Raw genomic sequence first — 57,671 nt, 5'->3', positions numbered from 1 at the left:
ATAGCTCCCGAACCGCAGCGCGATGTCGCTGACCACCGTGTCCGGCCGCGCAACGCCCGCCTCGAAGGCCATGGCGTAGAGGAAGGGCTTCTGGGCGGAGCCCGGGGAGCGGATGGCGCGCGTGAGGTCCAGCATGCCGGCGCGGCTCTCCACGCCGAAGCTGCCGCCGACCAGGGCACGGATCTCCCGCGTCGCCGCATCGGCGACGACCAGGGCCATCGCGGCGCGGTCCGGCAGGCCGCGCAGCGCCTCCTCCGCCAGGCGTTCCGCCGCGCGCTGCAGGTCGCGGTCGAGGGTGGTGGCGATGCGGGCGCCGGGCGGCGCAGCCCGGGAAACCTCCCGCGCCAGGTGCGGCGCCAGGCGGGGCATGGGCAGGCGGCGGGCGGGGACGGGTTCCGCCAGCGCCACAGCGCGTTCATCGGCGTTGACGGCGCCCGCCCCGGCGGCGCGGGCCAGCAGCACGGCGTCCCGCGCGCGGCGGGCGGCCTCCGGGTGGCGGTCGGGGCGCAGCGCCTCCGGCCGCCTTGCCAGCGCCACCAGCAGCGCGGCCTCGGCGGCATCGAGCTGCGCGGGGGGACGGCCGAACCAGGCGAGCGATCCCGCGCGCAGCCCCTCCAGGTTGCCGCCCTGCGGCGCCAGGGTCAGCCAGATCCCCAGGATCTCGTCCTTGGTGAAGCGGGCTTCCAGCTGGAGCGCGCGGGCGATCTCGATGAGCTTCGATCGCAGCGTGCGCGGCCGCGGCTCCAGCAGCCTCGCCGCCTGCATGGTGAGGGTCGAGCCGCCCGAGACCACCCGCCCCGCCCGCACCCACTGCATGGCGGCGCGGGCCAGCGCCACCGGATCGACACCGGGGTGCCAGCGGAAGCGCCGGTCCTCCGCGGCGACCAGCATGGCGAGGAGGTGCGGCGGCACATCCGCGGCCGCGGTCGGCAGCCGCCAGGTGCCGCCGGGGGCGGGCAGGACGGAGAGCGTCCTCCCCTGCCCGTCCAGCACCTCGACGCCCGCGGTCAGGCGGGAGAGGTCCGGCGGCAGCGCCCGGTCGGCAGCGAAAACCGCCGCGCCCAGCGCCGCCGCCGCGAGAAACCAGCGCCTCATCAATCCGCCGGCAGCACCACGATCCGCGCCGCGTTCTGGCGCGCGAAGATTCCGGGGCGGTACATGTCCTGCGCCTCCAGCCCCGGCAGTTCGAAGCGCCCCGCCGTCACGGCGCGCAGCCGCACCGCGAGGCGCGCCAGCGGCTGTTCCGGCGTCAGCTCCACCGCCGCCGCGAAGCGGTCATCCCGCGCGGGCTGCGATTCCGGCACGGTGAGCGTGCCGAGGAAGGGCATCCCCGGCACGTCGCCCGGGCCGAGCCGGCCCGCGATCTCCCACCCCGCGGGCAGGCCCTGGGTGACCATGGCCTGCATGCGTTCATTGGTGGTGTTGCGCGCCTCCACCAGCAGGATGAGGGAGGCGCCGGCCCGCAGCGTGTCCAGGTTCACGGGCTGGCCGGCCAGATCGTAGAAGCGCCGCGCCACCCGCATGCCCTGCGCCGCCGCCGGCAGGGGGGAGGTCGGCACGCCGGTGATGGAAACGGCCTGCGCCACCGCCGCATCGCCCCGGTTGCGGGCGGTGGTCGGCGCCGTCAGGGCCATGGTCACGATGGGCTGCACCGGCTGGTCCCGGTCACCGACCGTGATGCGGATGGGGCGGCCGTCGCGCCCCAGCACGAAGGCGGCCGCCACGGCCCAGGCCTGTTCCTGGGTATTGGTGGCGGCGGGGGTCAGGTCCGCCCCCGGCAGCCGTGCCATCAGCGCCGGCATGCGGTCCTGCGCCACGCCGGATTCGCGCAGCAGCAGGGCGGTGGCCAGCGTGTCCCGCACCGCGCTGCCATAGTCGCCATACCAGACATTCCGGGCGGGGCTCGCCAGCGCGGCGGCGAAGATCGCCTCCGCCCTTCCGCGATCGCCCGCGCGGGCGAAGGTGGCGGCGAGCTGCGCGCGGGCCAGCGGCGTCGGCAGCTGGTCCAGCTGCTCCGCCAGGCGCCGCGCGGCGCCCAGCCGGTTGCGGCCGGCCAGCGCCAGGACATGGAGGCGGTAGGCCTGGGCGGCGCGTTCCTCCGGCGTATCGGGGGTGTATTCCAGATCCTCCTCCGCCGCCCGCAGCGCCGCGGCCAGCGCCGCTTCCGGCACCGGGGCATTGGCGGCGCGGGCGCGCAGCAGCGCCTCCGTCGCATAGAGGCTGGCCCAGGGGTGGACGTTGCTCTCCGCCGTCCAGAAGCCGAAGCGCCCGTCGAAGCGCTGGCGGTCGAGCACGGAGGCGATGGCCCGGCCGAGCAGGGCCTGGTCCTCCTGCGCCGTATCGGCATTGGCGGGCGCGTAGGACAGCGCGAGGACGCGGGAGGAGGCCTGTTCCAGGCAGTCCAGCGGGAAGCCCCGCAGCGCCCGCAGCAGCGCCTGCGGGTCGTAGCGCACCGGCGCGCCCCAGGTGGCGGTGGCGCGCCAGGTGCCCGCGATGAAGCGGTCGGCGGGCAGCGCGACGGGCGCGGCCTCGTTCACCGAAAGCCCCGTGACGGCGACCTCCGTCACGGGGGGGCGGGAGGAGCGGATGGTGATGGTGCTCTCTCGCTCCACGGAGAAGCCGCCCGGGCCGGTGACGGCGAGGCGGAGCGTGCCCTCCCCGGCCCTGGTGCCGCGCAGCGTGGTGAAGGGCGCGGCGCGGGCGCCGGTGGCGAGCGACTGGTCGAGCCGCGCGGGGCCGGCGAGTTCGATGGCCCCTGTCGCCGTCAGCGTCGCAGTGAAGGTGCCGGCGGGCAGTTCGATGTTGTGCAGCAGGAGCGGCAGCCGGGCCTCGTCACCGGGCGCCAGGAAGCGGGGCAGCATCGCCTCCGCCACCGCCTGGTCGCGCACCGTCAGGGGGCGGGACGCGTTGCCGATGCGGTTGCCGTCCCAGGCCACGACCATCAGCCGCAGCTCGCCCGCGAAATCCGGCAGGTCGAGCGGCACGGTGGCGGTGCCGTCCGGTGCCACCGTGACGGCGCCGCTGAACAGCGCCACCAGGCGCTGCGGGATGTTCTGCATCGCCGCCCCATCCATGCCGTCGCCGCCCTGGCGCAGCACGGCGGCCTCGCCCTCCGCGGGGGCGATCAGGCGCCCGTAATCGTCGCGGATGTCGAGCCCGAGGCGGCGCCGCGCCAGGAAATGCGCGACGGGGTCGGGGGAGGCGAAATTGGTGATGCGGAGGATGCCCTCATCCACCGCGGCCAGCGTGACCATGGCGGAGCCGGTCGCGCCCGTGAGGCGCAGCGGCACCTCGATCCGCGTGCGGGGGCGGGCGAGCGGGGGCGTCTCGATCGCGACCTCCATCCGCCGCGCGGCGGGGTCGAGGCCGATCCAGGCCAGGCCCAGCGCGCGGGCGGGTCGGCCGGCGGGGGCATTGCCCGGCCGGAAGACCGTGACGGCGACATGCGCGCCCGGCCCCCAGGCGGCATCGACGGGGATGGAGATTTCGGCGCCGGCTTCCGGCACCTCGATCTCCTGCGTCGAGAGCAGGCGGTCCGTCAGCACGGCGACGCTGGCGCGGCCGGCGAAGGGCGGCGTGATGCGGAGCCGCGCCGTCTCCCCGGCCGCATAGGCGCGGCGGTCGGCGGCGACATCGACGCGGTCCGGCACCTCCGCGGCCTCGGCCTGCGCCCAGCCCGCGCGGAAGCGGTAGCTGGCGATGGCGAGCCCGCTGGGTTCCGTGACCTCGATCCGGTAGCGGCCGAAGCCGAGGGTGCGGGCGAAGCGGCCGGGCTGGCCGGGGGCGACGCGGATCTCCGTGCTGTCCACCGGCTCGTCCCGCCACACCGTCTCATAGCGGGCCAGGCGTTCGCGGACGACGATCCGCCAATCCGGGCGTTCGCGCACCAGGCGCACGCGCAGCGTGGCGGGGATGGCGGCGCCGTCGGGGTTGACGGCGGCGATGTCGAAGGCGGCTTCCGCGCCGTCATTCACCGCGCCCCCCTCGAAGGCCGGGCGGATGGCGAGCAGCGTGCCGGCGGCGCGGACGGGCAGCGACAGGCGCGCGCCGCTGGTGCGGCCGCCGGGGTCGGCCATCAGCACGGTGATGTCGGCCTTCACCGGGCGCGTCGTGTCGGGGGCGGCGGGGAGGAGCAGGGTGGCGCGGGCGCGACCCTCGGCATCCGTCTCCGGGATGTCGGCGGTGATGAGGTCGGGGGCGAAGCTCTCCTCCATCAGGCCGAAGCGCCAGCCGCGCCAGGCCTCGAAGGGCTGCGGGTCCGTGGACAGGCGGAGTTCCGCGCTGCCGGTCAGGCCGGAGCCCGGCGCGCCATAGAGGAAGCGGGCGAGGACCGGGAGTTCCAGCGGGCGGCCCGGCACGATCTGGCCGGTGACGGGGCCGGCCGTGACCTCCAGCCGTTCGGGGACGAAGGCATCGACGCGGAAGCTGGCGGTGCCGATGGGGGGTGCGTCGGGGTCGGCCAGCACCTCCACCGTCCAGGCGCCGACCGGGGCGGTGGCGGAGAGCGTGACGGGCGCCACGAAGGCGGCGCCGGCGACGCGGCTCGGCACGCTCTCGAAAAACACCTGGCCATTCGGGCGCTTGATGCGCAGACGGGCCGGCAGGTCCACGGGCTGGCCGCCGCCATCGCGCAGCAGGGCGCCGATATTCACCACCTCGCCCGGCCGGTAGATGCCACGGTCCAGCCAGACGAAGGCATCGAGCGGCCCGGGATGCGGCGCGCCATCGGCGCCGCGATCCGAGAGGTCGAAGGACGCCGTCTCCAGGTCCAGCGCCGCGAAATCCTCGGTGCCGGCGAAGGCATGGATGGCGACCGGCGCCAGGTTGCCCTGGCCGCGCAGCGCGGCGGCGGCGAAGCGGGCGATGCCGTCGGCGCCGGTCGTGGCCTCGGCCAGGATCTCGTTGTTGCGGGCGAGCAGGGAGAGCTTCACCTCGGCCCGCGGGCGCGCATCGGTGAAGCCGCGCACCTGCAAGGCGATGCCCTGCGGCCCGCGCCAGGCGGTCAGGCCGAGATCGGTGGCGAGGATCGGCAGGGCGGAGGCCGTGCCGCGCCCCTGCCCATCCCCCGGCCGCGCCACCAGCACATAGAGGCCCGGGCCGGCATTGCGCACGGCGTCGGGCAAAGGCAGGGCGTTGCGGCTGGTGCGGTTGGGCGTGGTGGCCGGCAATTCGGCCCGGCCTTCCCAGATCACGCGGCCCATATCCTCCGCCATGTATTCCGCCGCGTATTCCTCCATCTGCTGGCCCGGGCGCCAGTCCCGCGTCAGCGGCACCAAATTGCGTTCCGTGACGCGGATGAGGCGGAGCGAGAGGGCGGTGACGTTGACGGTCGCGACCGTCACGCGCGGTTCCTGGCCGCGCGGCAGCAGGAAGGCGCGGTTGTCGAAGGCGATGCGGGCGGTGCGGTTGGGCATCGCCACGTTCAGGGCCGTATCCCGCAGCAGGCGCAGCCCATCCTCCCCGGGCAGGCCGGCGCGCAAGGTGAGGCGCGTGGTGGCGCCCCAGGGCAGGCCCGCGACGCAGAGCGCATCCCCTTCCCGCACCACCGAGAGGCCCGGAATGGCGGGTTCCGCGCGGACCCAGTCCTGCGGCTGCCAGTCATTGCGCCGCGCGGGGGCGACGGTGAAGTCGAGGCAGGCGCGCGCGGGCTCGGCATCCGGCTCCGTCCGGAAGCGGCGGACCAGCAGGCCGGCGGCGCGGCGGGCGGCGGCAAGCGCCTCGCGGTGGCGGGCATCCTCCGGCGCGCGTTCCACCACCGCCTCCAGCGCCTGCAGCTGCAGCGCGGGCTGGTCGAGGCGGCGCAGCGCCTCCGCCATCACGACCAGGGAGGGGATTTCCGGCGCGCCGCCGGGCACCAGCATGAAGGCCTGCCAGCCGGCCTGGAGCGCGCGGTTGGCCTCGGCCGGGTTGCGGCGAAGCTGGGCGTTCGCCAGCGCCATCCAGTGGTCGGCGGTGGCCTGGCCGGTGCCGATCCGCTCCTCCCAGGCCGTGGCCGCCGCCGCCCAGTCGTTGCGGGCTTCCGCAGCGCGGGCGCGGGTCTCCGCCTGGGACCGCTGCTGGGGGGTTCCGCCGGCGGGGAAGCGGCGGGTCAGGGAGGATTCGTAGCGCTGCGCGTCGCCGGAGAGGCCCGGCAGTTCGAAGGCCAGGACCCCGGACGGCAGCAGCCAGCCCAGCAGCAGCAGCAGCAGCAGGGGCAGCAGGCGGCGGAAGGACATTCGTGGCTCCGTGCGGGCGGCGTTTGCGGGGAGCATGGCACGGCGCCGCGGGGCGCGGCAGCGACGAAAGGGTTACGCGCGTTTCGCGCCGCCCTGGTGCCCGGAAACCCGCGCCCCGGCATCGGCCGGCAGGCGCGCCACGCCGAGGAAGGAGGCCAGCATCACCAGCCCCGCGATGAGGAAGCCCAGCTGGAATTCCCAGAGCTGCGGCGTGGCCTGGCCGCTGGCCCACATCCCCGCCTCCAGCGACAGCGACCCCAGCACCACGCCCAGCGCCACGGAGAATTGCTGGATGGTGCCGGACATGGCGGTGGCGGCGGCCAGCTTCTCCTGCGGCACATCGGCGAAGGAGAGGGTGGCCATGGAGGTGAATTGCAGGGAGCGCGACAGGCCGCCCAATGCCAGCACCGCGAAGATCGCGACCATCGGCCAGGCGGGGGTGAAGGCGGCGCAGACCGCGACGCCGGCCGAGGCGAGGACGACATTGACCATCAGGATGCGCCGGAAGCCGAAGCGGCGCAGCAGCGGGCGGATCATCGGCTTCATCAGGATGGCGCCGAGCGCGGTGGCGAAGGTCACCAGCCCGCTGCCCCCGGCCGAGAGCCCGAAGACGAGCTGCAGCGACAGCGGCAGCAGGAAGGGCACAGCCCCCGCGCCGGCGCGGAACAGCGTGCCGCTGACCATGGGCACGCCGAAGCTGCGGACCGAGAGCAGGGAGAGATCGACCGCCGGGCGGACGGAGGCGCGGGAATGCAGCACGGCGGCGATGCTGGCCATCAGCCCGGCCAGGATCATCGCCCCCGTCGCCCAGCCCGGCACGACGCCGCGGCCGATCGTCTCCAGCCCCGAGACCAGCAGCGCGAGTGCCAGGCCCCAGAGCGTCAGGCCCTTGGCATCGAGCGGCCCGGGGTCCTGGCGCTCCACCTCCGGGATGAAGCGCCAGACCAGGGCCAGGCCGAGCAGGCCGACGGGCAGGTTGATCCAGAACACCGCGCGCCAGGAGACGGCATCGGTCAGCAACCCGCCGAGCGGCGGGCCGCAGACCGGGCCGAGCAGGGCCGGCATGGTCAGCCAGGTCATGGCCGTCAGCAGTTCCTCCTTTCGCACGCGGCGGAGCAGGAGCAGGCGGCCGACCGGCACCATCATGGCGCCGCCGATACCCTGCAGGATGCGCGCCGCGACCAGCGATCCCATGCCCTGGGACAGGCCGACCAGGGCGGAGGCGGCGGTGAAGACGATGATGGCCGCCATGAAGACGCGGCGCGGCCCGAAGCGGTCCGCCACCCAGCCGGAGACGGGGATGAAGACGCAGAGCGCCACGAGGTAGGAGGTGATGGCGACGGAGAGATGCACGGCATCCACGCCGAGGTCCCGCGCCATGGCGGGCAGCGCGGTGGCGACCACCGAGCTGTCGAGGTTCTGCATGAACAGCGCGGAAGCGACGATGGCCGCGACCGTGCGCGGGTCGCGCTGCGCGGCGGGTGCGCTCACCCGGCCGCCATCCGGCGAAGCTCGGCGCGCTGGATCTTGGGGCCGTTCGGGCCATCCGTGACCGGGAAGGCGTCCAGCGCCACGATCCGGTCGGGCTGCTTGAAGCGCGCCAGGCTGGCGCGGCAGGCGGCCATCACGGCGGCCTCGTCATAGCCATCGTCCGGGATGACGAAGGCGACGGGCTTTCCCTCATGCTCCACCACCTGCGCGGCGGCGACGCCGGGCTGGCTCTGGAGAAAGGCCTCGATCTCCTCCGGGGAGACGAGGAAGCCGCCGAGGCGGAGCGCGTCGCCGCGGCGCGTCACGAAGGCGAAGCCGCCCCCCTCCTGCGCCGTGGCGAGGTCGCCGGTGCGGAACCAGCCATCGGGGGTGCGGGCCCTGGCCGTCGCGGCTTCGTCGCCGAGGTAGCGGTCGAAGAGGGAGGGGCCGCGCAGCAGCAGCTCGCCATCCTCGGCGAGCGTGAAGGCGCCCTCCGCGCTGGCGGGAAGGCCGCCGCCCAGCGCGGCATGCAGGCCCGCGGGGTCCTGCAGGGCGAAGAGGGCCTGGGCCTCGGACGACCCGTAGACGCCGCGCACCGCCAGGTTCAGCGCGGCGGAGGCCTCCATCACGCGCTCCGCCTGGCCGTGGAAATTGGCGAAGCCGGTGAAGGCGAAGGGGGCGTAGGGGCGGCCCTTCGCGGCCTCCGCCAGCTTCAGCAGCAATTCGTCGCCGCCGACCATGTGGGTGATCCATTGCGCGCGGATAGCCGCATCGGCTTCCGCCGCGTCGAAGCGTTCCATGCAGGCGATGACGGCGCCGCCCGCCATGGCGGCCAGCGCGGCGGAGAGCCCGAAGGTGCCGCAGAGCGGGACGGCGGCCAGCAGGGCGGCGCCGGGCTGCGCCGTGCCGATGCGCGCCGCGACATCCGCCGCGTGCCCCGCGATGGAGGCCTGGCGGTGCAGCACCAGCTTCGGCCCGGCCGTGGTGCCGGAGGTGGTGTAGGTGAGGCACTCGGCCTCCGGCGTCGCCAGGTCGGGCGCCTCCGGCGCCGAGAGCAGCGTCGCGCGGCGCTTCACCGGCAGGTCCAGGATGCGGTCCATGCCGCGCCCATCCATCACCAGCACCAGGCGGAGCGAGGCGCGCTGCGCCGGGGGCACGGCTTCCAGCACCGCTTCCGCGTTCACGGCGGGGAAGTCGCGGGCGATGGCGATGGCCTTGGGGGCGGCGCGTTCCAGCAAATTGCCGATCTCGGCCGACCGGAAGCGCGTGTTCAGCAGGATCGCGGTGGCGCCGCGACGGGCCAGGGCCAGCAGCAGCAGCAGGAAATCGGGCCGGTTGGGGAGGAAGATGGCGACGCGGTCGCCGGGCCCGATGCCGGCTTCCGCCAGCCCGCCGGCGAGGTGGCGCACCGCGGCGGCGACCTCCGCCCAGGTCAGGCCGCCCAGCGCCAGCGCATCCGGGCAGCGATGGGCGGTGGCTTCCAGCAGTCGGGAAAGGGTAGCGGGGCGCGGCATCGGCCCATCTTGCGGCGGGCTCAGCGGCGCCGCCAGACCTCCACCAGCCCTTCGCCATCCGGGATGGCCGCGATCCAGTCATAGCCGACCAGCGCGGCCTCGATGGTCGCGCGGGCTTCCGGGCGCACCAGCCACCAGCGGGAGGGGGCGATCACGATGATGCGCGGCGGCAGGGCCAGCACGCGGGCCAGTTCCGCATCCTGGTCGAAGCCGGTCAGCGGCGCGTGCAGCCCGGCCAGATGGGTGGGGAAGGCGAAGCGCGTCGGCGGATCCAGCCCCGCCAGCGCATAGACCACGGGGTGCCAGTTCGCGACATAGAGCGCCTCCCCGGCCGAGACCTCCGCCCGCGCGATGGCGGCGACCTGGGCGGGCGGGTCCGGGATGCGCCAGCCGAAGCCATGGCCGAGGCGCGGCAGCAGCACGGTCGCCACCGGCAGGGCGGCGATGGCGGCGGCCAGCGCCACCACCGCGGCCGCGCGCGTGCCGCGCCGGGCGGCGCGCAGGGCCGCGGCCTCCAGCCCCAGCGCCGCCAGGGCGCAGAGGGGGGGCAGCAGCATCAGGAAGTAGTGGTCGAAATACTTGCCGGGCGCGATCGCCTGCACCGCCGCGGCGCCGAGCCAGGGCAGCAGCAGCGCGGCGCGGCGGAGCGCGGGGCGCGGGGCGAGGGCGAGCAGCGCCGCCGCCGCCAGCAGCCAGAGCAGGAAGCCCAGCACCGCCGCCAGGCCGCGCCGCAGGCCGGGGGAGCCATCCTCCACCGCCGCATAAGTCAGCAGCACGGTGACGTTGCTGTTCCACCATTCCCCGAAGGCGCCCATGGCGGCATAGGCCGCGGCCGTCAGCGCCGTGGGCAGCGCGCAGCCCAGCGCGAAGACCAGCGCCAGCCACAGCACCTGCCGGATGCCCGCCCGCCCTTCCGCCAGCGCCACCCCGGCCAGGGTGAGCCAGAGGGCGGAGGCTTCCAGCCCCACCACCTGCTTGACCCAGAGCGCGCCGCCGAAGCAGAGGCCGCCGAGGAAGACCCGGCCCGGCCGCGGCGCGCGGGGGGACAGCGTCTCCGCCAGGATCAGCGTCGCGCCCGCGACCATGAAGGGGGCGAAGAGGATTTCCGTGTTGGTGGCGAGCCCGCCCAGCACCAGCGTGTGGCAGGCATAGAGCAGCCCGGCCGCGAAGCCGGCCGCCCGGCTGGCCCCGAGGCGGAGGAGCAGGCGCATCAGCAGCAGCGCCGTCGCCGCCACCGCCACCATGCCCGCCAGGCGCAGCGCGAGCAGCGGGCCGGGCACCAGCGCCACCGCGGCGGTCAGCAGGGCGGGCGCGCCGACCGGGTGCATGTCCCACACCGCCAGGTAGGGCCAGCCCCCCTTCAGCCACGCGATGGCCTGGACGAGGTAGAGACCCTCATCCGGATCCACCACGCTGGCGCGCAGCGCGATGGCCCGCAGCAGGACGGGGAGGAGGAGGAGGAGAAGGGGCGCCAGAACCCAGCGCCAGCGCGACCCGATCCGTGGCCGGCTGCCCCTGGCGCCGGTGGCCATCCGCGTGACGAACATCGGGTCCCCATGCCCTTCCGCCCGCCGAAGCGCGCCAGCCCCCCAAAGGTTCGGGAGCGAGATGATCACGGGATCGCGCGCGCCGGACCCTCCCTTGACGCCCCGGCGAGGGGGCGGGACCGTCGCGCCCCATGACCGACATGCCCGATCCCGTGACCCTCGCCGTGCTGGAGAACCGCTTCCGCGCGGTGGTGGAGGAGATGGGGGAGGCGCTGCTGCGCACCGCCACCTCCCAGATCCTCAACTCCTCCCGCGACTTCTCCATTGCGCTCTGCGACGACCAGGCGCGGCTGGTGGCGCAGGCGGACCACATCCCCGTCCATGTCGGCGCCATGCCGCTGGCGGCGAAGGCGGTGCTGGACGCCTTCGGGGACCGGATCGCGCCGGGCGAGTGCTACCTGCTGAACGACCCCTGGCATGGCGGTTCGCACCTGCCGGACCTCACGATCATCCAGCCGGTCTTCGAGGGCGCGATCCTCCGCTTCCTGACCGTCGTGCGTGCGCACCAGTCGGACATCGGCGGCGCGACGCATGGCGGCTACAACCCGGCGGCGTCGGAAATCTGGCAGGAGGGCATCCGCATCCCGCCGATCCGGCTCGGCGAGGGTGACGCGCTGCGCGAGGACCTGGTGCGCATGCTGGCGCTGAACACCCGCATCCCGCGCGACTTCACCGGCGACCTGATGGCGATGTGGGGCGCGGCGCGGCTCGGCGCCAAGCGGATGGATGCGCTGCTGGCGAGCCATGGCGGCGCGAGGCTCGCGGCGGCCGTCGATGCCATCCTCGACCTGTCGGAGGCGCATGCGCGGCGGATCATCGCGGGCTGGGCGGATGGCGACTATGAGGGCCAGGCCGTGCTGGATGATGACGGGCATGGCGTGGAGGACATCACCATCCGCGCGAAGGTGACGAAGCGCGGCGGGCAGGTCTCGGTCGATCTCTCGGGCTCCGACGACCAGGTGCGGGGCTTCGTCAATTCCTCCTGGCCCAACACGCTGTCGGCCGCGCGGATGGCGCTGGCCTATCTGCTGGATCCCGAGGTCGCGAAGAATGACGGCGCCTTCCGCGCGCTGGACCTGGTGGCGCGGGAAGGGTCCGTCGTGAATGCGCGGCCCGGCGCGGCGGTGACGCTCTGCACCAGCCACTGCTCCAACGAGATCGTGGAGGCGATCGTGAAGGCGCTGGCGCCGGCCTGCCCGGACCGCGCCATGGGCGGCTGGGGGCGGCGCTTCCGCGTCGCGATCCAGGGCACGGACCCGCGCCGCGCGGGGCGGCGCTTCGTGTGGCACCTGTTCCATGCGCGGCCGGGCGGCGGCGGGCATGCCAAGGGGGATGGCTGGTCCTCGGTCGGTGAATGGCATTCGGCCGGCGGGCTGAAATTCGGCAGCGTGGAGATGGCGGAGGCGCGCTTTCCGCTGTTCTTCGCGCATCACGAGTTGCGGCCGGGATCGGGCGGCGCGGGGCAGTATCGCGGGGGGCTCGGCGCGGAACTCGATTTGCGGATCGAGACGGCGGGCGAGGCGCGGGCCAACACCGCGGGCGATGGCGTGCGCCATGGCGCGGCCGGCATGCTGGGCGGCGAGGATGGCGCGCCCCACCACTACACGCTGCGCCACGCCGATGGCAGCGAGCGCGACCTGAAGACGAAGGAGGCCGGCGTGGTGCTGCGGCCCGGGGACCGGCTGGTGGTGCGATCCGGCGGCGGCGGCGGCTGGGGCGACAAGGCGGCGCGCGATCCCGCCGCGATCGAGGCCGACAAGCGCGAAGGGCTGGTCTGAGCCATGATGGGTCCCTATCGCATCGGCGTCGATGTCGGCGGCACCTTCACCGACGTGGTCTGCGTGGGCGCGGATGGCGCGACGCTGCTGGCCAAGGCCGCGACCACGCCGGATGACCAGTCCCGCGGCGTGCTGGATGGCCTCTCCGTGCTGGCCGCCATGCTGCATGTCACGGTGGCGGAGATGCTGGAGGTGACGGAGCGCCTGGTGCACGGCACGACCGTCGCCACCAACGCGCTGCTGGAACGCCGCACGGCGCGCATCGGCATGATCACCACCGAGGGGCATCGGGACGTGATCGAGATGCGGGAGGGGCTGAAGCCGGAACGCTACGACCTCCGCCTGCCCGTCCCCCCTGCCCTGGTCCCGCGCCGCCTGCGCCTGCCGCTGCGGGAGCGCATCCGGCCGGATGGCGCGGTGGAGACGGCGCTGGATGCGGCATCGCTGGATGCCGCCATCGCGGCCCTGAAGGCGGAAGGCGTGGCGGGCGTCGCGGTCTGCCTGCTGCATTCCTGGCGCGATCCCGCGCATGAACGCGCGGCCGGCGCGGCGGTGAGCGCGGCGATGCCCGGCGTCTATGTGACGCTGTCTAGCGACGTGCTGCCGCAGATCAAGGAATTCGAGCGCTTCTCCACCACCGTGGTGAACGCTGCCGTCGGTCCCATCGTGGCGGGGTATCTCGCGCGGCTGGAGACAAGGCTGACCGAGGCCGGCTTCCACGGGCCGCTCTTCGTCATCCTCTCCCATGGCGGGGTGGCGCCGGTGGCGGAAGCGGCGCGGCTCGCGGCGGGCACGGCGCTGTCCGGCCCGGCGGGGGGCGTCGCGGCGGGGCTGGCGCTGGCGCGGGCGGGGCTCGGGGACAACCTCGTCACCTTCGATGTGGGCGGGACCTCCACCGATGTGGCGCTGATCGAGGGGGCGGAAGCCGCGCTCGGCCGGGGCCGCGTGGTGGGGGGCGAGCGCATCGCGCTGGAGAGCCTGGATATCGTGACCCTCGGCGCGGGCGGCGGGTCCATCGCCCATGTGGGCGCGGGCGGCATGATGCGGGTCGGGCCGCGCAGCGCGGGCGCCGTGCCGGGGCCGGCCTGCTATGGCGGCGGGGGCGTGGAGCCCGCGGTGACGGACGCCAACCTCGTGCTGGGCTATCTCGACCCCGACCGCTTCCTCGGCGGGGCGCGGAGCCTGGACCGGGCGGCGGCGGAGGCGGCGGTGGACCGGCTGGCGGCGAGGCTCGGCCTGGACCGCCTGGCCTGCGCGGCGGGCATCCATGCGCTGGCCAATGTGGCGATGGCGGATGGCATCCGGGTGGCGACGGTGCGGCGCGGCGTCGATCCGCGCGGCTTCACCCTGCTGAGCTTCGGCGGTGCCGCGGGGCTGCATGCCAGCGCGGTGGCGCGGGACCTCGGCATGGGGCGGGTGGCGGTGCCGCTGCTGGCGGCGGGGCTTTCGGCCTGGGGGATGCTGCAGACGGACCTGCGCTACGAGGTGTCCCGGAGCCTGGTCGGCGCCGCGGGGCTGCCGGACGAGCCCGCGATCCGCGCGCTGTTCGCCGAGTTGGAGGCGGCGGCGCGGGCGCGCATGGCGCAGTGGATGGCGGGCGATCCCGCCATCCGCCGCAGCGCCGACATGCGCTACGGGGAACAGGTTTTCGAGGTCGGCGTGCCGCTGGACGCCGTGGACTGGGACGCGGAAGGGCTGCCCGCGGCGCTGGCCGAGGCTTTCCACGCGCGGCATGAGGCGCTGTTCACCTATGCGCTGCGCGGCGAGGAGGTGGTGCTGGTGACGGCGCGCGTGGCCGCGGTGGGCCGGCTGCCCCCCCTGCCCGCGCCCCTGCTGCCGGAGGTGCCGCCCGCCGCGCCCATCGCGACGCGCCGCGCCTTCGTGGCGGGCGCCATGGCCGAGCTGCCGGTATTCGCCTTCACGGCGCTCGCCCCCGGCCAGCCCGTGCCCGGCCCGGCGATCGTGGAGAGCGACACGACGACGGTGCTGCTGCTGCCCGGCGATGTGGCGCGGCTGGATGCGCGCGGCTGGCTGGAGGTGGTGGTCGGCTGACGACGGTCCAGGGGCGTCACGCCCCTGGCGGTAGGGGTCCGGGGAAGGCGGCGCCTTCCCCGGGACTCACCCCTTCGCGTAGTGCAGCACCGTCTCCCCCGGCGCGGCGGTCGCCACCACCACGGCCATGGCCGGGTCCGCGCCGGGCTGCTCGGCCATCCAGCCGCTCCAGAGCCCTTCCAGCACCGCGCCGATCCAGCTGCCTTCCGCATCCGCCCCCGTGCCGATGGCGGGCGCGGCCAGGTGGGTGATGACCAGGCGCCGCGCTTCCGTATCCACCGCCAGGCGGCAGAAGCCCCATTCGGCGCCGGCCAGCACGTCGTTCACCTGGGCTTCCAGCCCCGACAGCGTGTCGCAATGGCGCAGCGGCATCGCCTCCGCCATCCGGCGGCCGATGATGTGCATCAGGGAGGCGCGGCCCGCCTCGTCCAGATGCGCGTCCAGCGTTTCCACCAGCGCGCGCAGGAAGGCGCGCCATTGGGTGGAGACGCCGCGCCTTGCCAGGTAGGCGGCGGTCAGCGCATCCGCCGGGGTCTTCTCGTTCATGCGCGCGTCCCGGTCAGCGGTCGAAGCGGTAGCGGGCATAGACCAGGCCGCGGGTCTCGCTCCAATCCGCCGCCTGGTCGAAGCGCAGCGCACCGCCGATGCGCAGCTGCGGCGTCAGCATGTATTCGATGTCCCCGCGCAGCCCGCCGGTCAGGCCGGTCTTGGTCTGGCCGGCATAGAAGGCGTTGATGGAGCTGTCGGAGGCCGCGGCGGCGGCCAGCGCGGCCTGGCGGGCGGCATCGTTCGGGAAGACCGCCGTGCGGTCCTCCGTGAAGGTGGTCAGCCCGATGGTGGCGCCGAGGCGGTAGGAGAGGTCGCCGGAGCGGCCGCGATAATCCAGCGGCACGTTCGCGGACATGAAGCTCTGCGGGCTGAAATAGCCGCCATGGCCCAGCGTGAAGAAGCGCAGGTTCTTGTCATAGGCGAAGTAGACGAGGTCGAGGCCGGTGACGAGTTCCTCGTTCGCCGTGCGCCAGAGCGGCGTCTGGAAGCCGGCGCCGGCCTCCATGCGGCTGTTCTCCGCGACGCCGTCGCCGGCGAAGGCGAAGTAGCCGCCGGCGATGTAGAAATTCGTCTCGCCGCTGCTGAACTCGATCTGCGCGCGGCCGCCGGTGCGCACCACGCCGCCCCAGACGGTGCTGGTGACGGGGTCGCGCCGCCCGCCCCAGGAGAGCAGCGTGTCCGTCATCGCCCGGCGCTCGGCGGTCAGGCGCAGGCGGACGCCGTCCCCGATCTCGGGCGCGATCTCGATGCCGCCGACATAATTCTCCTGCAGGAAGCCGAGCGGCGTGGTCCCGAGGTCGATCGTGAAGCCCGGGCGCGAATAGGCCGCACCCAGCGCCACGCCGGACTGGCTGGACCCCGTATTGCCGGCCTGCGCGGCCTGCTGGGAGGTCAGCGTGCCGTTGCTGCCCGGCAGCGTGGTGGGGAAGCCGCCATAGCGGCGCATGGAGCCGAGCTGGGGCGAGAGGTCCCCGGCATCAAGGCTGACGGCGCTGACGCGGGCGGTCAGCCGGCCGCCGACGCCCGGCATGGCGATGCTGCCCTCGGCGCCCGCATGGCTCTCGTTCAGCTTGTCGATGCCGGAATCGCCGGACCGCACGCGCATGCCGAGCGCCGGGTTGATGCGCGGCGCCGCTTCCTCCCGCACCTCGCCCAGCTGGCGGTTGATCTCGCTCAGCAGGGGGTCGGCGGTGGGGGCGGCCTGGTTCGGCAGCTGGAGCTGCGCCTGGGCGAACTGCATCCCCTGCATGCCCGGGGCGGCGGGGGCCAGGCCCTGGCTGGCCTGCGTCATCTGCAGCTGCGCGGGGGAGAGGTCCTGCCCCGCCAGCGGCGTGCGGCGGAAGGGGTTCTCATAGCCCGGGGTCACCCGCTGCTGCGGCAGCGTCGCCTGCGGCAGCACGCCGCCGGTGATGACGCTGGGCGGCTGGGTATCGAGGCCGATCTGCTGGCGGCGCAGCTGCGCGGCCTGCTGCAGCGCGGCCTGGGCGCGGCGCTGGTCGCCCCAGGCGCGGGCGAGGCGCGCTTCCAGCAGCGGGATGCGCGCATCGTTCGGCATCAGCGCGCGGCCCTCGCTGATCAGGGCCTCGGCCTTCGCCCAGTCCCGCGCCGCGACGGCGGCATCAAGGGAGGCGGTGCGGGCATCCGTGTCGCGCGGGTTGCGCGACAGCACGGCATCGGCGATGCGCCCGGCCTGCTCATGGTCCCGCGCGCCCTGGTAGAGCCGGGCGAGGGCCAGGTTGGCGGCGGGGTTGGCGGGGTCGTTCTGCAGGGTCGGCACCAGCACGTCGAAGGCCGTGGCGCGGTCGCCGCGGGCATTCAGCTGGTCCGCCGCGCGGATCGACAGGCCGGAGGCCAGGCCATTCGCCGTGCGGCGCTGTTCCGCCGTCAGGCGGTTCGGGTCGATCTGGGTGGCGCGCTGCGCCGCTTCCTGGTCCAGCCCCGCTTCCATCAGCGCGCCGGCGGCGGCCAGCTGGGTGGCCGGCTGCTGCGCCCGGGCATTGATGGCGTAGAGCCGCGCGGCTTCCTGCGCGCCGCGCGGGTCGTTCATGGCGTTCAGCGCGCGCACCACGGCGGGCCCGACCTCACCCGAGGGATCGGGGCGCGACGCCATGGCGAGGAGCTGCTGGCGCGCTTCCTGGCGGCGGCCCTGGCTGGCCAGCGCGGCGGCGGCGGCGACCTGCGCCTGGATGCGCATGGAGCCCAGCATGCGCGACTGGTCCGCGGTGCGGACATTGGCGGGGATGCGTTCCAGCAGGCGCACGGCTTCCGCCGGGCGGGACTGCTCGCTCGCGAAGATGGCGGCGGCGTGGATCGTGTCCGGCGTCGCGCGGCTGGCGACGGTGCCGTCGATCAGCGCGCGGGCATCGGCGCCCTGGCCGCTGCGAGCCAGCAGCCGCGCCAGGTCGAGCCGCGGCCAGGGGTTGGAGGGGTCGTTCTGCACGGCCGCGCGCAGCAGGGCGGCGGCGGCGGCGGGGTCATCCGTGCGCTGCGCCTCGGCCCGCAGCGCATCGGCGCGGACCTGGGGGGCGTTGGTGCCGCCGATGCGGCGGAACACCTCCTCGGCTTCCGCGAACTTGCCCTGGGCCTGGAGGGAATTGGCGAGGCCCGACATGGCGGCGCCGAAATTGCCGCGGCGGGCCAGCGCCGCGCGGTAGCGCTGCTCCGCCAGCCCCGCATTGCCCTGGCGCAGCGCGATGTCGCCCAGCAGCGCTTCCGCATCCGGCCGGTCGCCGCCATTGCGGGCGGTGATGCGCGCCAGCAGCGCCTCGGCCTGGGAGAAGTTGCCGGCATCGACCAGGTTGCGCGCGGCCTGGATATCGGGGCCCGGCGCGCCGCCGCCCCCGCCCTGCCCCGGGCCGCCGCGCTGGGAAGCCCCCTGCAGCGCGCGTTCCCAGGAGGAGCGGCGGGAGGGATCGGCCTCGATCGCCGCCATCAGCAGCCGGCGCGCATCCGCCTGGCGGCCCTGGCGCAGCCGGATCAGGCCGAGGCCGCCCAGGCCATCGGCATCATTGGGATCGAGCGCCAGGACGGCGTTGAAGTTCTCCTCCGCCTCCCGCAGCCGGTTGCCGTTGAAGTTGCGCCAGCCGGCGACGCGGTTCAGGCCGATATCGTCGGCCGGCGTCGGCGGCGGGTTGCGCGCCAGTTCCAGGCGGCGCTGGATTTCCGCGTCATCCGGGAATTGCTGCAGGTAGCCTTCCAGCGGCCGCACCGCTTCCGGCCCATCGCCCAGCCAGGTCAGCGCCTGGCGCCAGGCGGCGGAGGCGCTCTGCTGGTTGTCGCCCTGGCCGGAGAGGCGGCGCAGCTGCTCGATCCCCTGGGCGCGCGTCTCCTCCCGGTAGGTCAGGATCTGCGCGTTGGCGAGCTGGATGGCGACGTTGCTGGGCGCGCGGCGCGCCAGGGCGCCGATGCCGTCCCGCGCCTCGCGCCACCCGGCCTCGGTCCCCGCGAGCGTCTGGTAGTATTCGAGGGCGAAGGTGTCCGGGATGGGGGCGCCGGCGAAGATCTGGCGGTAGCGTTCCACCGCTTCCGCGTTGCGCCCGGCCTGGGCCAGCTGCCGCGCCTGCGCCAGCGCCGCGGCATCGACGGTGGAGGTGCGGACGGCGGCATCGGCCTGCATGGTGCGCGGATCGGCCGGCGCGGTGGCGCGCAGCCGGGCCAGGGCATCCTGCGCCTGGGCGGTGTTGCCGAGCTGGGCCTGGGCTTCGGCGATGCCGGACAGGGCATCCGCGTTGCGCGCATCCACCTGCAGCACGCGTTCCAGGGTGCGGATCACCTGGTCCGGCCGGTTCTGCAGCTTCCAGTAATTCGCCTGGTCGAGCAGCGCCGCCACGCCGCGTTCCTGGGCGAGCGCGGGTGTGGCGAGCAGCGCGGTGCCGAGCAGGGCGGCGCGCAGGCCGGGGCGGGTCGGGGTTCGCAGGAACATCATGTCGTGCGGGTCCGGAGGCGGATCGCGGCGCGGCGGCGCAGCGCCCAATAGGCGGGGATGGCGACGATGGCACAGGAGGCGACGAGCAGGAGCAGCAGCAGGTCGGGCCTGGTGGACATGAAGTATTGCGGCCAGACATGCGGCGGCAGGCTGCCGACCGTGTAGTGGCCGCCCAGCGAGAAGCTGCTGATCCGCCCGCCGCTGAGGATGGCGAGGTCGCCCTGGATGCGGGGCGATTGCTCGGGGTCGCGCAGCGCGGCCAGCATCATCTCCAGCCCCTGCGGCGTGGTGCCGGTCAGCGCCACGACGGAGCGGCCGGAGCGCAGCGGGCTTTCGAAGCCCATCAGGATGCCGAGGCCATCGCCGGTGGAGCTGAGCAGGGCGGAGGCCTGTTCACGCGCGATCCGGGGCTCATCGCCCAGGAACAGGTTGCGGAAGCTCTCCATCGTGTCGGGCAGCGCGACGGAGAGGCGGTTGCCGTCCAGCTTCACCGGCCCGTCGTCGCGCAGCAGCGTGTTCAGCGCGGGCTGGCGGCCGAGCGTGCCGATCACCAGCAGGTCCCGCGCCGCCACGGCTTCCATGCCGCCGGGCCGCACCACCTCCATCCCCGTGGCGGGATGGCCGACATGGGAGGAGAGGCGCCCGACCAGCGTCAGGAAGGAGGACAGCTCCACCGTGTTCGGCCGTTCCGGCAGCACCGCGGCGGTTTCGCTGAAATTGGCCATGCGCGTGAAGGGGAAGCCCGATCCCGCGAAGAAGGCCAGGTTCGGCAGCGTGGTGAAGCGGTAGGCGTCCGTCAGGTCGATCGTGCTGTCCGGGTCGATCGAGGCGCGGACATCCGCCGGCACCGCCACGCAGTCGCCGCGATGCATCGGCCGCATGTCGAAGCGCAGCTGCAGCTCGTTCATGCCGAAGATCAGGTAGGCCGGCAGGCCGAAGCGGGAGCTCTGCCGGTCCGCCTGGCCGATCTGGCGGCTCAGCAGGTTGATCGGCCAGGGCGCTTCCGGCGGGCTGAGCGGCAGGCTGCGCAGGTAGATGTCGTTCAGCGCGACATCGAGGCGCGAGACCGCCACATCCATGATCGGGCCGGGGGGGCTGCGGTAGTGCAGATCGACCGGCAGCGGGCGGCCGCGCCAGGTGTAGAGGTCCGGCGCCGTGCGGAAGGGCAGCGCGATCGGGCCCGGCGCGTAGCCATAGGCCTGCAATTCGCTGGGATCGACCAGTTCGCCGAAGCGCACCGGGCGGTCGCTGCGGATCCAGCGCGGCGCGTCATAGGGCTGGCGGGGCGGCAGGGTGATGGGCTGCACCACCGCAACCTCCCCGGCCAGGGCTTCCTTGCTGCCGGCCAGCACCGTCGCGGCCTGCGCGGCTTCCGCGCCGGTGCGCCCGCCCACGATCAGCAGCAGGCTGTAGGGGTCGGAGGGATGCGGCACCAGGGCCAGGGTCGGGCCATCGAAGCGCGGCAGGTTGATGCCGGCGATCTGTTCGTTCCCGGCGGCGATCACCACCGTGTTGCCGCGGGGCGGCAGCTGGAAGGAGACGGGGAAGCTTGCGCCGCGGTAGTCCGCCTGCACCGCGAACCAGGAGGCGACGGAGGCCGCGGCCTTCAGCGAATCATTGCCCGCGCCTTCGGAGACCACGACCGGCAGGATCAGCGGCTCCCGCAGCAGGCGCGGGTCGAAGAAGGGCTCCGGCAGGCGGGCCAGGTCGCGCTGCAGGGGCAGGCGCTCCAGCGTCACCTGCAGGGTGGAGAGGTCGGAGATGTTGGCCCAGAGCAGGCCGGAGAGCGGGTCGTTGCACTCCACCGTGTAGCGGCCGGTGAAGCGGAAGTTCAGGCGGTTGAGGTCGGCGAAGAAGACCGGGTTGATCGGGAATTCCAGCGGGCCGAAGGCGGGGCGGTTGCGGTCGGGGTTGATGACGCCGACGAACTGCTCGTTCAGCGACATCGCGATCTGGCTGTATTCCGGGATCAGCGCCGGGCTGGTCGCGCCCTGGAGCACGAGGCGCGCGGCCGTCACGACCTCATCCCCCCGCACGCCGAAGAGCACGCCCTGGAGGTCCGAGGTGCCGCGCATCTGCATGGGCGCGCGCAGGCCGAGCTGGCGGAGCGTCCGCGTCTCCGTGCGGGAGGAGCCGTCCCCGGTGGGGGAGCCGAAGCTGCCGACCATGGGCACGCCGCCGAGGAAGCCCGGCTGCGCCGCCGGCAGCGGGCCGCCGGGCTGCGGGGCCGCGGCGCCCGTGCCCTGCGGGGTGGTGAGAAGCCCGCCGCCCAGGGCGGGCGCCGGGGGCGCGAAGCCGCCGGAGGTGGGCGCGGTGCCGGCGCCGGGGGCCGCGAAAGGCGAACCCGCGCCCGGGGGCGTGAGGGGCGACCCCGCGCCCGGGGGCGCGAAGGGCGAACCCGTGCCGGGCGTGAGCGGCTGGCCCGCCGCCGGCGCGCCGAAGGTGCCGGTGCCCGGGGATTGCGGCGGCAGCGTCATCGGCAGGCCCTGCGGGCCGGGCTGCAGGGGGGAGGGCGGCGGCGGCGCGCCGCGCAGGTTCACCTGCGCGGCCGCGATGCCGGGCGCGCCGAGGGCGAGCATCAGCGCGATGGCGGCGGCGCGGCGGACGCTGCTTTCGCCGCGCGGGCGGCGCGTGGGCGCGGGCGGCGCCGCGGCTTCCCCGGCCGCGATGCTGTCGGCGCCTTCCGTGCCCGGCGGCGGCACGATGCGGACGGCGGGCTTCTTGGGCTGGCGGCTGCGGCGCACGAAGAAGGAGAACTGGCTGTCGCCCCGGAACAGGCCGCCGATCGAGCGGGCAACCTCCGCCAGGCTGCGGAGGGGTTTGTCTTCTCGCACGTCGTCCCAATCCACCCAGGCATCCGCGCGGCCGAGGACCGCGCGAACGATATTGCCTTCGTCATGCAGCGTCTGCGCCGCGAAGCGCACCTGCAGCCGCCCATCGGTCCAGCGGAGGATCTCCGCCGGGATCGCCACCCATTCCGAGCCGACATCGAGTTCGAGCGTCACCGCGGCGTCGTCCGCCACCTCCTCCGGCCGGTCCACCGTGACGGCGGCGCCGCCGAGGGAGAGGTCCATCGTCTCCCCCTCCAGCACCCGTCCATCGGCCAGCACGACATTGGCCGCGACCACGGCGCCGACGCGCGCGCGTTCGCGCACCTGGCGGCGTTCGCGCCCCACCGCGAGGCCCGCGAGCACCACGACGAAGGAGAGCAGCGCCCAGACGAAGTTCAGCGCGAAGGCCTGGAAATCCAGGCTCTCCACCGGGTTCGTCGTCAGGCCGTAGATGCCGGACAGCAGGCCCGCGATCAGCGCCAGCGTCAGCACCATGTTGGGGCCGACCGCGCGCAGGTCGAAGAAGCCTTCCTGCAGCGTGCCGCCCTTGTCCGTGACGTTGAACTTGCCCTTCTTCGGGTCGAGCAGCGTCGCGAGCATGACGGGGATGAGGTAGAGCGCCAGCACCGTCTCGTAGATCTCGGACCAGAAGCTGTGGCGCACATGGCCGGACAGGCGGCTGGTCGCGCCCACGGAATGCAGGATGTGCGGCCCGGCATAGGCGAGGATCGCCAGCGGGCTGGCGGCGATGATGCTTTCGCCGAACAGCAGGAAGGCCAGCGGCGCCGTCAGGAAGACGAAGCGCGGCAGCGGGAAGAGGAAGTGGAACTGCGACATGAAGTAGCAGCAGCGCTGCGCGAAGCGGAGCCCTTCCGCCGTCATCGGGTTCTCGATCCGCAGGATCTGGATCATGCCCCGGCCCCAGCGCATGCGCTGGCCGATATGCAGCATGAGGCGTTCGGTCGCGAGGCCGGCGGCGAGCGGGATGCGGAGATAGGCGGTGCGCCAGCCGCGCCGCTGCATCTTCAGCGAGCAGTGGCAGTCTTCGGTCACCGTCACGGTCGGCACGCCGCCCACTTCCTCCAGCGCCTCGCGCCGGATGACGGCGCAGGAGCCGCAGAAGAAGGTGGCGTTCCAGAGATCGTTGCCCTGCTGCACCAGGCCGTAGAAGAGCAGGCCCTCGTTCGGCACGCGCTGGCCGGAGGCCAGGTTCCGCTCGAACGGGTCGGGCGAATAGAAATGGTGCGGGGTCTGCACCATGGCGAGGTCGCGGTCGCGCAGCAGCCAGCCGACGGTGAGCTGGAGGAAGGCGCGGGTGGCGACGTGGTCGCAATCGAAGATCGCGATGTATTCGCCGGTGGTGTTCTTCAGCGCGGCGTTGATGTTGCCGGCCTTGGCGCCCTTGTTGTCGGCGCGGATGACGTAGTTGCAGCCGACCTGTTCGCAGAAGCGGCGGAATTCGTCGCGGCGCCCGTCATCCAGCAGGTAGACGTTCATCTTGTGGCGCGGCCAGTCCATGGCCAGCGCGCCGTAGATGGCGGGCTTCACCACCTCCAGCGGCTCGTTGTAGCTCGGGATGAAGACGTCGATGGTGGGCCATTCCTCCGGATCCTCCGGCAGCGGCACCGGCTTGCGGTCCAGCGGCCAGATGACCTGGAGATAGGCGAGCAGCATGGTGGAGATGGCGTAGACTTCCGCCAGCAGCAGCCCGGTGCCGAGGAAGGTCTGGGAGAAGCTGGTGAATTCCAGCGTATCGACCAGCCGCCAATGGATGTAGCGCAGCGAGACGAGGACGGAGACGAGGACGATGAAGATCGTCATCCCCCGTCCCGGAATGCGGTCCGCCACCAGGTACAGGAGGAAGCCGGCGACGGCGAGCCAGGCCTGCTGTTCGGCGTCCAGTGGCGCCACGATGAAGGTGGTCCCGATCAGGGCGGCGAGCACCATGATCGGCAGCGAGATCCAGGGGCGAGCCCAGATCCCGCCGCGGAAGGCACGGCCGTGGCGTAGCGCCTGGCCGAAGCTCATCGGGCGCCCCAGCCGAGGCCGAAGCTCTCCGGCGCGTTCGGCAGCGCGGCTTCGATCGCCCGGGCGATGCCGCGGATGTCTTCCGCGGCGCGGCTGTCCGGCGCGATCTCCTGCACCAGCTTCTGCATGGCCAGCGCCTCGGCCAGCGTCTCGTCCCGGCTGACGGCGCCGAGCAGGCGCGGGCCGAGGTGCCGCGCCACGGCATCGGCGGCGGCGCGGGAGAGGCGGGAGTTCAGATCCACCTCGTTCAGCACGACGCGCAGCCGCCCGGCGAAGAGCGCCGCCATGGTGCCCGAGCCGAGGAAGCGGCCGCTGTCGATGTCCGGGATCAGCGCGGCGCTGATCGCTTCCGCCTGCAGCACGGCAACGACCATGGAGGCCATGGGCACCAGCACCGCCAGCGCGTGGGAGGGGCCGGGCGAGGTATCGGCGATGACGGTCAGGCCGGGATCGGCCAGGATGGCGCGCATGGGCGCGGCCAGCAGGTCCGGGTCACGCTCCAGCGCCGCGGCCAGGCCGAGCGCGCCGCGCAGCTCCATCGCGCCATGCGGCAGGACCATGACGCCCGACGGCGTCTCCCGCACGCAGGACCGCCAGTCCGGCCGGCGCGGCAGGTCCGCGGTGAAGCCGCCCATGTCGGTCAGCGGCACGCCGAAATGCAGCCGCAGCGTGTTCTGCGGGTCGAAATCCATTACCAGCACGCGCCGGCCGTCGCGCTGGAGCGCATCGGCCAGGTTGGCGGCCAGGGTCGTCTTGCCGACGCCGCCCTTCGGAGAGGCAAAGCAGATCAGGGGCATGGACGAAGGAAGCCTCCGGTCAAGTCGTTGGCCGGTCTGCGCGCGGGGGGCGGCGCATAGCGGTATAGGCATCGGCCGCGCCCGCGGCCCCGGCCGCGAGCAGGCGGAGCAGGTCGGGCAGCGGCATCTCGACATCCGCCGCCGGCACCAGGGCCGGCCGCGGGCGGAGGGCGGGAAGGGTGGGCGGCGCGGCGGGCGCGGGGCCATCGCGGCGCACGGGCATCCCGCCCGGAAGGTCCAGCGCCTCGATCAGCGGGAAGAGGCTGAGCGCGCCGCCGGTGGGGGCGGAGCCGCCGGGCGCCGCGGTGGACAGCGCGGCAAGGGTGGTGAGGCCGGTGCGGGGCGGCGGCGGCAGGGGGGCGACGAGGTCCGCGGCGCGCAGCAGCGTCATCGCCTCCACCCCCGGCCGGGCGGCGGGCGAAGCGGCGACGGGTGCGGGCGGCGGGGGTGCGGGCGCGGGCGGCGGCGGGGGTGCGGGCGGGGGCGGCGGGGCCGGTTCCGGCGCGGCGGGGGTCCAGCCCGGCGCGGCGGCGGGCGCGGCCACGGGCGCCGCGACCGGCGCGGCCACGGGTTCCGGCAGCGGCGGCAGGGCGCGGAGCGGCGGCAGCGGCGGCAATTCGGGGCGCGGTGCCGCCACGGGCATGGGCGCGGGCGCGGGCGCCGGCGCGGGTGCCGGCGGGGGCGGCGGCACCCAGGCATGCTCCGCCGGCAGCGGCGGCAGCGGCGGCAGGGCGGGATTGGCCCAGGACGGCCCCTGCGGCTCCGGCCGGGGGGCGGGCTCGGGCGAGTCGGGCCAGGCCGGGGCGGCGGGCTCCGGCCAGGCGGGTGCCGTGGCGGCGGACCAGGCGGGGGCCTGGGGTTCCGGCCAGGCCGGGGCGGGCGGGGGTTCCGGCCAGGCCGGCGGGGCGGGTTCCGCGGGCGGGGGCTGCCAGGCTTCGGCGGGCGGAAGTGCTTGTTCCTGCGGCGTTTCCGCCGCCTGCGTCATGGCGCCGAGCAGCGCATAGCCATCCGGTTCCGGCGCGGGCAGGGGCGTCCGGACCGGTTCGTTACCGAAACTACGATACCGGATGGCCGGGGCACGCAACGCGGCGGCCACCCGTGCCACATCCGTATCCTGCGCCATAAGCAATGAACCCCCGATTGCAATGCAACATGCCGTGCCCTGGCCGTTAAGGGAATAGCCAATCCCCGTCTCGAAATCATCGTCAGTTTTTACGCGATCACGAATCTCTCCAAGCGAGACGCGCTAGAAGGGTCAAAACGGCTGAATAATAGTCCTTAGCCTCATCCACTGTAGGCAAGATCGGAAAAGGTGTACCAATCGCACCCTGCCGCGCCGTGGCGACGAGCACGATCGCCCGGATGCCGGGGGAGGCCGCGTAGGGCGAGACGCTGTCGGAGGTCAGGTCCGTCCAGGCCGGCAGGCGGGCATGCTGCGGGTCCAGCCAGAAGCGCACGGCGCTGGCCACCGCGGGCTCCCGCCCCAGCCCCGCCCAGGCCAGGTAGAGCGGCACCCGCACCGCATCATAGGAGAAGCGGGCGGGCCAGCCCGGCGCCGGGGCGGGCCGGCCGCCCCCCCGCGGCAGCGCCACCCAATCCGCCGGCAGCCCCCAGCGGCCGAAGCGCGCGCGCCGCAGCAGGGAGAGCCCATCCGCCGCGAGTCGCAACCAGAGCGGATCGGGCACCGCCTGGGCCAGGGCCCGCATGGCGGGGAAAGCGTAGTAGGAGGGGTTGAGCACCACATGGTCCCGCTGCTCGAAGCCGGCGACGCCGGGCAGCAGCACCGTCTCCTCCCCCACCTGGCGGACCAGCAGGCGCAGGATGTCGCGCGCGATGGCGGCGCCCTGCCCGGCATAATCCCCGTCCGGCCAGCGCTGCGCGGCGCGCAGCAGGGCCCAGGCGATCATCAGGTCGCCATCGGTGGCGTTGTTCGGGTCATCCACCAGGCCGCCCGTGCCTTCCGGCCGCCAGCGCCAGGAGGAGAGCGCATCGCCCCGCCGCGCCAGCGTCCGCCGCGTCCAGCCCCAGATGCGGTCGAAGGCATCCCGGTCATGCGCCCGCTCGGCGCAGAGCAGGCCCCAGCCCTGGCCCTCGCTGTGGGAGATGCCGCCATTGCCGCCATCCACCACCCGCCCGTCGGGCTCCAGGAAGCGGGTGCAGAAGGCCTGCCATTCCGCGGCCTCCAGCGCCCGCAGCCCGATGCCGGAGGCGCCCAGCGCCGGCGCGGCGAGGGTGAGGAGGAGGGCGCGGCGACGGAGGCGGGGGCTCGGCATGGGCTCCAGGGTCGCAGTGGTGGGTGAAGGGGAGGTTGACCACCCCAATCAACAACTTTTTCTGTCCGGAATCTAGCAGAATACCCGTATAGGTTGTAATTTAATCGGAGCCGGCTCGTTCCGCCTTCATCACGCAAGCGGCGCGCAGGCGGCTTCCAGCCAGGCGCGGTCCGGCGCCGGCAGCAGCGGGCCGACCGCCGCCAGGACGCGCGCGTGGTAGGCATCGACCTGCGCGCGCTCCGCCGGGGCCAGCAGGGCCAGATCGACCAGCCGCCGGTCATAGGGCGCCAGGGTCAGCGTCTCGAACCGCAGGAAGGGCTTGGCCTGGCCGGGCAGCGATGGCGCGGGCTGCACGAGGAGCAGGTTCTCGATCCGGATGCCGTAGTGCCCGGGGCGGTAGAAGCCGGGCTCGTTGGACAGGATCATGCCGGGCGCCAGCGGCACCGGCTTCGCCGCGCGGCTGATGCCGGCCGGCCCCTCATGCACCGAGAGGAAGCTGCCGACGCCATGGCCGGTGCCGTGGTCATAGTCGAGCCCCGCCAGCCAGAGCGGCCGCCGCGCCAGCGCATCCAGGTGCGGCCCCGCGATGCCGTCGGGGAAGCGCAGCGCGGAGAGCGCGAGGTGCCCCTGCAGCACGCGGGTATAGGCTTCGCGCAGCTCCGCCGGCGGGTCGCCCGGCCCGGTCCAGAGCGTGCGCGTCACATCCGTGGTGCCGTCCCGGTACTGGGCGCCGCTGTCGATCAGATAGGCCTCCTCGGCGCGGATCGGGCGGTCGGTCGCGGGGGTGGCGCGGTAATGGATGATGGCGCCGTGCTCCCCGGCGCCGGAGATGGCGGGAAAGCTCTCCGCCACGAAATGCTCGCCCTCCGCCCGCAGCGCGAGCAGGCGGGCGGCGGCGGACATCTCCGTCAGCCCCCCGACCGGCGCGGCTGCGGCGAACCAGGCGAGGAAGCGGGCGAGCGCGACGGCGTCCCGGCGGTGGGCGGCGCGGGCGCCCTCCTGCTCCACCGCGTTCTTGCGGGCGCGCGGCAGGCGGCAGGGATCCTCCCCGGCTTCCGGCGTCGCGCCGGCGGCGCGCAGCGCCTGGGCGAACCAGGCGGGGGTGACATCGGGGTCGAGGCGCACGCGGCGGCCGGCCAGGGCGCGCAGCCGGTCCGGCAGGGCGGCGGGGGGATGCAGGGCGACGGCGTTGCCGAGATGGGTGCGCAGCGCGGCATCGGCACGGGCGGGGTCGAGGAAGAGTTCCACCGCGCCCTCCGCATCCAGCAGGGCGACGGCCAGCGCCAGCGGCGTATGGGCCAGGTCGCTGCCCCGGATATTCAGCAGCCAGGCGACGGAATGGGCATCCGCCAGCACCGCGGCCCCCTGCCCCGCCGCGCGCAGCGTGGCCGCGGCCTCCGCCCGCTTGGCCGCGGCTTCCGCCCCGGCGAAGGCGGTGGGATGCGGGATGGCGGGGGCGGCGGGGGGCGCGGGGCGATCGGCCCAGATCGCGTCGATCGGGTTGGCGGGAAGCGGCACCAGCGTGGCGCCGGCCTGGGCCAGGCGTTCCAGCGCGGGCTCCGGGTGCAGCCAGGGGTCGTAGCCGATGCGCGCCCCCGGCGTTTCCGCCTTCAGCACCGCGGCCGGGGGCTGGTCGATGAGGTGGCGGAATTCCCACAGCGCGCCATCCACCTCCTGCCGCGCCTGGGTGGTGTAGCGCCCATCGATGAAGAGGAAGGCGCGGTCCCGCAACACCAAGGCGAGGCCGGCGGAGCCGGTGAAGCCGGTCAGCCAGGCCAGGCGCTCGGCCGAGGGCGGCACGTATTCGCCGAGGAAGGCATCGGCGCGGGGGACCAGGACGCCATCGATGCCGAGGGCGTCGAAGCGGGCGCGGAGGGCGGAGAGGCGGGCTTGGAGGGGCTGCGTCACGGGATGTGTTACCGAAGCTCTAACGTTGAAACATATGTCCACAGTGTTTCATGCGTTTGGCGCATGGCTCGGCTGTTGCCTCGCCGCATCACCTGTGGCGCCGGAACACCTATGTTGCACCTGCGAAGCACGGCCGGGGACAGAACATTCCCCGACGCGCACCACAACAGAGGTCATCATGAACGCCCGCATCCCCGAGGAACAGGTTGGCCTGTTCCCCCACGCCGCCACCACCCGCATGACGCGCGAGACCGAGCTGGAAGCGATCCGCTTCGCCGCGATGCGCGCGCGGGACGAGGCCATCGCCGCCGGCGTGCGGAAGCTGTTTGCCGCCATCGGCCATGGCATCGTCGCCGCCGCCGATGCGGTCCGCGCCTGGCCGGAGCGCCGCCGGACCTATGAAAACCTGCGCGCCCTGTCCGACCGCGAGCTGGCCGATATCGGCCTGACCCGCGGCGACATCGCCCGCGTCTTCGAGCCCGGCTTCAGCGCCAACCAGCCCCGCCCGGCGAATGGCGCGGCGCCGAAGCCCGCCAACGCGAATGTCGCGGTGGCCGGCAAGGCGCTGGCGGCCTGAGTTACCCACCGGGGACCCCGGCGGGTCCCCGGGCGGAAGCACGGGGCCGGTTTCCGCAAGGAAGCCGGCCCCGTCGCGTGTTCCAGCGCCTCCTGAGGACCGTCAGGCGCCTCAGCGCCTGCGCAGCACCGTCAGGCGCCTCAGCGCCTGCGCAGCACCGTCAGGCGCCTTGGCGCCTGCGAAGCACAAGCGTCGTCCAGGCGCCCTGCGGCAGCATGCGTTCCAGCACCATGCCGCGCCGGCGATGCGCCGCCAGCACCATCCGCGCCTGCGTCCCCAGCAGCCCCGCCAGGATCGCCGTGCCGCCGGGCGCGAGCCCGACCGACATCGAGCACGCCATGGAACAGAGCGGCCGCGCGAGGATGTTGGCGAAGACGACGTCGTAGCGCCGCCCGGCCTTCACATGCCGGTCCCGCCAGCCATCGGCGAGCCTGGCCCGCACCAGGCGGCCGACGCCATTCATGCGCGCATTGTCCTGCGCGACGCGGACGGACCAGGGCTCGATATCGGTGGCCAGCACCGGGCGCTTCAGCCGCTTGGCCGCCGCCATGGCGAGAATCCCCGACCCCGTGCCGAGGTCGAGCAGCCGCCGCTTCGGCCGCCGGTCGCGCGACACTTTCTCGAACGCGATCAGGCAGCCGCGGGTCGAGTTGTGCTCGCCGGAGCCGAAGGCGATGCCGGCATCAAGCGTCAGCACCGTGCGGCCATAGAGGCGGCGCGGGGCCACATGCGTCGGCCGCACCAGCACGTCGCCGCCGATCGGCATCTCCTCGAAGGTCGAGAGCGTGCGGGCAAGCCAGCCCTCGGCCTCCACGGGCGCGACCTGCAGGGCGGGCTGCTCCACGCCGGCCATCAGGGAGGCGAGGGCAAGGGCGCCGGTGAATTCATCGTCCGGCGAGCCCTGGGGGCGCACGCCCTCCACCCGCCAGGTGTCGCTGGGCTCGTCCTTGAACAGGGCGACGGAGCGGCAATGCGTCAGGAAGGCGGCCTCGAAGGCCGGCACGGCGTCCTCCGGCAGGCCCTCCATCCAGATGGTCTCCAGCGGATCCGCGCGCCGGTCCCGCTGCATGGAGTAGGTATCCCGAGCCATCAGACGTCGCTTGCCTTCTGCACGAACCGGTCCAGCACCCGCTTCTCCCCGGCATGGTCGAATTCGATGTCGAGGCGGTCATCCTGCACCGCGGTGACGGTGCCGTAGCCGAATTTCTGGTGGAACACCCGCTCCCCCTTGCCGATGCCACTCGCCTGGGCGGGGCGTTCCTTCACCTCCCAGGCGCCGGCCTCGATCACGCGGGGGCGCCGCGCCATCAGCCCCTGCTGGCCGAGAAAGACCGAGGGTGTGTCGGCCATCCGGTGCGCGCGCATCTGCGCGGCCCCTTCCCGCTCGATCGCCTCGGCCGGCAATTCGTCGAGGAAGCGGGACGGGAGCGAGGAGGTCCAGTTGCCGTAGATGCGGCGGTTCGCCGCGTGGCTGATCACCGCTGTCTTCCGCGCGCGGGTGATGCCGACATAGGCGAGGCGCCGCTCCTCCTCCAGCGACTTCTCGCCGCCCTCATCCATGCTGCGCTGGGACGGGAACAGGCCTTCCTCCCAGCCCGGCAGGAAGACGGTGTCGAATTCCAGGCCCTTGGCGGCGTGCAAGGTCATGAGCTGGATGCGCTCGGCCTCGGCGTTCTCATCCGTCTCCATGACCAGCGCGACATGGTCGAGGAAGCCGGCCAGCGAGGGATAGTCGCCCATCGCGCGCAGCAGTTCCTTCAGGTTCTCCAAGCGGCCCGGCGCCTCCGCGCTGCGGTCCTGCTTCCACATGTCGGTGTAGCCGCTTTCCTCCAGCACGGTGGCGGCGGCGACGACATGGCCTTCCTTCTCGTTCACCGCGCGCCAGCGGACGAAGCCGCGCATGAGTTCCCGCAGCGCGGTGCGCGGCTTGGGCTTCAGCGCCTCCGTCTCCGCCAGGCGTTCGGCCGCGATGGCGAGTGGCACGGATTGCGCGCGTGCCGCTTCGTGGATGGCGCGCATGCCGCTGTCGCCAAGGCCGCGCTTCGGGACATTCACGATGCGCTCGAAGGCCAAATCGTCGGCGGGCTGCTGGAGGACGCGGAGATAGGCCATGGCGTCGCGGATTTCCGCGCGCTCGTAGAATTTCAACCCGCCGACGACGCGATAGGGCAGGCCGAGGGTGATGAGGCGTTCCTCGAAGCTCCGCGTCTGGAAGCCGGCGCGGACCAGGATGGCGATCTCCGAGAGCGGATGGCCGGAACGTCGCGCGGCCTCGATCCGCTCGCCGACCATCCGCGCCTCATCCTCGCTGTCCCACAGCGAGACGACGCGCACCTTCTCGCCGGAGGCATCGTTGCGGCCGGACCGCAGCGTCTTGCCGAGGCGGCCGGTGTTGCGGGCGATCAGGCCGGCGGCGGCGGCGAGGATGGGCTTGGTCGATCGGTAGTTGGATTCCAGCCGCACGATGCGCGCGCCCGGAAAATCCTTCTCGAACCGCAGGATGTTCTCGATCTCGGCGCCGCGCCAGGAATAGATCGACTGGTCGTCATCGCCGACGCAGCAGATATTGCGGCGGTTCGGATCCTCGTGCTGGGCCAGCAGACGCAGCCAGAGATACTGGACCAGGTTCGTGTCCTGGTATTCGTCCACCAGGATGTAGCGGAAGCTGCGGTGGTAATCCGCCAGCACGTCCGGCCGCGTGCGCAGGATCTCCGTCATGTGCAGCAGCAGATCGCCGAAATCGGCGGCGTTCAGCTCGATCAGCCGCTTCTGGTAGCCCGCATAGATCTCGCTGGCGCGGTTGTTGGCGTAGTCGCTGTCCTCGGCCGCCGTGATGCGCTGGGGCGTCAGGCCGCGATCCTTCCAGCGCTGGATCACCGCCATCATCCCGGGCGCGGGCCAGCGCTTGCTGTCGATGTTGGCCGCCGCCATCACCTGCTTCAGCAGGCGCATCTGGTCATCGGCATCGAGGATGGTGAAGTTGGTCTGCAGGCCGACGATCGCCGCGTGCCGCCGCAGCATCCGCGCGCAGAGCGCGTGGAAGGTGCCGAGCCAGAGGCCCTCCACCGGCCGGCCGATGATGGCGGCGACACGCTCCCGCATCTCCCGCGCCGCCTTGTTGGTGAAGGTGACGGAGAGCACCTCCCAGGGCCGCGCCTTGCCGGTCATCAGCAGATGGGCGAAGCGCGTGGTCAGCACGCGGGTCTTCCCCGTGCCGGCACCGGCCAGGACCAGCAGCGGGCCGTCCAGCGCTTCCACCGCCTCCCGCTGCTCCGGGTTCAGGCGGGTGATGTAGTCGGGTGCCGTTACTGACATGTGCCGACGCTCCCCGCCGCGCAGAGGCGCTGGCCATCCGTCCATCGCGCGCCATCCAGGATGGCGCCGGAGAAATCGGCGCCGGTCAGATCGGCACCGGTGAGGTCCGCGCCGCTCAGATCCGCGCGGAACAGCCGGGCGCGGCGCAGATCGGCCCGCGCCAGCACGGCGCCGCGCATCACGGCCCGGGTGAAATCGGCCTCCCGCAGCACCGCCTCCGTCAGGTCGGCGCCGGTCAGGTCGGCGGAGAGGAAGCGCCCATCGGTGGCATCCACCCCCACCATCTTCGCCTGCGCCAGCTTGGCCCGCTGCAGCGAGGAATCGCGCAGATGCCCGCGGCTGAGATCGACGCCGGTCAGGTCCCGCCCATCCAGCAGGCAGCGCCGCCACACGACCTCCGGCGCGGCCGGGGAGGTGCAGGCCGCATAGGCCGGGACCGCGAGGAGCAGCGCGGCGAGGACGAGGGTGGGGAGATGACGGGGTTGCACAAGCCGGATATAGAACACGGAGCGAACAACTCCAACCGCCAGGCCTTGCGCAACCTTCTCCTGCCCTTCGAATGGTCGGCCCGGCATGGCGGCGCGCTGCTGGGCTTCGGCGTCTTCGCGGGCGTGATCTTCCCGCCCCTGGCCAGCGCGACGCGGGACCTCGTCTCCCCCGGCGTCTTCTGCCTGATGACGCTGGTGCTGCTGCGCGTGGATTTCGTGCAGGTCATCGCCTATCTGCGCCGGCCGCTGATGGTGGCGGGGCTGCTGGTGTGGCTGCTGCTGGCCTGCCCGCTGATCGTCTTCGCCATCACCCGCCTGCTCGGGCTGGACGGGCCGCTCGGTGCCGCCGTCGTGATCATGGCGACGGGCTGCGCGGCCACCTCCTCCCCGGCCTTCGCCAGGCTGGTGGGGCTGGATGGGGAGATCGCGCTGGTCGTCTCCGTGCTCTCCACCCTGCTGGTGCCCTTCATCGCGCCGCCCCTGGCGCTCGGGCTGCTGGGCATCGACCTGGCCATCTCGCTCTCCGCGCTGATGACCAGGCTGGCGCTGGTGGTGGGGCTGCCGCTGGTGCTGTCGCTGATCATCCGCCGGTTGGCGGGGCCGGATCGCCTGGCGCGGACGGGGCGCGCGGTGGATGGCGCGGTGGTGCTGCTGGTCGTGCTCTACGGCTTCGGCGTGATGGAGGGGATGCAGGCGAAGATCCTGGCGGAGCCGCTCTGGGTCGCGGGCGGCCTCGCGCTCGCCTTCGCCGGCAATTTCGGGCTGAACCTGCTGACGGCACTCGCCATGCGGCCGGTGGCGGGCACGCGGGTCGCGCTCTCCGCCGGGCTGCTCTCGGGCAACCGCAACATGGCGCTCTACATCGCGGTGCTGCCGGCGGCGACCGACCCCAGCATCCTGCTGTTCTTCGCGCTCTGCCAGTTTCCGCTCTTCCTCAGCCCCTTCCTTCTGAAGCCGGTCTATGAGGCGCTGCGGGCCCGCGGCGTGCGTTGAGGAGCACGCACTGAAGGGCGTTCCCAGGCGGCGCGCGGCGGGTCTAGGCTTCCCCCAATCCTGAGGAAGCACCGCGCGCATGACCTGGCCCAACCCCGCCCGCCCCGGCGAGCCCGCCGATGCCAACCGGCCCTGGCACTGGGTCGCCCGCGCGGATGACGGCGGCGCGGCGCCGCTGCCGATCGGCTGGAACGGCGCGCTGCGGGCCTGGATGGTGTGGGATGGCAGCCACCTCTCGGCCGCGGAGGCGGCGCAGCGTTTCACCTATCTCGGCCCCTGCCTGACGCCCGACGAAACGCGCGCGGCCATGGCGGCCCAGGCGACGGCGGCGGAGCCCCGCGGCCTGGCGGCCCTCGCCGCCTCCGCCGAACCGCCGCCGCCGCCGGCCATGATCTACAAGAAGGACGCGGTGCGGATGCACCTGATGATCTTCGCCGGCACGCTCATCGCCACGCTGTTCCTGGCGGAGAAGGTGGTCCGCTGGTGATGCCGGGGAAGGCGCTGCCTTCCCCGGACCCCATCCGCCAGGCCCGAGACGGGCCTGGACCGTCCTCAGTCAGCCGGCATTCTGGGGCTGGACGCCGGCGGCGCGGGCGGCGGCGCCCCATTTCTCCAGCTCGGCCTGCACGAAGGTCCTTGTGTCGTCAGGGTTGGAGACGACGACCTCCGCCCCCAGCGACCGGTGGCGCGCCACCACATCGGGGCGCTGCACCGCGGCCGTGATCTCCCGGTGCAGGCGGTCCAGCACCGGCGGGGGCAGGTTGGCCGGGCCCATCACCATGCCCCAGGTGGAGGCCTCGAACCCCGCCACGCTCTCCCCGATCGTCGGCACATCGGGCAGCTGCGGCGCGCGGGTGGCGCCGGTGGTGGCCAGCGCCTTCAGCGTGCCGGCCTGGATATGCGGCAGCGCGGCCGGGACGGTGTCGAACATGATGTCCACCCGGCCCGCGATCAGGTCCGGATGCGCCTGGGTCGATCCGCGATAGGGGACATAGGTCATCTCGATCCCCGTCCGCTGGCCGAACAGCACCGGGGCCAGCCGCACCACCCCGCCCGTGCCCGCGAAGGTCACATGCCCCGCCGGGTTGCGCTTGGCATGCGCCACCAGCTCGGCGGGCGTGGAGGCCGCGAAATTCCGCGCGGCGCAGAGCACCAGCGGCGTCTTCGTGGTCAGCGTGATGAAGGTGAAGTCCCGCATCGTGTCATAGGGCAGCCGGTAGAAGGCGGCATTGACGGGATGGCCCACGGACACCAGGGCCAGGGTGTGCCCATCGGCGGGGGAACGGGCCACCGCCTCCGTCCCGATCACCCCATCCGCGCCCGCGCGGTTCTCCACCGGCACCGGCACGCCCATGGCCGCGGCCATGGGGTCCGCGATCAGCCTTGCCGTGATGTCGGACACGCCGCCCGGGGTATAGGGCACGACGATGCGGACGGGGCGGGATGGAAAGGCCTGGGCCTGGGCCAGGCGGCCGCCGAGGGCCAGGGCCGGCGCGGCCAGCAATGCGGCGCGGCGGGTGATCAGGGTCATGGGGCGCTTCCTCCTCCGGTCTCACGCCGGTCCCGCGATGCTGGACCGGGCGTGGAGGGAGGGGAAGGCCGTTCCGGCCCGGCGGGGTAGCCTGGAATGCCCCTCGGGCTTGCGCCCTAGGCCGCCTTGGGGCGCGCCCCCAGCAGATGCGCGATGGCGTAGGTCAGGTCCGCGCGGTTCAGGGTGTAGAAGTGGAACTCGTCCACCCCGTTCGCCTGCAGCAACCGCACCTGCTCCGCCGCGATGGCGGCGGAGACCATGCGCCGCGTCTCCGCATCCTCGTCCAGCCCCTCGAACAGCTTGCCCATCCAGTCGGGGACGGAAGCGCCGCACATCGCGCTGAACTTCTTCACCTGGGAGAAATTCGACACGGGCAGGATGCCCGGGACGATGGGCACGGTGATGCCCGCCGCCGCGCAACGGTCGATGAAGCGGAGGTAGATATCCGTGTCGAAGAAGTACTGGGTGATCGCGCGCGTCGCGCCCGCATCGATCTTCCGCTTCAGGAAATCCAGGTCCGCGCTGGCCGAGGCCGCCGCCGGATGAGTCTCCGGATAGGCGCCGACGCTGATGTCGAAATCGCCGATCCGGCGCAGGCCCCGCACCAGGTCCTCGGCCTGCGCATAGCCGCCGGGATGCGGCGTGTACTGGCTGGCGCCGGCCGGCGGGTCGCCGCGCAGCGCGACGATGTGGCGCACCCCCGCCTCCAGGTAGCCGCGCGCGACCTCATCCACCTCATCGGTCGTGGCGCCGACGCAGGTCAGGTGGGCGGCCGGCGTCAGGCTGGTTTCCTTGGCCAGGCGGGCCACCGTCTCATGCGTGCGCGTGCGGGTGGTGCCGCCGGCGCCGTAGGTGACGGAGACGAAACGAGGACCCAGCGGCTCCAGCCGCCGGATCGCGGCCCAGAGGGACTGTTCCAGCGTCTCGTTCTTGGGCGGGAAGAACTCGAAGGACAGCTTCGGGGGCGGCATCTCGCTCGGCACCGGCAGGCCGGCCACGCGGGGGCCGGTCAGCCAGCGCTGCAGGGTGCCGGGATAGGCCTGGTCCATCGGTCCGTTCTCTCGCCTGGCGCTGGGGGGCCGCCCCGCCATGCGGCGGGAACCCGGGGTTGATATGACTGTTCGTAACTTCGGCGGCACCGTTGTTCCGTTGGCCGCCAGCGCCGCATATAAGGAAGACCCTGCGGGCCGGGAAGGGCTGGCACGCACGGGCAGGTTGTGCCCCCTTCCGCCCTCCGGAGGTCAAGTTTGAGCCGCATGACGCCCCCCCGCCAAAGCCTGATGGCGAAGCGCCTTGCCGCGCCGGTGCTGGCAATCGGACTGGCCCTTGGCCTGTCCGCCTGTGCCACGCGCCCCGACCCCGCGGATGCGGAGGCGGTCGCCGAGTTCAACGCCAACAACGACCCGCTGGAGCCGCTGAACCGCGGCGCCTACTTCGTCCATGACGGGATCGATACGCTGGTGCTGCGCCCGGCGGCGGAGATCTACCGCTTCTTCCTGCCGCCGGAGCTGCGCACCGCCATCCGCAACGTGCTGGCCAATCTGCGCACCCCCGTCATCCTGGTGAACGACCTGCTGCAGGGCGACACGCAGCGCGCCGCCACCACCACGGGGCGCTTCCTGGTCAACACCACCGTCGGCATCGGCGGCATCTTCGACCGCGCGACCGAATTCGGCCTGCTGGGCCATACTGAGGATTTCGGCCAGACGCTGGCGGTCTGGGGCGCGCCGGAAGGCCCCTACCTCTTCATCCCCGTGCTCGGCCCGTCCAACCCGCGGGACCTGGTGGGCACCGCCGTCGATACGGCGATCCACCCCCTGACCTGGACCGGCAATAGCGGGGAGACGCTGGAAGCCATCACCATCACCCGCACCGCGCTCACGGCCCTGGATACCCGGGAAAGCCTGATCGAGACGGTGGACCAGGTGAAGGCCGGCTCACTCGATCCTTACGCCACCATCCGCAGCGCCTATCGCCAGCGACGCGTTGTGGAGATCCGCAACCAGGGTGGCGCCCCGGCGGCGGCGCGCGGGACCGGCTTCGGGGTCGGAACCGGCGTGCCGCAGCAGCAGCGCTGAGCGACACCCCGGGCGCGCCCCAACAGATGGACCGCATGATGCACAGCCTCGACCGCCGCAGCCTGATGATCGCCGCCGCCGGCCTGGCCCTGATGGGCCGGGCCGCCCATGCCCAGCAGATCGACCCGGCCCGCGCGACCAGCTTCATCCAGCAGACCGGCGAGGAGCTGGTGGCGGCCATCAATGCCGTGGGGTCCCCGGTGGCGCAGCGGCGCGAAAGGGTGGCCGCCGTGCTGCGCCGCGCCGTGGATGTGGAAGGCGTCGGCCGCTTCATCCTGGGCCGCTTCTGGCGCAGCGCGACGCCGGAACAGCAGGCGGACTACCTCAAGCTGTTCGAGGAGATCCTGATCCGCAACCTCTCCGCCCGGTTCGGCGAATACCAGGGCGTGCGCTTCTCGCTCGGCCGCAGCCAGGCGCGGACGGAGGAGGATGTGCTGGTCAACACCATCGTGGAACGCCCCGGCAGCGCCGCCTTCGGGCTCGACTGGCGCGTGGCGGAAGTGGGCGGCGCGCCGCGCGTGGTGGACGTGATCGCGGAAGGCACCAGCCTGCGCCTGACCACGCGCAGCGAATACAGCAGCGTCATCAGCCGCAATGGCGGCAATGTCGGCAGCCTGCTGACGGCGATGCGCCAGCAGATCCAGCAGCTGGCGGCGCGCGAAGGCAGCTGAGCCCAGGGGGGGGCGCCGGCCCCCCTCAGCCCGCCGGCGGGAACGCCTCGAACACCAGCATCTCCCGCCCCCGATAGGTGAAGCGGTCGCATTCCGCCATGCCGAGGTCGGTCAGCACCGCCCGGCTGGCGTGGTTGCCTTCCCAGGCCACGGCGACGATGCGCGCCAGCCCCCGCCGGAAGCCGAAGGCCAGCGCCGCCCGCGCGGCTTCCCGCGCATAGCCCTTGCCGCGGCAGGACGGCCACAGCGCGAAGCGCACCGCGACGCCGCGCCCATCCGGCCGCTCCATCAGGCCCGTGATGCCGAGGAATTCGCCCGTGCCGCGCTCGAACACGGCCCAGGTGCCGTAGCCCCGGACCAGCCAGAACTCCATGTCATCCTCAAGCTCCTCCCGCGCGCGCTCCGGCGTGCGGGTGCCATGGAGCATGAGGCCGAAGGCGGCCTCGTCCGCCTTCAGGCGGATCAGGTCGGGCAGGTTCTCCGGCGCCACGGGGCGGAGCGAAAGCCGCTCCGTCGTGATGCCGTTGCCTTCCGCCAGACGCGGAATGACCAAGGATCTACCGGGCCAGCGGCTTGTACTTGATGCGGTGCGGCTGGTCCGCCGCGGCGCCGAGTCGACGTCGCTTATCCGCCTCGTAGGCCTCGAAGTTACCCTCGAACCACTCGACGTGGCTGTCGCCCTCGAAGGCCAGGATGTGGGTCGCCAGGCGGTCGAGGAACCAGCGGTCGTGGCTGATGACCACGGCGCAGCCCGCGAATTCCTCCAGCGCGTCTTCCAGGGCACGCAGCGTATCGACGTCGAGGTCGTTGGTCGGCTCGTCCAGCAGCAGGACGTTGTGTTCCCGCTTCAGCATCTTGGCCAGGTGGACGCGGTTGCGCTCACCGCCCGAGAGCACGCCGACGCGCTTCTGCTGGTCCGCGCCCTTGAAGTTGAAGGCGGCGACATAGGCGCGGGACGGGACCGTCCGCTTGCCGATGGTGATCTGGTCCATCCCGTCGGAGATTTCCTGCCAGACCGTCTTGTTGTCATCCAGGCTGTCGCGGGACTGGTCCACATAGCCGAGCTTCACGCTCTCACCGACCACGAGCTTGCCGGCATCCGGCCCCTCGACGCCCGTGATCATCTTGAACAGCGTGGACTTGCCGGCGCCGTTCGGGCCGATGATGCCGACGATGCCGCCGGGCGGCAGCTTGAAGTTCAGGTCGTCGATCAGCAGGCGGTTGCCGTAGCCCTTGCGCAGCCCCTCCGCCACGATGACGGTGTTGCCGAGGCGCGGCGCCGGCGGGATGACGATCTCGGCCTCGCCCGGGCCCTTCTCCTGGCTCTTGGCCAGCATCTCCTCATAGGCCGCGATGCGCGCCTTGGACTTGGCCTGGCGCGCCGCGGGGCTGCGGCCCATCCATTCCTGCTCCTTGGCCAGCTGGCGCTGGCGGGCGCTCTCCTCCCGCTCCTCCTGCTGCAGGCGCTTGCGCTTCTGGTCGAGATAGGCGGAGTAGTTGCCCTGGTAGGGGAAGCCCCGGCCGCGATCGACTTCCAGGATCCAGTTGGTGACGTTGTCCAGGAAGTAGCGGTCGTGCGTCACGACCAGCACGGCGCCCTGGTAGTCCTTCAGCGTCTGCTCGAGCCAGGAGACGCTCTCCGCGTCCAGGTGGTTCGTCGGCTCGTCCAGCAGCAGCAGGTCGGGCTTCTCCAGCAGCAGCTTGCACAGCGCGACCCGCCGGCGCTCACCGCCCGAGAGATGCGCGACGGGGCTGTCGATCGGCGGGCAGCGCAGCGCGTCCAGCGCGATCTCGATCCGCCGGTCGATCTCCCACCCCTCCGCCGCGTCGATCTTCTCCTGCAGCTCCGCCTGCTCGGCGAGGAGGGTGTTCATCTCCTCCTCCTCCATCGGCTCGGCGAATTTCTCGGAGATCGCGTTGAAGCGGGCGAGCTGGGCGGAGAGCTCCGTGAAGGCCTCCATCACGTTCTCGCCGACCGTCTTGTCGGGGTTGAGGTGCGGCTCCTGCGGCAGGTAGCCGACGCGCGCGCCCTCCGCCGCCCAGGCCTCGCCGCCGAATTCCTTGTCGAGGCCCGCCATGATCTTCATCAGCGTGGACTTGCCGGCGCCGTTCGGGCCGAGCACGCCGATCTTCACATTGGGCAGGAAGGAAAGGGTGATTCCCTTGAAGACCTCTCGCCCGCCCGGATAGGACTTGGTGAGGTCTTTCATCACATAGACGTACTGCCAGGCGGGCATTGCTTCGGCTTCCGGAGGACGGGCGGGAGGCGGGGGTTTTACCGCGCCGCACCCGTCGCTGCAAACCGGACAAGCCGCAGGGGGACGCCGTCCCCCCGCACCCCCATGCCAGGGTCCAGCCGGACCCTGGACCGGGATCAGCGGCCCTTGAACTGGGGGGGGCGCTTCTCGAGGAAGGCCTTGCGGCCCTCATTGTAGTCCTCGCTCGCGAAGCAGGCCTTCACCATCGCGTCGCAGGCGGCCTCGTTCGCGGCGCCACGGTCCTTCAGCGCCTCCCCCACGATGAACTTCACGCTGCCGACCGTCAGCGGCGCATTGCCGGCGATGGTCTTCGCATAGTCCAGCACGAAGTCTTCCAGCTTGTCGTTCGGCACCACGCGGTTCACCAGGCCCATGATGCGGGCTTCCTCGGAAGACCACTTCTTCGCGGTGAAGAAGATCTCCTTGGCGAAGGAAGGGCCGACGAGATCGACCAGGCGGCGGATGCCGGCCAGCGGATAGCCGAGGCCGAGCTTGGCCGCCGGCACGCCGAAGCTCGCCGTCTCGCCGCAGATGCGCATGTCGCAGCAGACCGCGAGCGCGGTGCCGCCGCCGATGCAATGGCCCTGGATCATCGCGATGGTGGGCTTCGGGCTTTCCGCCAGCGCGTCATAGACCTTGGCGGTCTGCGCCTGGTAGGCGGCGACGGCGGCTTCGCCGCTGCGCTCGGATTCAAACTTCGAGATGTCGGCGCCGCTGACGAAGGCCTTGCCGCCCGCGCCGGTCACGACGATGACGCGCACCCCGTCATCCGCCTTGAAGTCGGCCAGGATGCGTTCCGCCGCCTGCCACATCTCCATGGAGACGGCGTTGTGGCGTTCGGGGTTGTTGAAGGTCATCCAGCCGATGCCATCGGCCTTGCGGGCCAGCATCTTCTCGCTGCCCGTCACCATCATGCCGTCCATGTTCTGTCCCTCAAACGCCGGCGCGGCCTTCGGCCGCTTGGCTTCGCGCCTACGCGCTGTGGCGCTGGTTGCGATGTCGGTCTGCGCGCGGGCCGCCTTTCGGCGGCCAACGCCATGCTTGGGCCGTCAGACCACCTGGCGGGCGCGCAGGTCGTCGATGGCGGCCTGGTCGAGGCCGAGTTCGGCCAGCACCTCATCCGTGTGCTCGCCGAGTTCCGGCGGGTGGCTCACGATGTGGCTCGGCGTGCGGGACAGCTTGATGGGCTGGCCGACATAGGCGACCTCCCCCTTGTTCCCGCCATTGAGCTTCTGCGCGATGCCGAGGTGCTGGACCTGCGGGTCGGCGAACATCTCATCCACCTTGTAGATCGGGCCGCAGGGCACGCCGGCCTCGTTCAGCGCCGCCACCCAATGCGCGGTGGTGTTGGTCAGCGTCGTCTTCTCGATCTCGGCGTTCAGCTCGTCCCGGTTCTGGCTGCGGCCGGCGGCGGTCTTGTAGCGGTCATCGGCCAGCAAATCGTCGCGGCCGAGCGCCTTGGCGCAGCGCTCCCAGATCTTGTTGCCGCTGGCCGCGATGTTCATGTAGCCGTCGCTGGTGGTGAAGACGCCGGTCGGGATGCTGGTCGGGTGGTTGTTGCCCGCCTGCTTCGGCACCTGGCCTTCCATCAGCCAGCGGCTGGCCTGGAAGTCCAGCATGAAGATCTGCGCCTGCAGCAGGGACGACTGCACCCACTGCCCCTTGCCGGAGACCTCGCGCTCCAGCAGCGCGATCATGATGCCCTGGGCCGCGAAAAGCCCCGCGCAGAGATCGGCGATGGGGATGCCCACGCGCACGGGCCCCTGGCCCGGCAGGCCGGTGATGGACATCAGGCCGCCCATGCCCTGCGCGATCTGGTCGAAGCCCGGCCGCGTGGCATAGGGGCCGTCCTGCCCGAAGCCGCTGATCGAGGCATAGACCAGCTTCGGGTTCACCGCCGACAGCGCCTCATAGTCGATGCCGAGGCGCTTCTTCACATCGGGGCGGAAATTCTCGACGACGACGTCGGCCTTCTCCACCAGCTTCTTCAGCAGCGCGACGCCGTCCGGCGACTTCAGGTTCAGCGTCATCGCCCGCTTGTTGCGGTGCAGGTTCTGGAAGTCCGATCCCGCGCGCGGGCCGCCCATCGGGTCGCCCTCGTCGAGCGCGGGCGGCAATTCGATCTTGATGACGTTGGCGCCCCAATCGGCCAGCTGGCGCACACAGGTGGGGCCGGAGCGGACGCGGGTCAGGTCGAGCACCGTGAAGCGCGACAGGGCGGAGGACGCTTGGGGGGTGGGGCTCATCGGCGGGTTCTCCTGGACCCGGCCTGTCTAGCACCGCCCCCCGCCGGCGCAAATCCGCCCGCGCCAACTGTTGACAGATGGCAGTTCGCAACGGCACGCTCCAAGGCATGGAGGAGATGGCCCAAGCCGGTGCTGCACCCGCGCCCAGCGCGCTGGACATCGTGCGCACGCGCTCGCTCGCCTCCCTCGTCGCCCAGGAACTCGAACGCATGATCCTCTCCGGCGCCCTGCCGGCCGGGGAGAGGCTGAACGAGCAGCAGCTGGCCGCCCAGCTCCGCGTCTCCCGCGGCCCGGTGCGCGAAGCGGTGCGGGGGCTGGAGCGTTCGGGCCTGGTCGTCGCGGTGCGCAACCAGGGCTCCTATGTCCGCACCGTCAGCGCGCAGGAAGCGCTGGAGATCTACGACCTGCGCGCCGCCATCACGGGCCTGGCCTGCGCGCGGCTCGCGGAATCCGCCACGCCGCCGCAGCTGGCGGCCTTGCGCGCGCTGGTGAAGCGCATGGATGCGGCGCGGCGCGCCGACGACCCGCCCAGCTACTACGCCGCCAACCTCGACTTCCACACCGCCCTGCTCGGCTTCGGCGGCGGGCCCCGGTCCCAGCGCCTCTACGAGGATCTCGGCAACGAGCTTCACCTGTTCCGCCGCCGCGCGCTGGTGCAGCCCGAGAACATGCGGGAGAGCAATGCGGAACACGCCGCCATCCTGAAGGCCATCGCCGCCGGCGATGCGCCGGCCGCGCGCGCGGCGGGGGAAGCGCATATCGCCGGCGGCAAGCGCCGCTTCCAGGCGACGGATGCCACGACCACGCATCAGACAACAACGCCCGGCAAAGGGCGAAAGGGAGAGAACGACGATGACCAGGACGATCCATCGCCGCCACCTGCTGCTGGCCGGCGCGGCGGCGGGGCTCGCCGCGCCGGCTAGGGCGCAGGAACGCTTCCCCTCCCGCACCATCGAGGTCGTGACCCATGCCGGCGTCGGCGGCGGCACGGACATCACCGCGCGGATGATGATGGTGCAGGCGCCGGCCGAGTTCGGGCAGGAATTCATCGTGGTGAACCGCACCGCCGGCAGCGGCGCGCAGGCGCTGCAATACCTCGCCAGCAAGCCGGCCGATGGCCACACCATCATCCTGGTGACGCAGACCCACCTGCTGACGCAGCTGCGCAACCCGAACCTGCCGCAATTCGGGGACCTGGTCCCGGTCGCGCGCGCCACCGCGGACCCGCAGCTGGTGCTGGTGCGGCGCGACAGCCCCTTCCGCACGCCGGCGGACCTGATCGCGGCCGGCAAGGCCCGCAGCCTGCGCTTCGGCGGCACCCATGTCGGCGGCGTCGATCACGTCACCATCTTCGCCTTCGGCCGCGCCGCCGGCCTCCAGCGCCCCACCCTCGTGCCCTTCCGCGGTGGCGGCGAGATCGTGATCAACCTGGTCGGCGGCAACATCGACACCGCCGTGGTCAACCCCGGCGAGGCCGAGGCGCAGCTCCGCGCCGGCGAACTCCGCCCGCTGATGTCGCTGGCCGATACGCGCATCGCCGCCTTCGGCGAATTGCCGACGGCGAAGGAGCTCGGCATCGATGCCACGGGCTACACGCTGCGCGGCTTCTGCGTGCTGAAGGGCACGCCGGAGGATCGCGTCGCGCGGCTGGAACAGGGCCTGATCCGCGCCATGTCCGGCCCCATCTACAAGACCTACCTGGAGAATACGGGCCAGGCGCCGGACAGCGTCACGGGGCGGGAAGCCTGGGCCGCGCAGCTCGCGGGCTTCAACAATGACGGGCGCGAAGCCCTGACCGCGCTCGGCCTGCTGCGGGGATGACCAGCCGCTTCGGGACGAACCAGGCGGCCGCGCTCGGCGTCGGGGCGGTCGCGGTGGCGGCCTTCGCCGCGACCTGGGGCTTCGATCCGGTGCCGGAGGGGCTGCCGGGCCTCGGCGCGGTGGAGTTCCCGCGCCTCATCTGCCTGGTGATGGCGGCGATGGCGGTGGCGCTGTTCCTGCAGCCATCGGGGCCGCGCGACCCGGAGATGGCGCCGCCGATCCGCGGCGACGCCATCGCCATCTTCGCCGCCTGCCTCGCCGCCGTGCCGCTGATGGCGGTGATCGGCATGCTCGGCACCATCGCGGCCTTCCTGGCGGTGGCCGGCTGGCTGTGGGGGGAGAGGCGCTGGCCGCTGCTGGCGGGCGTCTCGCTCGGCATGACGCTCGTCATCTGGCTGGTCTTCGTGAAGGTCTTCAGGCTGACCCTGCCGGGCGGCATGCTGTTCGGGGGATAGGGTCTTGGAAGCGTTCCTCGGCGGGCTCGCCATCCTGGTCGATCCCTATGTCATACTGATGGTGCTGGCGGGCACCGTGCTCGGCATCTTCGTGGGCGCGCTGCCCGGCATCAGCGGCTCCACCACCATCGCGCTGATGCTGCCCATGACCATCGCCATGGGCCCCATCCCCGCCATCTGCTTCCTCGGCGCCATCTACTGCGCCGCCAATTTCGGCGGCTCGATCACCGCCATCATGGTGAATGCCCCGGGCGATCCCTCGGCCAGCGCCACGGCGCTGGAGGGCTTCAAGATGGCGGAGAAGGGGCAGGCGGGGCTCGCGCTCGGCATGTCCGCGATCTCCAGCGCCATCGGCGGCATCGTCAGCGTCATCGTGCTGATCATCGCGGCGCCGCTGCTGGCGCGCGCCGCCTATTCCTTCGGGCCGCCGGAGTATTTCGCCCTCGCGCTCTTCGGCCTGTCCATGTGCGCGGCGATCGGCGGCGACAGCGCGCTGAAGAACCTGATGGCGGCGGCGCTCGGCCTGCTGATCGCGACCGTGGGGATGGACCTGACCACCGGCGTGGAGCGCTACGCCTTCGGTGTCATGGAACTGTCGGACGGCATCGGCTTCGTCCCTGTGCTCATCGGGCTTTTCGCGGTCGGCGAGATGCTGGACCAGGCGACGCGGCGGCTCGGCAAGCCCGCCATCATCGCGCTCGATGCCGCGCGCGTGCCGGGCTGGGCGGAGATGCGCAAATGCTGGCGTTCCATCTGGATCGGGAGTGGCATCGGCACCTTCATCGGCGCGCTGCCGGCCCTTGGTGCGACGACGGCCGCCCTGATCGGCTACAACGAGACGCGGCGCTGGTCGAAGCACAAGCATGAATTCGGCCATGGCAGCATCGAGGGCGTGGCCGGGCCGGAAGCCGCGAACAACGCCGCCGTCGGCGGATCCATGGTGCCGACGCTGGCCCTGGGGATTCCGGGCAGCGCCACCACCGCCATCATCCTGGCGGGCCTGATCGTGCAGGGCGTGCGGCCGGGGCCGCATCTGTTCACGGAACAGCCGACGCTGCTCTACGCCGTCTTCGCCTCCATGCTCGCGGCCAACATCTTCTACCTGGTGATGGGGCTGACCATGGCGAAGCTCTTCGCCCGCATCAGCCTGATCCCGCCCGCCTTCCTCTGGCCCTCCGTCTTCGCGCTGTCGCTGATCGGCGCCTATGGGCCGAACCAGTCCATGGGCGATGTCTGGGTGATGATGGTGGCGGGCTTCGTCGGCCTGCTGTTCCGCCGCGCCGGCTTCTCCCCCGCCCCGCTCATCATGGGCCTTGTGCTGGGCGGCATGGTGGAGGAGACGCTGAAGCAGTCCCTCATCATCTTCGGCGATGACCTGACCGGCTTCCTGGGTCGCCCGATCGCGATGACGCTGATCGTGGTGACGCTGGCCGGGCTGCTGTGGCCGCTGCTGGCCCGAGGGCTGCGCGCGGCGAGGGCCTGATACCGATGTGCGGAAATGCTGACGCATTTCCGCCCTCAGACGCCGGCGCGGCCATCCGGCCGCTTGGCGTCACGGCAGTGGCGTGACCGTGCCGAAGGCACGCCTGCGGCGTGACGCATAAGCGGCGGGCCGCATTCGCGGCCTCGGCCGACGGTGTCGGCCGCAGGTCACGACATGGGCTTGGCGGTATGAGTGCCGCGGACACGGATGCGTGAGGCAGCGCGCCACGGTGGTTGGAACCGTGGCGCCTGTTTGACATTTCCTGCCTGCAACGCTTCGCTGGCTTGGCCGGTCGGGGCTGGCGGGGATAAGGTCATCCACCGGCTTCCCCGTCGCCTCTTGGCCGGGCTGGTCGGGGCAGCGCCCCGAACCCTGGATGCCCCCCATGGCCACCTCGTCCCCCCCTTCCCCCGCGCCGCTGGCGGCCGATGCCGGATAGGCGGCTGCGCTTCCTGGCGGAGGGCGGCGCCCTCGCCGCCCTCATGCGGGACCATGACTGGCGCGCCACGCCGCTCGGCCCGCCGGAGGATTGGCCGGAGGCGCTGAGGACCGTCGTCGGCATCATGCTCGGATCGCGCCAGCCCATGTTCGTGGCCTGGGGCGCGGAACGGACGATGCTCTACAACGATGGCTACGCCGTGCTCTGCGGCGCCCGCCATCCCGCCGCGCTCGGCCGGCCGTTCCGGGAGGTGTGGTTCGACATCATGGAGGATGTCGGCCCGATCCTGGAGCGCGCCTTCGCCGGGGAGGCGACGCATATGGACGAGATCGCCCTCGTCATGCATCGCCATGGCCATCCGGAGGAGGCGCATTTCTCCTTCTCCTACACGCCGGTGCGGGATGAGGAAGGGCGCGTCGCCGGCATGTTCTGCGCCTGCGCGGAGATCACCGCGCGCGTCATGACCGAACGCCGCCAGGCCTTCGGCCTGGCGCTGGACCAGGCGCTGCGCCCGCTGACCGACCCGGCGGCGCTGACGGCGCTGGCGCTGTCCATGCTCGGCCAGCACCTGCGCGCCGGCCGCTGCGGCTTCGCGGAGGTGGATGAGGCCGGGGCGGCGCTGCGCGTCACCGCCGAATGGTCCGATGGCAGCCTGCCCGCCCTGCCGCCGGGCACGGCGCTGATGGAGGCCGATGCGGCGCTGATGGCGGTGGACCCGCCGCGGCAGGGAACGCCGCATGCGGATGCGGCCGCGCAGGTCGCGGTCCCCCTCGCCCGGTCGGGGCGCCTGGCCGGCGTGCTCTACCTGCACCAGGCCACCCCGCGCCGGTGGCTGGCGGCGGAGCAGGACCTGGTGCGGGAGATGGCGGAACGCATCGCCGCCAACCTGGCGCGCGCCCGCGCGGAGGCCGCGCTGCGCGCCAGCGAGGCGCGGTGGCGCGGCCTGTTCGCCGCCATGCATGAAGGCTTCGCGCTGTGCGAGATGGTGCGCGACGCGCAGGACCGCGACATCGATTTCCGCTTCCTCGAGGTCAATGACGCCTGGGAGAGGCTGACCGGCATCACGCGCGAAGCGGCGGAGGGGCAGCTCATCACCCGCCTCATCCCCGGGATCGAGCCCTACTGGATCGAGACCTATGGCCGCGTGGTCCGGACCGGGGAGCCCGCCCACATCGAATACCGCGTCGGCACGCTGAACGCCTGGTTCGAGGTCTTCGCCTATCGCACGGAACCCGGCCGCTTCGCCGCCCTGTTCCTGAACGTGACGGAACGCAAGGCGTCGCAGGAACGCCAGGCGCTGCTGGCGCGGGAGGTCGATCACCGCGCCAAGAACGCGCTGGCGGTGGTGATGGCGGCGCTGCGGCTGACGCGGGCGGAGACGCTGCCCGCCTATCGCGCCGCGGTGGAGGGCCGCGTCGCGGCGCTGGCGCGGGCGCAGACGCTGCTGGCGACCGAAAGCTGGTCGGGCGCGGAACTGCAGCGGCTGCTGGAGGGCGAGTTGCGCCCCTTCGTGGCGGAGGGCCAGCGCCTGGTGCTGGAAGGCCCGGCGGTGCAGTTGCAGGGCCGCGCCGTGCAGCCGGTGGCGATGGCGATTCACGAACTCGCGACCAATGCGACCAAGCATGGCGCGCTGTCCGTCGCCGGGGGCGGCGTGGCGGTGCGGTGGTCCGTGGACCAGGCCGGCACCACGCTCGCGCTGCGCTGGCAGGAGGAAGGCGGCCCGCCGGCGCGCCCGCCGCAGCGCCAGGGCTTCGGCAGCCGCGTGCTGGAAGCCACCATCCGGGGGCAGCTGGGCGGCAGCATCGCCCTCGAATGGTCGGCGGAGGGCCTGGCCTGCGCCATGACGCTGCCGCTGGCCGGGCCGGTGGCGGAGGAAGCGCCGATCCCGGAGGGCGCGGCCGCCTGACAGCCGCGTGCGGCGATGCTGACGCATTGCCGCCCTCGAAGGCCGGCGCGGCCTCGGCCGGCGGGGCTGGCCGCGGGCCACGGCATGGGCCCGGCGGCATGGCGTGACGGGGCCCCGCACCTGTTCAGGTCGGGCGGAATCGCCCGACAAACTGGAACATGCGTGAAGACAGGCGTCTGGACCGGTCTCAGCGTCGCTGCGGACGCTGAAGCCGGGCTAGGCCTCCGGCGCCAGCACCGCGGGGGTGATGGTCCAGGCGACCTCGCCGGGCGCGGGCGGTTCCATCAGCAGCGGCAGGGCGTTGGGGGTGCGGACATTCGCCTCCAGCCCCGCCTCCATCCGCAGCGCGCGGAACAGCGCGCCATGCGCCACCACCAGCACGGGGCCGGGGCGGGCGACGGCCGCGTTGATGCCGCGCACCGTCCGCGCGCGCAGCTCGGCGAAGGTCTCGGCGCCCTTCGGCGTATAGCCGCCGGCGATCCAGTCATCGTACCAATCGCCCATGGGCAGGCCTTCCTGCTCCCCGAAATTCACCTCCTGCAGGTCGGGGTCCAGGCTGACGGGCAGGCCCAGCGCCTCCGCCGCGATCTCCGCCGTCCGGCGCGCGCGCAGCAGGGGGGAGGCGACGATGGTCCTGATGGGCGTCTCGATGGGCAGTCCGGCCAGCGTCCGCGCCGCGCGCCGCGCCTGCGCCAGGCCGACGCTATTCAGCGGGATGTCGGTGCGGCCCTGGGAGAGCCCCTGGGCGTTCCAGTCGGTCTCCCCATGGCGGAGGAACCAGAAGGTGGTGGGGGTCAATCCGGGCATGACGATCCTTGGGGCTATCCTTGCGCCGCTTCGCGCGCCTTGGCCGCCGCCACGCCCGGCATGGCGGAGACCTGGTCGGTCAGCGCCAGCAGGGCGGGAAGGTCGGTGATGTCGATCTTGAGGAAGCCGGCGAAGGTGGTCAGCGCGGCCAGGAAGATGTCGGCGCCCGTCGGCTGGTCCGTGCCGCAGAGCGTGCCGCCGCTGCGCGCCAGCGCCGCATCGGCGAAGGCCAGCGCTTCCTTGGCGCGGACCAGCGCCGCGGCGCGCACGGCATTGCCCGCGGCCTCGTTGCCCCCGGCGAAGCGCAGCGGGCCGAAGGCCGGGTTGAAGTGGCGGCCCATGGTCCAGTGGCACCAGGCCAGCCATTCCATGCCCTTGGCGCGGCCGGAGGGGCCCGGCGGCAGCAGCCCGCTATCCGGCGCCGCTTCCGCCAGCCAGAAGATCACCGCGGGGATTTCCGTGATGACGGTGCCGTCCGGCAGCTGCAGGGCCGGCACCTCCCCCTTCGGGTTGATGGCGAGGTAGTCGGCCTTCTTCGTGTCGCCGCCACGCAGCGAGATGAAGCGCAGATCGACCGCCAGCCCCGACACCATCGCCGCCTGGTGGGCGATGGAGCCGGAGGTGTTGGTGGAGGTCCAGAGGACGGGATTCGCCATGGCCCGCGCCCTACAGCGCCAGGCCTTCCTGCGTCAGCGCCCGCTGCACCGCGGGCCGCGCCAGCATGGCGGCGAGATGCGCGGCCAGGTGCGGCGGCAGCTCCATCTTGGAACGGCGCGTGGCCCAGTATTCCACGAAGAACAGCGCGGCATCGGCGACCGAATAGCCGGAGGGCAGCAGGTAGGTGCCGCCCGCCCAGCCCTTCTCCAGCGTGTCGAAATACTTGGCCGCGTTCGCCTTGCCCTGCTCCACCGATTTCGGGAAATCCTCCTCCCGCAGCGTGTAGTTGCCGGGGCGGAACTGGCGGGTGAAGGCCTGGGGGTGGATGGTGCCGCAGACATAGTCCAGCAGCTCCAGGCACCGCGCCTCCCCTTCCAAATCGGCCGGGATCAGCGCGGCGGCGGGGTTGGACTTGGCCAGCCACCAGGCGATGACCGGGAATTCCGTCAGCACCTTGCCGTCGCCGCGGTCCAGCGCCGGCACCTTCGATTTCGGGTTCACCGCCATGAACTCCGCCTTGTGCTGCGCGCCATCCTTCAGCGCGACCAGCGACAGCTCATAGGGCTTGCCCAGCTCCTCGAGGATGATGTGGATGCCCATCGAGCAGGCGCCGGGCGAGTAGTAGAGCTTCATGGCGGGGTTCTCCTCCGAGGCGGCGAAACTGTAGGGCGGGGCCGGAGGGGCGTCACCCCCTCGCCCCCCCTTGGCCGTCCCCCTGGCCCATGCCAAGAGATTATCCCGCCGAGGAGGAAAGATTGATGACGACGCGCAGGACGCTGCTGGCCACGCTTGGCACCGGCCTGGCCTTGCCGGGGCTCGCCCGCGCGCAGGACGCGGCCTTTCCCACGCGCACCGTCACCATCGTGGTGCCCTTCCCGCCCGGCGGCGGCACGGATGTGCTGGCGCGCATCCTCGGCCAGCATTTCCAGGAATCCTGGCGGCAATCCGTGGTCGTCGAGAATCGCGGCGGCGGGGCGGGGCGGATCGGGCTGCAGATGGTGCAGCGCGCGCAGCCGGACGGGCACACGCTGATGGTGACCTCGACCGGCGGGATCATGGGCCTCGCGGGCCCGGGCGGCGACAAGGTCTTCGCGGTGCGGGACGAACTCACGCCCATCACGCTGATCGCCGCCCCGGCCTATGTCATCGCCATGCATCCCGGCGTCGGCGCGCGCAACGTGGGCGAGTTGATCGCACTCGCCAAGGCGCGGCCGGGGCACTTCACCTTCGGCAGCAGCGGCACGGGAGCGGCGAGCCACCTGGCGGCCGAACTCTTCGCCTCCATGGCGGGGATCGAGATGCTGCACGTGCCCTATCGCGGCACGGGGCCCGCGCTGACGGACCTGGTGGCGGGGCGCATCCACCTGATGTTCGCGCCGCCGCAGACCGTCGCCGCTGCCGTCGCCGCCAACCAGGTGGTGAACCTGGCCGTGACGTCGGAACGCCCGACCGCGCTGCTGCCCGGCGTGCCGGCGGCGAATGCGACGGGGCTGCCGGGCTATGCGGCGGTCGGCTGGTTCGGCCTCTTCGCGCCGAAGGGCGTGCCCGCCGGCGTCACGCAGCGCATCGCACAGGAAGCCGCGCGCGCGCTCTCGCTGACCTCCACGAAGGAGCGGCTGGCGACGCTGGGCGCGGAGCCGGAGCCGATGACGCCGGACGCCTTCGCCGCCTTCATCGACCAGGACATCGCGAAATGGCAGCGCGTGGTCCGCGAACGCAACATCACCCTGGAATAGGCCTTCTTCCATGATCCGACTGGCGACTTTCCTCTCCCGCGGCGATGTGCGGCCGCGGCTCGGCGCGGTGCGCGGCGAGGCGATGCTGGACCTGACGGCGGCGCTGGGCGGCGACTGGGACATGCTGCGCGCGCTGGCGCTGCCCGTCGCGGAACTGCGCGCGATCATCGAGGGCGCGAAGGTCGCGCTGCCGCTGGCGTCCTGCCACGTGCTGCCGCCCATCACCAACCCGGGAAAAATCTTCTGCGTGGGCAAGAACAGCAAGGTGCATCGCGCGGAACTCGCCGCGAAGGGCATGCTGCTGGAGGACCCGAAGGAGCCGACGAGCTTCGTGAAGCTGACGGAGACGCTGGTCGGCGATGGCGCGCGCGTGGCACGGCCGGAGGGCATCACGACCTTCGACTATGAGCCGGAGCTGGCCTTCATCGTCACGAAGCGTGCCTTCCAGGTGCCGCGGGAGAAGGCGCGGGACTATGTCGGCGCCGTCACGGTGCTGAACGATTTGACGGCGCGGGAGATCCAGAAGCAGGAGGTGCAGCTCGGCACCAAGTTCTGGGTCTCCAAGAACATGCCGGGCTTCACGCCGGTCGGCCCCTATGCCGTGCCGCTCGCGGACATCGCGGATCCCTACGACCTCTGGCTGACCTGCGTCGTCAACGGCCAGCAGCGGCTGCGCGTGAACACCGACGAATACATCCACCGGATCGAGGGCATCATCGCCCATTTCTCCCGCTTCATGCCCTTCGAGGCCGGGGACGTGATCGCGACGGGCGCGCCGCGCGGCACGGCCATCGGCCAGCCCAACGCGGCGGAACTCTACCTGAAGCCCGGCGATGTCTGCGTCGCGGGGCTGGAGGGGGTGATGGAGATCACCACCCACATCGTGGCTCCCGGCGAAGCGTAAGTGACCGTTTGAGAATGCTGGCGGCTGAGGGTTCGCGAGGGATTTTTCGGCCCTGGCAGGAGCCGGGCGCGGCCGATGCTGGTTGCATCGGCAAGCCGGGCGACGAACCAGGGACGGAAAAGCCCAGCGAAACCGACCCGCCAGTGTTCTCAAACGGTCACTAAGGAGGGGGCCACGACACCACCCGAACCCGCGACCGCCGCGGAGGCGCTGCGCCTCCAGCCCGACCTCGCGGCACTTGTGGTGACGGAGGATGCGCTCGGCCCCGTCCGCGTGCTGGGCGGCGCCGATGCATCCTCGATGCGCTTCGATCCGACGCGGACGGTGCATGCGGCGATGGTGGCGCTGGATGCCGCGACGCTGGCGCCGATCGGCGCCGGCGGCGCCAGCCGGTCCGGCGGCCTGCCCTACATTCCGGGGCTGCTGGGATTCCGGGAGGTGCCGGTGCTGGCCCGCGCCTTCGCGCAATTGCCGGTGAAGCCCGATCTGATCCTCGTCGATGGGCATGGCATCGCGCATCCCAAGGGCCTCGGGGTCGCGAGCCATCTCGGCGTGGTGCTGGACGTGCCGACCATCGGCGTCGCGAAATCGGTGCTGCGGGGCCAGGTGGAGGGCGCGCTACCGGACGTGCCGGGCGCGCGCGCGCCGCTGGTGTGGAAGGGGCGCGTGCTCGGCATGGCGCTGCGCACGCGGCGGGGGGCCAATCCGCTCTATGTCTCGGTCGGGCACCGCGTCTCGCTGGAGACGGCGATCGCCTGGGTGGAACGCACGCTGCGCGGCCGGCGCCTGCCGGAGCCCACGCGGCTGGCGCATGAGGAGGCCGCGCGGGTGCGGCTGGCGGCGGCGGCGGCCGCGGGGTAATCCCCGCCCATGGCACGGATCTGGATGGTGTTCGGGGCGCTGTCGGGCCTCATCGCGGTGGCGATGGCGGCCTATGCCTCGCATGGCCTGGCGCCGGAGCGCGCGGCGCTGGCGACGACCGGCGCCTCGCTGCAGGCCTGGCACGCGCTGGCGCTGCTCGGCGCGGGGCTGCTGGCGGAACGGCGGCGCGGGCGCCTGGTGCATGTGGCGGCGGGGTGCTTCGCGGCCGGGACCATCGCCTTCTGCGGCGGCGTCTATCTGCGGGCGCTGACGGACACCTCGCTCGGCCTGGTCACGCCGCTCGGCGGGACGGTGCTGCTGGTGGGCTGGGGCATCCTGGCCGCGGCCGCCGCGCTGGCGCCCCAGAAGTGATCGCCAGCGCCTATCTGGCGGCCGAGGGCTTCGAAGCCGAGCTGGCGGAGGAGCTGCGGCGCGCCGGGCGGCGCGTGGCAGGCTGGCATGGCCGGCTGGCGCTGTCGCCCGACCCGCCGGCGCATGCCGCCTGGGCGCTGGAATGCTGGACGGCGCCGGCGGAAATCGCCGTGCCCTCCGTCAAGGCGGGCGCCGATGCGCTGCGGGCCATCCAGCGCAACTGGGCCGGCTATGCGGCCGCGCATCATCGCCGCAGCACCCTGATCACGGAGCGCCTGCCGCCGGTGAAGGCACGGCCGCTGGCCTTCCCGGAGCCCGCGCCGACCGGCCATCTCGGCGCCTGGACGCTGCTGGCGCCGGACCGGATGCTGGCCTCCCCCACCAAGACCAGCCCCTTCGTGAATGGGGAGGTCGCCTTCGTGGAGGACAAGGAGGGCCCGCCATCGCGCGCCTACCTCAAGCTGTGGGAGGCGCTGACGCGGCTCGGCCGGTATCCGGGGCCGGGGGAGCGGTGCCTCGACCTCGGCGCCGCGCCGGGGGGCTGGACCTGGGTGCTGGCCAGGCTCGGCGCGCAGGTGGCGGCGGTGGACAAGGCGGCGATGGACCCGGGCGTGGCCGCGATGCGCGGCGTGACGGTGCGGGCGGAAAGCGCCTTCGGGCTCGACCCGCGCGCGGAGCCCAAGGTGGATTGGCTGTTCAGCGACGTGATCTGCTACCCCGCACGGCTGCTGGCGCTGGTGCGCCGCTGGATCGATGCCGATGCGGCGCGCAATCTGGTCTGCACCATCAAGTTCCAGGGCGAGACGGACCACGAGGCCGCGGAAGCCTTCGCCGCCATCCCCGGCGCGGTGGTCTTCCACGGCGCCCACAACAAGCACGAGCTGACCTTCGCTCGGCTGGGATAGGGGTACGGCAGCGCCGCCGGAAACCTCGCCGGCCGGGAACGCCCGCCTCAACAGAAACAGCGGTGCGCCAAGCGCGCCGAGGCCGCGAATGCGGCCCGCCGGCAGTCCGGCGAGCCAAGCGCGCGCAGCGCGCGCCCGGCGCCTGAGGGCACGCACATGGTGCGGGCGGCGGGGATCGAACCCGCATGGCCAAAGGCCGAGGGTTTTTAAGACCCTTCCGTCTACCGTTCCGGCACGCCCGCGCCAGGGTGATTATGGCGGCGTGGCGGGGCGCCGGCCAGGGGCCGTTACGGGGCGGCGGCGGCCTGCAGGGCGGGAACGGTCGCCGCCAGCGCCGGCAGCACGGCGGGCAGGGACGCGGCGGGCGCTTCCGGCGCCGGCCGGGACACGCCCCACCATTCGCAGACTTCCTCCCGCCCCCGGGCGCTGCACCAGATGCGCCCCAGCTCCAGCCGCTGCATGCCCAGGCCCTGCAGCACGGCGCGGGAGGCATCGTTGTCGCATTGCACGGCGGCGCGCACCTCCGTCACCTCCAGCCGCGCGAAGATGGCGGCCAGCGCCGCCGGCGCGGCTTCGCGCATGTAGCCCTGGCCGTGATGCGCGCAGCCGAGCCAGTAGGTGAGGATGGCGCGGTCCCGGTCGCGCTCCGACCGCGTGGCGCCGATCCAGCCGATCAGCGCCTGGTCGTCCCGGCGCTCGATCACCAGCGGCACCGCCTGGCCATCCAGCGCGGCGCCGCGCGCTTCCGTCAGCCGCTGCGCCGCGATCTCCGGCGCCAGGCTGGCGGGCCAGGAGGCGAGGCGCGCGCTGACCTCCGGCGCCATGAGACCGGCCAGCGCCTGCGCGTCATCGGGTTGGGGAAGACGCAAACGCAGCCTCTGCGTGTGGATGGGCGCGTCAGGCTCGCCGGATACGATCATACGCGGAAGCTGCCAGCGTTAACGCTTTCTTACCAGCCTCTCGATCAACTGCGGAGCGAATTTTTTTCTCGGGACATCGAAGATACGGGAAAGACTCCATTTCCCATGCACGACCCGCGCGCGATTCGTCGAAAATGCGACGAATCCCGCGATTCCTTTATAGCGTCCTGACCCGGAATGACCGGTGCCCCCGAAGCCGAGCGCCGGGAAGGCCGCGTATTCCACCGCGCGATCCTGCACGAGGGCCCCGCAGCGCACCGAGCGGGCGACCATCGCGGTCTCCGGCGCCGTCGCGCCGAAGAGATAGACGGCCAGCGGGGAGGGCCGTTCCGCCACCCAGGCGATGGCCGCGGGCAGGTCCGGCAGCGCCAGCACGGGCAGGAGGGGGCCGAAGACTTCCTCCCGCAGCAGGGGGTGGCCGGGCGGGGGGAAGGCCAGCGCCAGGGCACGGTGGCGGGGGCCGGCATCGGGGGCCAGGCGTTCCAGCGCCGCGCCTTCCGCCAGGCGGTCCAGCCGCGCGGCCTGGGCCTCATTCGCCAGCGCCGTCTCCGGCAGGCCGATGCCGGTGGCGCGGCAGGCCTGGGCGAAGGCCTCCGGCGTGTGGCCGACCAGCAGCACGGTGTCGGGCGCCACGCAGGTCTGGCCCGCATTCACCGCCTTGCCCACCAGGATGTCCCGCGCCGCCCGCGCCAGGTCAGCGCCCGGCAGGACCAAGGCGGGGCATTTGCCGCCGAGTTCGAGCGTCACGGGCACCAGGTTCCGCGCCGCGGCTTCGGCCACCTTGCGGCCCGTGGTGGTGCCGCCGGTGAAGACCAGGTGGTCCCAGGGCTGGGCGGCGAAATCGGCCGCGACATCGGGCCCGCCCTGCACCGTGGCCGCGATGGCGGGGCCCAGCGCCTCCTCCAGCACCCGGGCGATCAGGGCGGCGCAGCGGGGCGTCCCCTCGCTGGGTTTCACGGCCACGCGGTTGCCGGCGGCGATGGCGTCCACCACGGGCACCAGGGCCAGCTGCACCGGGTAGTTCCAGGGCGCCATGATGCCGATGATGCCCTTGGGCACCGGCTCCTCCCAGGCGCGGGTCGGCCAGAAGGGATAGGGCACGGCCACGCGCTTCGGCTTGGCCCAGGACCGCACATGGCGGCGCGAATAGCGCGCGGCATCGACGGCGCAGAGCACATCGGCCAGCAGCGTCTCCAGCCTGGAGCGCCCGCCATAATCGGCATCCAGCGCCGCGGCGATCGCCTCCGCATGGGTCAGCAGCGCATCGGCCAGCCGCGCCAGCAGGTCCCGGCGCGCCTCCACCCCGATGCGTCCGTCGCGGGCCTCCGCCGCGCGCAGCGTCGCCAGCGCTTCGGCCGGCG

Annotated in this window: 43 protein-coding genes and 1 tRNA gene (2 of these 44 cut by a window edge); 17 read left to right on the top strand and 27 right to left on the bottom strand. The window is 72.8% G+C overall.

Features of this window, described 5'->3' with window-relative positions:
- The 5 genes from pbpC to JJI54_RS08310 all read right to left on the bottom strand — a co-directional run.
- Positions 1–1,095, bottom strand: partial view of a penicillin-binding protein 1C gene (pbpC, locus tag JJI54_RS08330; RefSeq protein WP_203072504.1) — the 5' portion only. Its footprint begins 855 nt before the window's first position; the window shows 1,095 of its 1,950 coding nt (coding positions 1–1,095); its start codon is at positions 1,093–1,095; the stop codon falls past the left edge of the window.
- Entirely contained in the window at positions 1,095–6,215 is a 5,121-nt protein-coding gene (locus JJI54_RS32615) for an alpha-2-macroglobulin family protein (protein ID WP_203072503.1), read from the bottom strand. Before JJI54_RS32615 ends, pbpC begins: the two co-directional genes overlap by 1 nt.
- A gap of 72 nt (positions 6,216–6,287) precedes the next feature.
- Positions 6,288–7,706 (bottom strand): DHA2 family efflux MFS transporter permease subunit, encoded by a 1,419-nt coding sequence (locus JJI54_RS08320; protein ID WP_318987466.1) that lies wholly within the window; start codon positions 7,704–7,706, stop codon positions 6,288–6,290.
- Positions 7,703–9,199 carry an AMP-binding protein gene (locus tag JJI54_RS08315; RefSeq protein ID WP_203072502.1) on the bottom strand — a complete coding sequence of 499 codons (1,497 nt, stop codon included), beginning with the start codon at positions 9,197–9,199 and terminating at the stop codon, positions 7,703–7,705. Before JJI54_RS08315 ends, JJI54_RS08320 begins: the two co-directional genes overlap by 4 nt.
- Positions 9,200–9,219: 20 nt before the next feature.
- Positions 9,220–10,746, bottom strand: a complete 1,527-nt coding sequence (locus JJI54_RS08310; RefSeq protein ID WP_203072501.1) for a hypothetical protein — start codon at positions 10,744–10,746, stop codon at positions 9,220–9,222.
- A 131-nt stretch (positions 10,747–10,877) separates the two neighbouring features.
- On the opposite strand from JJI54_RS08310, the gene JJI54_RS08305 reads away from it, so the two are divergent.
- Together JJI54_RS08305 and JJI54_RS08300 are read left to right on the top strand one after the other, a co-directional pair.
- Complete coding sequence (locus JJI54_RS08305; protein WP_226381568.1) at positions 10,878–12,524, top strand: hydantoinase B/oxoprolinase family protein; 1,647 nt, start codon at positions 10,878–10,880, stop codon at positions 12,522–12,524.
- Positions 12,525–12,527: 3 nt separating this feature from the next.
- Entirely contained in the window at positions 12,528–14,576 is a 2,049-nt protein-coding gene (locus tag JJI54_RS08300; protein ID WP_226381567.1) for a hydantoinase/oxoprolinase family protein, read from the top strand.
- Between the two features lie 66 nt (positions 14,577–14,642).
- Here the strand turns inward: JJI54_RS08300 and bcsD are convergent, their stop codons facing one another.
- The 7 genes from bcsD to JJI54_RS08265 form a co-directional block, all read right to left on the bottom strand.
- Positions 14,643–15,122: a cellulose biosynthesis protein BcsD gene (gene bcsD / locus JJI54_RS08295; RefSeq protein WP_203072500.1), complete on the bottom strand. Its 480-nt coding sequence runs from the start codon at positions 15,120–15,122 to the stop codon at positions 14,643–14,645.
- 13 nt (positions 15,123–15,135) lie between these two features.
- Positions 15,136–19,050, bottom strand: a complete 3,915-nt coding sequence (locus tag JJI54_RS08290; protein WP_203072499.1) for a cellulose biosynthesis protein BcsC — start codon at positions 19,048–19,050, stop codon at positions 15,136–15,138.
- Positions 19,047–23,909: a UDP-forming cellulose synthase catalytic subunit gene (gene bcsA, locus JJI54_RS08285; RefSeq protein WP_203072498.1), complete on the bottom strand. Its 4,863-nt coding sequence runs from the start codon at positions 23,907–23,909 to the stop codon at positions 19,047–19,049. Before bcsA ends, JJI54_RS08290 begins: the two co-directional genes overlap by 4 nt.
- A complete protein-coding gene (locus tag JJI54_RS08280) occupies positions 23,906–24,706 on the bottom strand; it encodes a cellulose synthase operon protein YhjQ/BcsQ (RefSeq protein WP_092961557.1) in 801 nt (266 codons plus the stop codon). The genes bcsA and JJI54_RS08280 overlap by 4 nt, the downstream gene beginning before the upstream one ends.
- A gap of 19 nt (positions 24,707–24,725) precedes the next feature.
- A complete protein-coding gene (locus JJI54_RS08275; protein WP_203072497.1) occupies positions 24,726–25,811 on the bottom strand; it encodes a hypothetical protein in 1,086 nt (361 codons plus the stop codon).
- A 115-nt stretch (positions 25,812–25,926) separates the two neighbouring features.
- Complete coding sequence (locus tag JJI54_RS08270; RefSeq protein ID WP_203072496.1) at positions 25,927–26,979, bottom strand: glycosyl hydrolase family 8; 1,053 nt, start codon at positions 26,977–26,979, stop codon at positions 25,927–25,929.
- A 129-nt stretch (positions 26,980–27,108) separates the two neighbouring features.
- Positions 27,109–28,887, bottom strand: a complete 1,779-nt coding sequence (locus tag JJI54_RS08265; protein WP_203072495.1) for an aminopeptidase P family protein — start codon at positions 28,885–28,887, stop codon at positions 27,109–27,111.
- A 178-nt stretch (positions 28,888–29,065) separates the two neighbouring features.
- Between JJI54_RS08265 and JJI54_RS08260 the strand changes: the two genes are divergently transcribed.
- On the top strand, positions 29,066–29,464 hold the full coding sequence (locus JJI54_RS08260; RefSeq protein WP_226381566.1) for a DUF1127 domain-containing protein: 399 nt from the start codon (positions 29,066–29,068) through the stop codon (positions 29,462–29,464).
- Between the two features lie 160 nt (positions 29,465–29,624).
- Here JJI54_RS08260 and JJI54_RS08255 read toward each other — a convergent pair whose 3' ends face one another.
- Genes JJI54_RS08255 through JJI54_RS08245 form a run of 3 tightly spaced genes read right to left on the bottom strand, consistent with a single transcriptional unit; the run spans position 29,625 to position 33,285 of the window.
- On the bottom strand, positions 29,625–30,554 hold the full coding sequence (locus tag JJI54_RS08255; protein WP_203072494.1) for a 50S ribosomal protein L11 methyltransferase: 930 nt from the start codon (positions 30,552–30,554) through the stop codon (positions 29,625–29,627).
- Entirely contained in the window at positions 30,554–32,779 is a 2,226-nt protein-coding gene (locus JJI54_RS08250; protein WP_203072493.1) for an ATP-dependent helicase, read from the bottom strand. Before JJI54_RS08250 ends, JJI54_RS08255 begins: the two co-directional genes overlap by 1 nt.
- The gene (locus JJI54_RS08245; RefSeq protein ID WP_318987465.1) at positions 32,770–33,285 is read right to left on the bottom strand and encodes a pentapeptide repeat-containing protein; all 516 of its coding nucleotides are present in this window, start codon (positions 33,283–33,285) and stop codon (positions 32,770–32,772) included. Before JJI54_RS08245 ends, JJI54_RS08250 begins: the two co-directional genes overlap by 10 nt.
- Before the next feature lie 27 nt (positions 33,286–33,312).
- On the opposite strand from JJI54_RS08245, the gene JJI54_RS08240 reads away from it, so the two are divergent.
- Together JJI54_RS08240 and JJI54_RS08235 are read left to right on the top strand one after the other, a co-directional pair.
- Positions 33,313–34,260 carry a bile acid:sodium symporter family protein gene (locus JJI54_RS08240; RefSeq protein ID WP_226381565.1) on the top strand — a complete coding sequence of 316 codons (948 nt, stop codon included), beginning with the start codon at positions 33,313–33,315 and terminating at the stop codon, positions 34,258–34,260.
- 79 nt (positions 34,261–34,339) lie between these two features.
- The gene (locus JJI54_RS08235; protein ID WP_203072490.1) at positions 34,340–34,747 is read left to right on the top strand and encodes a hypothetical protein; all 408 of its coding nucleotides are present in this window, start codon (positions 34,340–34,342) and stop codon (positions 34,745–34,747) included.
- Between the two features lie 69 nt (positions 34,748–34,816).
- Here the strand turns inward: JJI54_RS08235 and JJI54_RS08230 are convergent, their stop codons facing one another.
- Positions 34,817–35,791, bottom strand: a complete 975-nt coding sequence (locus JJI54_RS08230) for a tripartite tricarboxylate transporter substrate binding protein (protein ID WP_203072489.1) — start codon at positions 35,789–35,791, stop codon at positions 34,817–34,819.
- A 116-nt stretch (positions 35,792–35,907) separates the two neighbouring features.
- On the bottom strand, positions 35,908–36,840 hold the full coding sequence (gene metF / locus JJI54_RS08225) for a methylenetetrahydrofolate reductase [NAD(P)H] (RefSeq protein ID WP_203072488.1): 933 nt from the start codon (positions 36,838–36,840) through the stop codon (positions 35,908–35,910).
- Between the two features lie 231 nt (positions 36,841–37,071).
- Here metF and JJI54_RS08220 point away from each other — a divergent pair, with 231 nt between their 5' ends.
- Both JJI54_RS08220 and JJI54_RS08215 read left to right on the top strand, forming a co-directional pair.
- Positions 37,072–37,869 carry an MlaA family lipoprotein gene (locus tag JJI54_RS08220; RefSeq protein WP_226381564.1) on the top strand — a complete coding sequence of 266 codons (798 nt, stop codon included), beginning with the start codon at positions 37,072–37,074 and terminating at the stop codon, positions 37,867–37,869.
- A 26-nt stretch (positions 37,870–37,895) separates the two neighbouring features.
- Positions 37,896–38,540 carry an MlaC/ttg2D family ABC transporter substrate-binding protein gene (locus JJI54_RS08215; protein WP_203072486.1) on the top strand — a complete coding sequence of 215 codons (645 nt, stop codon included), beginning with the start codon at positions 37,896–37,898 and terminating at the stop codon, positions 38,538–38,540.
- Between the two features lie 25 nt (positions 38,541–38,565).
- Here JJI54_RS08215 and JJI54_RS08210 read toward each other — a convergent pair whose 3' ends face one another.
- The 4 genes from JJI54_RS08210 to JJI54_RS08195 all read right to left on the bottom strand — a co-directional run bounded on the left by JJI54_RS08210 (position 38,566) and on the right by JJI54_RS08195 (position 43,044).
- The gene (locus JJI54_RS08210; RefSeq protein WP_203072485.1) at positions 38,566–39,093 is read right to left on the bottom strand and encodes a GNAT family N-acetyltransferase; all 528 of its coding nucleotides are present in this window, start codon (positions 39,091–39,093) and stop codon (positions 38,566–38,568) included.
- A 4-nt stretch (positions 39,094–39,097) separates the two neighbouring features.
- A complete protein-coding gene (gene ettA, locus JJI54_RS08205; protein ID WP_203072484.1) occupies positions 39,098–40,777 on the bottom strand; it encodes an energy-dependent translational throttle protein EttA in 1,680 nt (559 codons plus the stop codon).
- A gap of 137 nt (positions 40,778–40,914) precedes the next feature.
- Positions 40,915–41,721, bottom strand: a complete 807-nt coding sequence (locus JJI54_RS08200; RefSeq protein WP_203072483.1) for an enoyl-CoA hydratase — start codon at positions 41,719–41,721, stop codon at positions 40,915–40,917.
- Between the two features lie 126 nt (positions 41,722–41,847).
- Positions 41,848–43,044, bottom strand: a complete 1,197-nt coding sequence (locus JJI54_RS08195; RefSeq protein ID WP_203072482.1) for a CaiB/BaiF CoA transferase family protein — start codon at positions 43,042–43,044, stop codon at positions 41,848–41,850.
- Between the two features lie 116 nt (positions 43,045–43,160).
- On the opposite strand from JJI54_RS08195, the gene JJI54_RS08190 reads away from it, so the two are divergent.
- From JJI54_RS08190 to JJI54_RS08170, 5 genes are all read left to right on the top strand, one after another.
- Positions 43,161–43,967: an FCD domain-containing protein gene (locus JJI54_RS08190; protein ID WP_226381563.1), complete on the top strand. Its 807-nt coding sequence runs from the start codon at positions 43,161–43,163 to the stop codon at positions 43,965–43,967.
- On the top strand, positions 43,897–44,865 hold the full coding sequence (locus tag JJI54_RS08185; protein ID WP_203072480.1) for a tripartite tricarboxylate transporter substrate binding protein: 969 nt from the start codon (positions 43,897–43,899) through the stop codon (positions 44,863–44,865). The genes JJI54_RS08190 and JJI54_RS08185 overlap by 71 nt, the downstream gene beginning before the upstream one ends.
- Positions 44,862–45,320 (top strand): tripartite tricarboxylate transporter TctB family protein, encoded by a 459-nt coding sequence (locus JJI54_RS08180; RefSeq protein WP_203072479.1) that lies wholly within the window; start codon positions 44,862–44,864, stop codon positions 45,318–45,320. Before JJI54_RS08185 ends, JJI54_RS08180 begins: the two co-directional genes overlap by 4 nt.
- 4 nt (positions 45,321–45,324) lie before the next feature.
- Positions 45,325–46,803, top strand: coding sequence for a tripartite tricarboxylate transporter permease (locus JJI54_RS08175; RefSeq protein WP_203072478.1), 1,479 nt, complete (start codon positions 45,325–45,327; stop codon positions 46,801–46,803).
- A gap of 428 nt (positions 46,804–47,231) precedes the next feature.
- Positions 47,232–49,148 (top strand): HWE histidine kinase domain-containing protein, encoded by a 1,917-nt coding sequence (locus JJI54_RS08170; protein ID WP_203072477.1) that lies wholly within the window; start codon positions 47,232–47,234, stop codon positions 49,146–49,148.
- A 216-nt stretch (positions 49,149–49,364) separates the two neighbouring features.
- On the opposite strand, the gene JJI54_RS08165 is transcribed toward JJI54_RS08170, so the two are convergent.
- The 3 genes from JJI54_RS08165 to JJI54_RS08155 are packed head-to-tail and all read right to left on the bottom strand — an operon-like array spanning position 49,365 to position 51,245.
- Entirely contained in the window at positions 49,365–49,955 is a 591-nt protein-coding gene (locus tag JJI54_RS08165) for a histidine phosphatase family protein (RefSeq protein WP_203072476.1), read from the bottom strand.
- Positions 49,956–49,969: 14 nt separating this feature from the next.
- Positions 49,970–50,611, bottom strand: a complete 642-nt coding sequence (locus JJI54_RS08160; protein ID WP_203072475.1) for a glutathione S-transferase family protein — start codon at positions 50,609–50,611, stop codon at positions 49,970–49,972.
- 10 nt (positions 50,612–50,621) lie between these two features.
- Positions 50,622–51,245, bottom strand: coding sequence for a glutathione S-transferase family protein (locus tag JJI54_RS08155; protein ID WP_203072474.1), 624 nt, complete (start codon positions 51,243–51,245; stop codon positions 50,622–50,624).
- A gap of 125 nt (positions 51,246–51,370) precedes the next feature.
- On the opposite strand from JJI54_RS08155, the gene JJI54_RS08150 reads away from it, so the two are divergent.
- From JJI54_RS08150 to JJI54_RS08130, 5 genes are all read left to right on the top strand, one after another.
- Positions 51,371–52,348: a Bug family tripartite tricarboxylate transporter substrate binding protein gene (locus JJI54_RS08150; RefSeq protein WP_203072473.1), complete on the top strand. Its 978-nt coding sequence runs from the start codon at positions 51,371–51,373 to the stop codon at positions 52,346–52,348.
- Positions 52,349–52,358: 10 nt separating this feature from the next.
- Complete coding sequence (locus JJI54_RS08145) at positions 52,359–53,252, top strand: fumarylacetoacetate hydrolase family protein (protein WP_203072472.1); 894 nt, start codon at positions 52,359–52,361, stop codon at positions 53,250–53,252.
- Between the two features lie 210 nt (positions 53,253–53,462).
- Positions 53,463–54,113: an endonuclease V gene (locus JJI54_RS08140; protein WP_226381621.1), complete on the top strand. Its 651-nt coding sequence runs from the start codon at positions 53,463–53,465 to the stop codon at positions 54,111–54,113.
- A gap of 9 nt (positions 54,114–54,122) precedes the next feature.
- Entirely contained in the window at positions 54,123–54,485 is a 363-nt protein-coding gene (locus JJI54_RS08135) for a DUF423 domain-containing protein (protein WP_203072470.1), read from the top strand.
- Positions 54,482–55,390: an SAM-dependent methyltransferase gene (locus JJI54_RS08130; protein WP_203072469.1), complete on the top strand. Its 909-nt coding sequence runs from the start codon at positions 54,482–54,484 to the stop codon at positions 55,388–55,390. Before JJI54_RS08135 ends, JJI54_RS08130 begins: the two co-directional genes overlap by 4 nt.
- A gap of 157 nt (positions 55,391–55,547) precedes the next feature.
- On the opposite strand, the gene JJI54_RS08125 is transcribed toward JJI54_RS08130, so the two are convergent.
- From JJI54_RS08125 to JJI54_RS08115, 3 genes are all read right to left on the bottom strand, one after another.
- A tRNA-Leu gene (locus JJI54_RS08125) sits at positions 55,548–55,632 on the bottom strand.
- A gap of 45 nt (positions 55,633–55,677) precedes the next feature.
- On the bottom strand, positions 55,678–56,259 hold the full coding sequence (locus JJI54_RS08120) for a GNAT family N-acetyltransferase (protein ID WP_203072468.1): 582 nt from the start codon (positions 56,257–56,259) through the stop codon (positions 55,678–55,680).
- Positions 56,260–56,328: 69 nt separating this feature from the next.
- On the bottom strand, positions 56,329–57,671 hold the 3' portion of the coding sequence (locus tag JJI54_RS08115; RefSeq protein WP_203072467.1) for an aldehyde dehydrogenase family protein. It continues 4 nt past the right edge of the window; 1,343 of the gene's 1,347 nt are visible here — the last part of the coding sequence; the start codon falls outside the window, past its right edge; the stop codon is at positions 56,329–56,331.

The organism is Falsiroseomonas ponticola (assembly GCF_016805305.1).
Taxonomy (GTDB): domain Bacteria; phylum Pseudomonadota; class Alphaproteobacteria; order Acetobacterales; family Acetobacteraceae; genus Falsiroseomonas; species Falsiroseomonas ponticola.
Note: the sequence above shows the minus strand (reverse complement) of the source record. Positions and strands in the feature narration are given on the sequence as shown.

What these genes read in the sequence shown, in the direction of transcription:
- JJI54_RS32615 (WP_203072503.1), bottom strand. Translation starts at nt 6,215, where the DNA reads ATGTCCTTCCGCCGCCTGCTGCCCCTGCTGCTGCTGCTGCTGCTGGGC.
- JJI54_RS08315 (WP_203072502.1), bottom strand. Translation starts at nt 9,199, where the DNA reads ATGCCGCGCCCCGCTACCCTTTCCCGACTGCTGGAAGCCACCGCCCAT.
- JJI54_RS08310 (WP_203072501.1), bottom strand. Translation starts at nt 10,746, where the DNA reads ATGTTCGTCACGCGGATGGCCACCGGCGCCAGGGGCAGCCGGCCACGG.
- JJI54_RS08305 (WP_226381568.1), top strand. Translation starts at nt 10,878, where the DNA reads ATGACCGACATGCCCGATCCCGTGACCCTCGCCGTGCTGGAGAACCGC.
- JJI54_RS08300 (WP_226381567.1), top strand. Translation starts at nt 12,528, where the DNA reads ATGATGGGTCCCTATCGCATCGGCGTCGATGTCGGCGGCACCTTCACC.
- bcsD (WP_203072500.1), bottom strand. Translation starts at nt 15,122, where the DNA reads ATGAACGAGAAGACCCCGGCGGATGCGCTGACCGCCGCCTACCTGGCA.
- JJI54_RS08290 (WP_203072499.1), bottom strand. Translation starts at nt 19,050, where the DNA reads ATGATGTTCCTGCGAACCCCGACCCGCCCCGGCCTGCGCGCCGCCCTG.
- bcsA (WP_203072498.1), bottom strand. Translation starts at nt 23,909, where the DNA reads ATGAGCTTCGGCCAGGCGCTACGCCACGGCCGTGCCTTCCGCGGCGGG.
- JJI54_RS08280 (WP_092961557.1), bottom strand. Translation starts at nt 24,706, where the DNA reads ATGCCCCTGATCTGCTTTGCCTCTCCGAAGGGCGGCGTCGGCAAGACG.
- JJI54_RS08270 (WP_203072496.1), bottom strand. Translation starts at nt 26,979, where the DNA reads ATGCCGAGCCCCCGCCTCCGTCGCCGCGCCCTCCTCCTCACCCTCGCC.
- JJI54_RS08260 (WP_226381566.1), top strand. Translation starts at nt 29,066, where the DNA reads ATGAACGCCCGCATCCCCGAGGAACAGGTTGGCCTGTTCCCCCACGCC.
- JJI54_RS08255 (WP_203072494.1), bottom strand. Translation starts at nt 30,554, where the DNA reads ATGGCTCGGGATACCTACTCCATGCAGCGGGACCGGCGCGCGGATCCG.
- JJI54_RS08250 (WP_203072493.1), bottom strand. Translation starts at nt 32,779, where the DNA reads ATGTCAGTAACGGCACCCGACTACATCACCCGCCTGAACCCGGAGCAG.
- JJI54_RS08235 (WP_203072490.1), top strand. Translation starts at nt 34,340, where the DNA reads ATGACCTGGCCCAACCCCGCCCGCCCCGGCGAGCCCGCCGATGCCAAC.
- JJI54_RS08230 (WP_203072489.1), bottom strand. Translation starts at nt 35,791, where the DNA reads ATGACCCTGATCACCCGCCGCGCCGCATTGCTGGCCGCGCCGGCCCTG.
- metF (WP_203072488.1), bottom strand. Translation starts at nt 36,840, where the DNA reads ATGGACCAGGCCTATCCCGGCACCCTGCAGCGCTGGCTGACCGGCCCC.
- JJI54_RS08220 (WP_226381564.1), top strand. Translation starts at nt 37,072, where the DNA reads ATGGCGAAGCGCCTTGCCGCGCCGGTGCTGGCAATCGGACTGGCCCTT.
- JJI54_RS08215 (WP_203072486.1), top strand. Translation starts at nt 37,896, where the DNA reads ATGGACCGCATGATGCACAGCCTCGACCGCCGCAGCCTGATGATCGCC.
- ettA (WP_203072484.1), bottom strand. Translation starts at nt 40,777, where the DNA reads ATGCCCGCCTGGCAGTACGTCTATGTGATGAAAGACCTCACCAAGTCC.
- JJI54_RS08200 (WP_203072483.1), bottom strand. Translation starts at nt 41,721, where the DNA reads ATGGACGGCATGATGGTGACGGGCAGCGAGAAGATGCTGGCCCGCAAG.
- JJI54_RS08195 (WP_203072482.1), bottom strand. Translation starts at nt 43,044, where the DNA reads ATGAGCCCCACCCCCCAAGCGTCCTCCGCCCTGTCGCGCTTCACGGTG.
- JJI54_RS08190 (WP_226381563.1), top strand. Translation starts at nt 43,161, where the DNA reads ATGGCCCAAGCCGGTGCTGCACCCGCGCCCAGCGCGCTGGACATCGTG.
- JJI54_RS08185 (WP_203072480.1), top strand. Translation starts at nt 43,897, where the DNA reads ATGACCAGGACGATCCATCGCCGCCACCTGCTGCTGGCCGGCGCGGCG.
- JJI54_RS08180 (WP_203072479.1), top strand. Translation starts at nt 44,862, where the DNA reads ATGACCAGCCGCTTCGGGACGAACCAGGCGGCCGCGCTCGGCGTCGGG.
- JJI54_RS08170 (WP_203072477.1), top strand. Translation starts at nt 47,232, where the DNA reads ATGCCGGATAGGCGGCTGCGCTTCCTGGCGGAGGGCGGCGCCCTCGCC.
- JJI54_RS08165 (WP_203072476.1), bottom strand. Translation starts at nt 49,955, where the DNA reads ATGCCCGGATTGACCCCCACCACCTTCTGGTTCCTCCGCCATGGGGAG.
- JJI54_RS08160 (WP_203072475.1), bottom strand. Translation starts at nt 50,611, where the DNA reads ATGGCGAATCCCGTCCTCTGGACCTCCACCAACACCTCCGGCTCCATC.
- JJI54_RS08155 (WP_203072474.1), bottom strand. Translation starts at nt 51,245, where the DNA reads ATGAAGCTCTACTACTCGCCCGGCGCCTGCTCGATGGGCATCCACATC.
- JJI54_RS08150 (WP_203072473.1), top strand. Translation starts at nt 51,371, where the DNA reads ATGACGACGCGCAGGACGCTGCTGGCCACGCTTGGCACCGGCCTGGCC.
- JJI54_RS08145 (WP_203072472.1), top strand. Translation starts at nt 52,359, where the DNA reads ATGATCCGACTGGCGACTTTCCTCTCCCGCGGCGATGTGCGGCCGCGG.
- JJI54_RS08135 (WP_203072470.1), top strand. Translation starts at nt 54,123, where the DNA reads ATGGCACGGATCTGGATGGTGTTCGGGGCGCTGTCGGGCCTCATCGCG.